Source organism: Streptomyces corallincola, assembly GCF_019104725.1.
Lineage (GTDB): Bacteria > Actinomycetota > Actinomycetes > Streptomycetales > Streptomycetaceae > Streptomyces > Streptomyces corallincola.
On sequence record NZ_JAHRXF010000009.1, the window covers coordinates 1 to 57,002 of the forward strand.

The following is a 57,002-nucleotide window of genomic DNA, read 5'->3' on the forward strand; positions in this document are numbered from 1 at the left end:
CCCGACGACCCGCGCCTGCACGACTACACGGGCCTGACCGACGTCGAACTGCGCCGCCGCCGCGAACCCGCCGAGGGTCTCTTCATCGCGGAGGGAGAGAAGGTCATCCGGCGCGCGACGGACGCCGGGTACGCGATGCGGTCCATGCTGCTGTCCGCCAAGTGGATCGACACCATGCGGGACGTCATCGAGGCGTCCCCCGCCCCGGTGTACGCCGTCGCCCCCGACCTCGCCGAACAGGTCACCGGCTACCACGTGCACCGCGGCGCCCTCGCCTCCATGCAGCGCAAACCGCTTCCCACGGCGCCCGAACTCCTCGCCTCCGCACGCCGGGTTGCCGTCATGGAGGCGGTCAACGACCACACCAACATCGGCGCGATCTTCCGTTCCGCCGCCGCCCTCGGCATGGACGCCGTACTGCTCTCACCCGACTGCGCGGACCCGCTGTACCGGCGCAGCGTCAAGGTCTCGATGGGCGCCGTCTTCTCCGTCCCCTACGCCCGCCTGGACACCTGGCCGAACGGTTTGGACGCGGTACGCGAAGCGGGCTTCCCCCTCCTCGCCCTCACCCCGGCCGACCGCGCCCGCAGCCTGGACGAGGTCGCCCCGCACCGCATGGAGCGCGCCGCGCTGATGCTGGGCGCCGAGGGCGACGGCCTGACGAAGCAGGCCCTGGCCGCCGCCGACGAGTGGGTCCGCATCCCGATGGCCCACGGCGTGGACTCCCTCAACGTGGGCGCGGCGGCGGCGGTGGCGTTCTACGCGGTGACCACGGGCCGCCCCGAGGCGTAACCCCTCCCGGCCCCCTCGGACGCGGACGCCTACTACTCCCGGCAGCGTCGGCGCCCGGCGGCGGACAGCTCAACCGCCGCCGCGCGCCCACGAATCCGCACCCGCGCCCACCCCGGCACCCGTCCCGCTCCGCTCCGCGTACGGCACCGCTCCCCGCTGCTCCCCGAGTCCCCGAGCGGGGCCCTGGCAGCCCTGGGCGACCGCGATCCCGAGGGCGACCAGCAGCGTCACGACCACGAAGACGAACAGCCGCTGGCGCAGCAGCCGGGGGTTGGCGGGGCGGCGCCCGGTGCTCGTACCGCCCGTGCGCGGGCCCTGGCGCCCGGCGCCGCCACGCTGCGCGGGCCGTGCTCCGGCGGACCGGGGGCCGCCGGTGCGCGGGCCGCCGGAGCGGGGGGCGGGGGTGGGCCGGGCCGTGCCGGGGCGTGAGCCGGTCTGCGCGCCGCGCGGACCGTTGCCCCCGCGCACCGGTGCGCCGCCCCGCGAGGGCACGCCGCCGCGCGGCAGCGGTGTCCCGGCGGCCGGACGGCGCTGGACGCGCTGCGGCTCCGGGTAGGTGTCCGCGAGCCCTCCGGTCGGCCGGTCGGCCTCCGCACTGCGCGGCGAGGGCGGCCGTACGTCACCGGAGCCGAGCCCGTGCGCCTCACGGGCCGCGATCTCCTTGAGCCGCATGGACAGTTGGAGCGTGCTCGGCCGGTCCTCGGGGTCCTTGGCGAGGCACGCCCGGATCAGCGGGGCCAGTGCGTCGTGCACCCCGTGCAGCTGCGGTTCCTCGTGCACCACGCGGTACAGCATGACCTCGGAACTGCCCTGCCCGAACGGGGAGTCACCCGCGGAGGCGTACGCCAGGGTCGCGCCCAGCGAGAACACGTCCGTCGCCGGGGTCACGGCCGCGCCCCGCACCTGCTCGGGCGCCAGGAAGCCGGGGGAGCCGACGGCCGTCCCGACGTGGGTGAGCGTGGAGGCACCGGTGGACCAGGCGATGCCGAAGTCGATGATCCGGGGGCCCTTGGGGGAGAGCAGGATGTTCGACGGCTTGAGGTCCCGATGCACCACCCCGGCCTCGTGCACCGCGAGCAGTCCCTCGGAGAGCGCGGCGCCCACCGCGGCCGCCTCGGCCGCGTACAGCGGGCCCTCCTCGGCGACCTTGTCGTGCAGCGAGGGGCCGGGCACGTACTGCGTGGCGAACCACGGCCGGTCCGCGTCCAGGTCCGCCGCCACCAGCCGGGCCGTACACCCGCCCCGGATACGACGGGCCGCCGACACCTCGCGGGCGAACCGCGACCGGAACTCCTGGTCCTCCGCCAGATCGGGCCGGATCACCTTCAGCGCGACCCGCTGGCCCTTCTTGTCGGAGCCGAGGTAGACCACACCCATCCCGCCCGCGCCGAGCCGTCGGTGAAGCCTGAACGAGCCGACGACGCGCGGGTCCTCGCGCCTCAGGCGCATCATCGCCATGTTCATCCCCGCTGCCCGGTCCTGTGACGTGGCCCAGCTTACGTTTACACAGCCGCAGGCGCGCATAGGCCGCGCCCTCTCTCCGGTACGGATTGCGCCCCGCGCACGACCAGGGTGAAGCCCCCTCAGGACCCCGTTCCCCCGTGCCACTTGAGCGCCCGAATGCGTCAACGAACCTACTGGGCAATGACATTGACAGGACGTCACCGAAACCCCGCACAGTTCCCCCGGGCACGCTCCCTCCACCTCCCGCACACGCCCTCCCCCACCCCGGGGCCACCCCCGCACCCCACCCGTCACACCCCCGCACCCCACCCCGAGTGATCGATATCACTCATTCTGTCCCCACCTGTGCCCGCGCGCCCACCGCACGACTCGGGGAAGACCCCGAGATGCCGCCGCGTGTCTCCACCCAGGGGAGTAGTCCCGCGCGGGCCACTCATCCTCCGGGAGAACCGCGAAGCGATACGAGGGCATGACGTGCGACGGGGGCCGCGTGCGTAGATTCGAGGTCGAGCGGCGGGTGCGGCACTCGTCCCCCGAGTCCGTGCACCCGCCGCCGTCAGCACGACCCGACTGGTCAGGAGAGGGACCCGTGGCCCACACGACACACCACCGTCGTACCGGCCGTCGCCATCCGCTGGTGGCGACCCTGATGGCCCTTCCCCTGGCGGCCCTGCTCCTGCTCGTCTTCGACGGCTGGGAGACGGTGGCCACACAGGCGTCGTCCGTGGGCGCGCTCCTGGGGCGCTGAGCGGCACCCCTGGGCCCGGAAGAGCGGTTCGGGCAGGGACGAACGCACCCATGAAACCCCGTGGGGACGGGGGTACGACGGACGGCAGGGAATGCCGGCGCGGCTGGGGAGCCGCGCCGGCATTGCCATCGCCCACCCGCGCGGAAGGCCGTCGTCCCGCACCACGGGGTGTTGTTCGGGGACCCTGGCGCCCAGCGGCGTGCCCCGGCGAGAATCAGCGCCGTGTCCGCCTCCCCAGACCCCGTGTCCGCCACTCCAGCCCCCGCACCCCCACCGCCACCGGCCCCCGACCGACGCCACGGCGGACGACCCGGCCCGGCCCGCCGGGACGAAGCGGACCGGACACTCCCCGGACAAGCCCCCCACCCCCGAGCCCCTCTCCTCGCCGCCCTGGACACCGCCGCCGCGGCCGTCGCCCACACGGGCCGGAGCGACGGCACCCCCTGCGTCTGCGAGACCGCCACCCTCGCGGCCCGCCCGGACGCCACCCTCGTCCGCCACGGCCCCGTGGTGGCCAAGGCCCACGCCCCCGGCACCGACCCCGTGACCCTCACCCACCGCCTGGAGACGGCCGCGGCGAACCCGCACCTCTTCCTGGCCCCGTACGCCCCCGCGCCCACACCCCGCCACGACCGCCTCGTCACCCTCTGGCCCCACGGCACCCCCGTGGACCCGGATACCCCCGAGGCAGCCCCCTGGGAAGAGGCGGCGGCGCTCCTCGCCCGTCTCCACCGCACCCCCGTGAACCCTGATCTTCCCCCGATGCGCGGCCCCGCCAAGGCGGCCGAGGCGATGTCCCGGCTGACCCGGCTCCTACCCCCCGACGGTCGCGCCCCCACCGGTCACGCCCTGGCCGTGCACGCCGTCCGGGCCGCTTGGCGCACCCTCCCGCCCTGGGCCCGCGCGGAGGCGCCCCGCGCCCCCGGACCGGCCGCCCTGTGCCACGGCGACCTCCACCTCGGCCAGCTGGTACGCCTCCCCGTCGGCTCCTGGCGCCTGATCGACGTGGACGACCTCGGGCTCGGCACCCCCGCCTGGGACCTCGCCCGCCCCGCCGCCTGGTACGCCTGCGGACTGCTCCCGTACGAGGACTGGGACCGTTTCCTCACCGCGTACCGTGCCGGAGGCGGGCCCGCCGTGCCCCCGGAGGGCGACCCCTGGCCGGCCCTGGACACGGTCGCCCGCGCCCTCACCGCGCAGGGCGCCGCCCGGGCCCTGGCCAAGGCGATCACCGGGGGCCGCCCGCTCGACGAAGTCGAACAGTCCCTGGTGGACGCCTGCGCCCGGATGGCCGCCGTACCGGCACCGCGGCCGGACTGACCGCCGTACCGGAGCCGGACCGGCCCTCGTGGCACGGTGATTCAGCGGTCCGGGGCGCAACCGTCCGCGCCCGCACGGAGTCTGTCTCTGCGAAGCACCAAGCACGACCGACCGGCGAGGAGTTGAGCCGACCATGCAGTGTCCGAAGTGCCATGCGCCGATGCACACCTACAACCGCAACGGCGTCCAGATCGAGCAGTGCGGCGGCTGCCGGGGCATCTTCCTCGACTACGGCGAGCTGGAGGCGCTGACCCGCGTGGAGGCCCAGTGGTCCCAGCCCGGCCCTCCGCCGCCCCCGGCCCCGCAGGCGTACCCGGCGCCGTCCGCCCCCGCCTGGGGCGCCCCGCACGGCGGCGGCCACGGTGGCGGTCACTACGGCGGCCACCACGGCCACCACCGCCACAAGAGCTTCGGCCACATGCTGTTCTCCAGCTGACCGCCCGCCCCACCGCACACGAAGAAGCCCCCGGCCAACCGGCCGGGGGCTCTCTCACGGGGTGCGCGATACTGGGATTGAACCAGTGACCTCTTCCGTGTCAGGGAAGCGCTCTCCCGCTGAGCTAATCGCGCGGGAATCCAGGATCAGCGCCGTCACGGGACGGAACGGATCATGGGGGCTGCGTGCGCGATACTGGGATTGAACCAGTGACCTCTTCCGTGTCAGGGAAGCGCTCTCCCGCTGAGCTAATCGCGCGGGGGATCTTGCGAGAAGATCCAGTGGACGATACTGGGATTGAACCAGTGACCTCTTCCGTGTCAGGGAAGCGCTCTCCCGCTGAGCTAATCGTCCTTGGAGGTGGAGACGGGATTTGAACCCGTGTAGACGGCTTTGCAGGCCGTTGCCTCGCCTCTCGGCCACTCCACCAGGAGTGTCGGGGACCAGGGGCCCCCTTCGTTCCTGCGAGCGGACGACGAGGTTCGAACTCGCGACCTCAACCTTGGCAAGGTTGCGCTCTACCAACTGAGCTACGTCCGCCTGTCGGTGCGGTCCGCTTGCGCGTCCCGGCGACGTGTTGAACTCTAGCGGATTCCGGGGCCAGCACAAAAACGCGTTTGCGCAGCGTGCTGCGGTGCATCCGGCGGACCGCGCGGCCGGTGCCCCCCGGGGTGACATGCCCGAGCCACCCGCCGGACACCCGCCCTAGACTCGGTCACGTGCTCCACCATCCGCCCCGGACCGCCCCCGGCCTGCCCACTTCCGTCCTGCCGGACCGCTCAGGACCCGTCCCGCTGGCCCGCTTCGGCGACCGTGTCGCCACCGGCCTGCTCGACGTCACCGACGACCCGGCCGCCCTCGACTCCACCGGTTTCTGGGCGGTCCGCGCGGACTTCGAGGGCCGCCTCACCTGCGCCCGCTTCGCGGACGTACGGCACGAACCGGTGCCCGCGCCGGTGCCGGGCGCCTGGCACGGCCCCGCGCCCGAGGACTGGACGTCCTCCCTGGACCGCGCCGCCTACACCGCCGCCGTCACCCGCGTCCGCGAACACATCGCGGCCGGAGAGGTCTACCAGGCCAACCTCTGCCGCGTCCTCGCCGCCCCCGTCCCCGCGAGCGCCGACGTGGACGCCCTCGCCGCGCTGCTGGCACGCGGCAACCCGGCGCCGTACGCGAGCACGCTGCGGCTGCCCGCGCACGGGGTGGAGGTGGCCTGCGCCTCGCCGGAGCTGTTCCTGCGCCGCGACGGCCGTACCGTGCTGTCCGGCCCGATCAAGGGCACCGGCCGCACCGAGGCCGACCTGCTGGAGAAGGACTACGCCGAGAACGTCATGATCGTGGACCTCGTCCGCAACGACCTCGGCCGGGTCTGCGCCACCGGCAGCGTCACGGTGCCCGACCTGTGCGCGGTGGAGAAGCACCCCGGCCTGGTCCACCTCGTCTCCGCCGTCCGGGGCGAGCTGCGCGCGGGCACCGGCTGGCCGGGACTCCTCGGTGCCGCGTTCCCGCCCGGCTCCGTCACCGGCGCGCCCAAGGAGAGCGCCCTGGAGATCATCCGGGCGCTGGAGACCGCGCCGCGCGGCCCGTACTGCGGGGGCATCGGCTGGGTGGACGCCGACCGGGGCACCGGTGAACTGGCCGTCGGCATCCGCACGTTCTGGATCGAGCGCGACCCCGACGGCGACACCGGACCCGGCCGCGCCGCCACCCTCCGCTTCGGCACCGGCGCCGGGATCACCTGGGGATCGGACCCCGAGGGGGAGTGGCGCGAGACCGAACTGAAGGCGTCCCGGCTGCTGGCGATAGCGTCGGGCACGTACGACGAGCACGGGTCCGGCCGCACCGTCACCGACGGGCCGGACTGCACGGTGACCGACGAAGGGGTGTTCACATGAGGATCTGGCTGGACGGCGGGCTGCACGACGCCGGAGCCGCCCGCGTCTCCGTCCTCGACCACGGGCTGACCGTGGGCGACGGCGTCTTCGAGACGGTCAAGACCGTGGAGGGCCGCACCTTCGCCCTCACCCGCCACCTGGACCGGCTGGCCCGTTCCGCGCGCGGCCTCGGCCTGCCCGACCCGGACCACGACGAGGTCCGCCGGGCCTGCGCCGCCGTCCTCGACGCCAACCCGGCGCCCCTCGGACGGCTGCGGATCACCTACACCGGCGGTCACGGCCCGCTCGGCTCCGACCGGGGCGACCACGGGCCCACCCTGGTCGTCGCCCTCGGCGCCACCACCCGCCGCCCCGACACCACCGCCGTCGTCACCGTCCCCTGGACCCGCAACGAACGCGGCGCCCTCACCGGCCTGAAGACCACCTCGTACGCCGAGAACGTCGTCGCGCTCGCCCGCGCGCACGGACACGGCGCCTCCGAGGCGCTGTTCGCCAACACCGTGGGGCAGCTCTGCGAGGGGACCGGGTCCAACGTGTTCGTCGTGCTCGACGGCGAGATCCACACCCCGCCCGTCTCCTCCGGCTGCCTGCCCGGCATCACCCGCGCCCTCGCCGTCGAATGGACCGGGGCCCACGAGACCGACCTGCCGCTGGACGTGCTGGAGCGCGCCGAGGAGGTCTTCCTCACCTCCACCCTGCGCGACGTACAGGCCGTGCACCGGGTGGACGGCCGTGAACTGGCCCCCGCACCCGGCCCGGTGACCGCGAAGGCGATGCGCGTCTTCGACGAGCGGGCCGCCGACGACCTCGACCCGTGACCGGCGGAGAAACCGGCTGACTCGGGGCCGTCCAGCGGGTAGAACTCCCGTGATGACGACGACCCTGCGGCCCGCCGAGCCGCTCCAGCGACAGTCCGACGGGACGCGCTCACGCCATTACCAGGTGTGCGTCAACAGCCGTCCCGTCGGCACGATCCACCTCGCCACCTCGCCCTCCCTGGGTCCCACGGTGGCCCAGGTCACCGAGTTGGCCATCGACGAACCCGACCGGGGGCGCGGCCGGGGCACCGTGGCCGCGCTGACCGCCGAGGAGGTGGCGCGCGGCTGGGGCTGCCGCCAGATCGAGGCCACCGTCCCGCCCGACGCCACCGCCGCGCTGCGTCTCTTCGACGCCCTCGGCTACCGCCCCCGCAACCGCAACATGGCCAAGCAGCTCACCCCGCCCCCGCCCGAGCTGCCCCCGGCCTACCGTGAACACCCCATGTCCGAGGCCGAGTTCACGGCCTGGTTGGCGTACGAGGCCGAGGAGTACGTACGCGGGTGGACCGAGCGGGGTCTCCCCGAGGAGGTCGCACGGGCCAAGTCCCGGCGCGACCACGAGACGGTGCTGCCGGACGGCCGGGACAGCGCGGGCATGGTCTTCAGCGTCCTGGAGCACGAGGGCGTCCGCGTCGGCACGCTGTGGCTCGCGCTGCGCGAGGACCGTGCCTTCGTCTACGACGTGGAGGCGGACGGCGCCCACCGGGGGCGGGGCCACGGCCGCGCCCTGATGCTGCTCGCGGAACGCCGGGCGCTCGCGGCCGGACGCGCCGTCCTCGGCCTCAACGTCTTCGCCGGGAACACCCCCGCCGAGCGGCTGTACACCTCACTCGGCTACGCGACCACCAGCCACACCCTGGCCAAGCCGCTGCTGTAGGCGCGGCGCGGCGCGGCTCGGCGGGGCCGGTGGCGGCGCCGGTGCTCACGCCCGGTCGGCCAGCAGGCGGTCGGTGATCTCCTCGATCCGCTCGCGCAGACCCTCCTGGCCCTTGCCGCCGTCCAGGCGTTCGCCGCCGATGACGTAGGTCGGGGTGCCGGTCACGCCGATCGCCTTGCCCTCGGCCTGGTCGGCGTCCACGATCAGGATGTGCCGTCCGTCGATCAGAGCGGTGTCGAACTCCTCGGCGTCCAGGCCGAGTTCGCGGGCGATCTCGACGAGGAGATCCTCTCCGCCGCGGTCCAGCTCCGCGGCCCGCGCCAGCACGGCCTCCACGTACGCCCAGCCGCTGCCCTGCTCCACGGCCTCCTCCGCGGCCTGGGCGGCGGCGAAGGCGTGCTTGTGCTTCTCCAGCGGGAAGTGGCGCAGACGCGGCTCCAGCCGGTCGCCGTAGCGGGCGCGCAGGGCCCGGACGTCGTCCAGCGCGGTCCTGCAGTCCGGGCACTGCAACTCGCACCACACGTCCAGTACGACACGGTCATCACCAGCGGGAATCTCACTCATCCCCTCAGTCTCCCAGCCCCCGCCCCCTCCTCCGGCCCACGCACCGGTCCGGCTCGGTCGGCGGCACCTCACGGCGAGCGGCGCTCGTACCCCGCCCGGCCGGGGCGCCGGGCACCGGTCCCCCGGGGCGGACCCCGAGATGTCCCTGATCTCCGGGCCGGGGCATGGCGTCGCGGACGGGGGGCGGTGCAGGATGGAGGGGAGGAAGGGGACGTACCCCGCGAGCCGCCAGGAGGACCGGATGATTGCCGAGACCGTCTGTTCCGCCGTGTCCGCCGCGGGCCTGGGTATCGCGGCGATCACGGCCTACCGCAAGCGCTGGCTGGCGGCGACCCGCATCGCGGCGTACGCGCTGATCCCGGTCGCGCTGGTGATGACCGGCGCGGTCGGCTGGCTGGCGCACACCGCGTTCAGCCCCACCGCCTGGGCGGGCTTCATCCTCCTCGGAGTCGCCTGGCTGCTGTTCCTGACGACCCGCACCGTGGAACGCCGTCGCGGCGGCACCAGGGCCGAACGCGGAGCGGCGGCGGAGAGCACCGGCGCGATATCGCCCACCACACGGCCCCAGCAGCTCGGCGGGAGGACGGCAGCCGCTCCCGCCCGCCCCGCCGCGGGTCCCCGCGCCAACTCCTCCGAGGACTTCAGCGACATCGAGGCCATCCTGAAGAAGCACGGCATCTGACCTGAAACCGGTCACAACCGGAAGCAACCCGAACGGCCCTCTACCCAAACCGGTGCCTACCGTTCGCGGCGGGTGTGTTGATCGCCAACGGGCCCCGCCCTGCGCCATCATCACCGCGAGATGCTGGACACCACCACACAGAGCGAGGCCGCGCCGCCGAAGGACGAGCCGCGTGGATGCCTCTTCGCCCTTTCCCAGCCACCGCTGATGATCTTCCTTGCGGTGATCGGGTCCCTGCTGCTCATGGCCGCGCTGCACGATCTGCTGCTGCTCTGAGCCGTACACGTCCGTTCCCGGCGCCAACCGCCGGGACGGCGTGGACCCCGGCGGGGTGCGTGAAGTCCGGCAGGGTGCCTGGAGTCCGGTGCCCCGGTCTCAGCCCGCCGCTTCCTTCCGCCGTGCCCGGTAGGCCGCCACATGCAGGCGGTTGCCGCAGGTCCGGCTGTCGCAGTAGCGCCGGGAGCGGTTGCGGGAGAGGTCCACGAAGGCCCGTCGGCAGTCCGGCGCCTCGCAGCGCCGCAGCCGTTCCCGTTCTCCGGCGACCACGAAGAAGGCGAGCGCCATTCCGCAGTCGGCGGCGAGATGGTCGGCCACGGAGGCGCCGGGCGCGAAGTAGTGCACGTGCCAGTCGTAGCCGTCGTGGTCCGTGAGGCGGGGTGTGGTCCCGGCGGCGGCGACCAGTTCGTTGATGATCCCGGCCGCCTCCCGGCCGTCCCCGGCGGCGAAGACCGCGGCGAAGCGGGCGCGCACGGACCGCACCCCGGTGAGGTCGGCCGCCGAGAGCACCCCCACGTCACTGACCGCGTGCGTGCGGACGAACTCCGCGAGGGCGGGGACGTCCCGCAGCCCGTCCGTCCCGGTGTCGTCCTCCGGCGCGGTGTTCACCAGATCCACCACGGTGTCCAGCGCGCACCGGGTGTCGTGGGTGATCAGCACGTTTCGCTCCCTGGCCTGGGGGGTCGGGCGGGCGCCCGCCGATGCGGGCCGATGGTAGCGACCCGGCGGCCCGTCGCGCGGAGGCGTCGGGTCGCTCCCCGTGGTCCGGAGAACGCGTCCGGGGCCGCCGGGGTTCCCCGAAGGGAGATCCCGGCGGCCCCGGACAGGGGACCGCGCCGCCGCCGTGGAGGTCCCACGGTGACGACGGGGCTGGTGCCGTATGCGGTTGTCCCGGCCCGAGCCGTCTCCCCGAGTGGACGGCGCCGGGCGGCTACGAGGGTCTCGGCCTAGCTCTCCGCCAGGATGTGCGACAGCTCCTGATCCAGGTCGAAGTGCCGGTGTTCCGTGCCGGGCGGCACGGCGGCGTCGGTTCGCTTGAGGAAGGACTCCAGGGCCCGCGCGGGGGCCTCCAGCAGAGCCTCACCCTCGGGGGAGCTGAGGGCGATGCACACGACGCCCTGACCATGACTCCGGGATGGCCAGACGCGGACGTCGCCGGTGCCGGTGGGCCGGTGCAGCCCCTCGGCGAGGAGGTCGCGGGCGAACACCCACTCGACGGTCTCCTCGGCTCCGGTGTGGAAGGTGGCGTGCACGGCGTAGGGGTCGGCCGTGTCGTACCGCAGGCCTGCGGGGACAGGCAGGGAGGACTCGCTCGACACAACGAGGCGCAGGTGCAGCTCGCAGCTGACCGTGGTGTTCATAAGCGCCAGGGCCTTTCGCTCAGTGTGCGCTCGGGGATTCGCACGTCGGCGAAATCGACATGCCACCTACGGTGCCGTTGTAAACCCCTCTGAGAGTTTTGGGTGTGTTTACGTAACTCTTCCGGCCGAGAACTCATACATGATCCACGACCATTACGGTGACCTGAATCACTCGGGTAGGGTTTGTCCGTATGAATACGCGGAGTGACGAGCGGGGGCTCGGGTCGCGGGCGCCGGAGTTCGTGCGGGCCCGTCGCGCGCTGCACCTGAGCTGGCAGGTGGGGGTCTTCCTGGTCGGCCTCGCGGTCGTGGTGGCCGGAGTGATCATGCTGCCGCTGCCCGGCCCCGGCTGGCTGGTGATCTTCGGTGGCATGGCGATCTGGGCGACCGAGTTCGTCTGGGCGCAGATCGCGCTGCGCTGGACGAAGCGCAAGGTGACCGAGGCCGCCCAGCGCGCCCTGGACCCGGAGGTCCGGCGGCGCAACATCGCGCTCACCGTGCTCGGCCTGCTGATCGCCGGGGCGCTCGCCGCCGTCTACCTCTGGAAGTTCGGCGCGGTCCCGCCCTGGCGGATCGACCACCGGTGATCCACCGGGAGCCGGACCGCCGCCCACCTGCGCGAACCGTGGTCACGGGCAGCCGCTGACATGGGGTAATGTTCTGTCTGTGCCCAGGGCGATTAGCTCAGTGGGAGAGCGCTTCGTTCACACCGAAGAGGTCACTGGTTCGAACCCAGTATCGCCCACCTGGCACGGCGGCCCACCTGCGAACAGCAGGTGGGCCGCCGTCGTATGTGCACCCTGTCCGCCCCGTTGGTGACGTTCCGTCACCTCGGCGGGCGGTGTCCGCGCGGATTCCCGCGCCCTTCCTTGCTGTGGTGAACGGCCGGAATCCGGTACGCGATTTCCAATGCCCCGTCACATTTCTTGAGCAGTACGACAATTACGGAATTCCCCCGGCCGATGAAGCGGGCCGGAATTCGGTGGGACGCGTTCCGTTCGTGAACGTGAACCGTCCGGGTAATAAGGAGTGGGCCGTACGGACGATCACCGTGGGTCCGTCGGCGCGGCGTGATCACCGGCCGGGGCGCAGCCCGTACGGGGGCGGCGACGGCAGGGGTGGGCGGCGGTTTGTGATCGCGGGCCGGAGGCCTGTATGGTTCAGTGCGTTGCCGGGCGATTAGCTCAGTGGGAGAGCGCTTCGTTCACACCGAAGAGGTCACTGGTTCGAACCCAGTATCGCCCACCGGCAGAAGGCCGGTCCGCCCGAGGCGGACCGGCCTTCTCTCTGTTCTCGTGCCCTCGTGCCCTCCGTGTCGCCGCGTCTCACGCCGCCGCGGGCAGCTCCGGGCGCAGCGGCCAGTCCGTGCTGACCCGCTCCGGCGAACCGCTCCGCGCGAACCACGCCTGCAACCCCCGCGCCTGGGCCGCGTGCCAGTTCGCCTGGAGGGTGTGCAGCTCGGCGGGCGACAGCCGCTCCAGCCGGGCGGCGAACCGGCGGCCCAGCGCCCGTACGAGATCCAGCGCGGCCAGTGCGTCGGCCGCCGCGTCGTGCGCGTCCTCCAGCGGCACGTCGTAGTGCGCGCACAGGTCGGTCAGGGTGCGGCGGCCCTTGCGGTAGCGGTCCAGGTGCTTGTCCAGGACGCGCGGGTCCAGCACCTTCAGCGGGCGGGCCTCGAACCAGCGGTCCAGCGCCGACGCCCGGTGGCGGCGCAACTCCCGGTCCAGCAGGGTCAGATCGAACGGCGCGTTCATCACCACCAGCGGACGGCCCAGTGCCGCCTGTTCGGCGAGCCGGTTCGCTATCTCGTGCATCACCGGCGCCGGCCAGCGGCCGTTGTGCTGCAGGTGCTCGTCCGTCAGACCGTGCACCGCCCGCGCCGCCTCGGGCACCGGCACCCCCGGATTCACCAGCCATCGTGTGATCCGGGGCCGGGTGCCCGGCGCGTCCTGGACGACGACGGCGGCCGACACGATCCGGTCGGTCTCGACGTCCACGCCCGTCGTCTCCGTGTCGAAGGCGGCCAGCGCCCCCTCGTACCAGTGCGTCATCCCAACCCAACTCCTCGCTCAACCACGGCAGATGGCGTTCCGTCTTCTGCCTGTTTGGTGATACCCGCGCTGTTTGCGGCGTACGCCGGGAGGAGACAACAGGGGTGCGGGTCTTTGCAGTTCAGCGGCTCGCTCCGGGAAAACTCTTGGTGCGGAAGGCAGTTCGTCATGGCCATAGCGCAGCCCGAGCGGGGCGGGCTGCTGCCCGAGCGCTCGGGCACCCTCCGCGGCACGCTCGCCACCACCGCGTGCATGGAGACCTTGCAGGTCGGTTATCTGCACGCGGTCGCCGCCGCGGCCGGGTGCTCGCTGTCCCAGCCGTTCCCGGACAACGGCATCGACTGGCACGTCAGCCACGGCGCGCCCGGCCACACCGTGGACGACGAGGTCACCATCAAGGTGCAGCTGAAGTGCACGTACCAGATCCCGCCCCACCCGCCCGGCCGGTCCTTCTCCTTCACGCTCGACAACGACCACCTGCGCAAGCTGGCCCGCACCCCGGTGTCCGTGCACAAGATCCTGGTCGTCATGATCGTGCCGCGCTCCCAGGACGACTGGCTGCGCGCCGGGCACGACCGGCTCGACCTGCGGCACTGCTGCTACTGGGTCAACCTCGCGGGCCACCCCGTCACCGGGCGCCACCGCACCACCGTGCGCGTCCCCACCGCGCGCGTCTTCGACGACCGGGCGCTGTGCGAGATCATGACGCGGGTCGGGACCGGAGGCAGACCATGAGCGGCCCGACGCGCGACGAACAGGACCACCGGCTCCGCCCGCGCCCAGGCGAGCCCGGCCCGCACCGCCCGCCCGACCCCGGCCGCGTCGAACCCGCCGTCCTCGCCGCCCTGCTCCAGCGGCACGGCTGGACCCGGCGCGGGGGAGCGGCCGGGCGGTACAGCCGCTGGACCCCGCCGGGCCCCGGCGGCGCCACCAGTCTGCTGCTCCCGGCGAGCCGCGCCTTCCCCGACAGCGACGACCTGCTCGGCGAGGCGCTCGACGCGCTCGCCCGCAGCGACACCCCGTCCGCCCGCGAGGTGCTGATCGCGCTCGCCGTGCCCAGCGACGAGATCCGCTGGTCGCGGGACGTGCCCGACGGACCCGCCGGGGCCGCGCCCTGGCCGCTGGACGACCGGCTGCGCTCCGCCGCCCGGCAGACGCTGCTCGCCGCCGCCCTCGCCACCCGCGCGCGGGCCGGGTACCACGGCGCCCGGCACCGGGGGCCCGCCGCGGCTCTGCTCGACGGCGTCCTGGTCGGCCCGGCCGCCGAGGGCCGCACCCTCACCGCGTTCGTGCCGGTCGCCGCCGGACGCCCGCTCGCCGTCCGGCTCCACCAGGCGCTCTGCGCCACCCGCGAGGCCGTGGACTACCAGCGCGCCACCGGCGGCATGGACGCGTTCGACGGCGCGGTCGAGGCAGGGGTGTGCCGGGAGCTGACCGAGGCGCTGACCGTACTGGTGCGCGGCACCGAGGGCGCCCGCGTCGGCATCGCCTGGGCGCCCGGCGCCGGGGTGCCCGAGGGGTGCGCGGCCCCCGCCGAACCCGTCGAGTTCTCGCCCGGCGACCTGCCCGCGCTGCACGCCGCCGGTGCCCGCTACCTGCGCGAGGAACCCTCGGTGCCGGTCCGGATCACCGGCGCCGTGGTCCGGCTGCGCCGCTCCGGCACCTCCGGCGCGGGCACCGTACGGCTGCGGGTGCTGGCCGGGGCCGAGGTCCCGCACGTCCGGGTCACCCTCGGCGAGGACGACTACCGGGCCGCCGGGCACGCCCACCTCGCCGGGCTGCCGGTGCGGGTGGACGGCCGCCTCGAACGCCGGGGCGGCTTCCGTCGGCTGACCGGCGCGGGCGGTGTCGTGGCCGTACCCGTGGACGACGCCGAACGGGACCGGCTGATGAAGTCGCTCACCGAGGGCGGCGACGGCGGGGAGGGCGCCGAGCGGGACGCGGACGGCGGCGGCCACCCGGACGGCGAGGCGTAGGGTCCGTCTCCGAACTCCCCCCGGCGCCGGGGCCTGCGGGAACTGTTTGGCGGTCCGGGGCGCGGGGTCGGTACGATCCCTTGTGCGCGCGCTCCTGGTACGGCGCCCGCAGCCCCTTCAGTCAGGAGAGACCGGTGTCAGACGTCCGTGTGATCATCCAACGCGATTCCGAGCGGGAAGAACGCGTGGTGGCGACGGGCACTACGGCCGCCGACCTCTTCGCGGGCGAGCGCTCGATCGTCGCCGCGCGGGTGGGCGGCGAGCTGAAGGACCTCGCGTACGCGCTGTCCGACGGCGACGAGGTCGAGGGCGTCGAGATCACCTCGAAGGACGGCCTGGACATCCTGCGCCACTCCACCGCGCACGTCATGGCGCAGGCGGTGCAGGAGCTGTTCCCCGAGGCGAAGCTGGGCATCGGCCCGCCCGTCAAGGACGGCTTCTACTACGACTTCGACGTGGAGAAGCCGTTCACGCCCGAGGACCTCAAGGCCGTCGAGAAGAAGATGCAGGAGATCCAGAAGCGGGGGCAGAGGTTCGCCCGCCGTGTGGTCTCCGACGAGGCCGCCCGCGAGGAGCTGGCCGACGAGCCGTACAAGCTGGAGCTGATCGGGCTCAAGGGCTCCGCGTCGCACGACGACGGCGCGGACGTCGAGGTCGGCGCCGGTGAGCTGACGATCTACGACAACCTGGACGCCAAGACCGGCGAGCTGTGCTGGAAGGACCTCTGCCGGGGTCCGCACCTGCCCTCCACCCGGCTCATCCCCGCGTTCAAGCTGATGCGCAACGCCGCCGCGTACTGGCGCGGCAGCGAGAAGAACCCGATGCTCCAGCGCATCTACGGCACCGCCTGGCCGTCCAAGGACGAGCTGAAGGCGTACCTCGACTTCCTCGCCGAGGCCGAGAAGCGCGACCACCGCAAGCTCGGCAGCGAGCTGGACCTGTTCTCCATCCCGGAGCAGATCGGCTCCGGCCTCGCCGTCTTCCACCCCAAGGGCGGCATCGTCCGCCGGGTCATGGAGGACTACTCGCGCCGCCGGCACGAGGAGGAGGGCTACGAGTTCGTCTACACCCCGCACGCCACCAAGGGGAAGCTGTTCGAGACCTCGGGCCACCTGGACTGGTACGCCGACGGCATGTACCCGCCCATGCAGCTCGACGAGGGCGTGGACTACTACCTCAAGCCCATGAACTGCCCCATGCACAACCTGATCTTCGACGCGCGCGGCCGGTCCTACCGCGAACTCCCGCTGCGCCTCTTCGAGTTCGGGACCGTGTACCGGTACGAGAAGTCGGGCGTCGTGCACGGCCTGACCCGCGCCCGGGGCTTCACCCAGGACGACGCGCACATCTACTGCACCCGTGAGCAGATGTCCGAGGAACTGGACAAGACCCTCACCTTCGTCCTCGGCCTGCTGCGCGACTACGGCCTGACCGACTTCTACCTGGAACTGTCCACCAAGGACGAGACCAAGTTCGTCGGCAGCGACGAGGCGTGGGAAGAGGCCACCGAGACGCTGCGCCAGGTCGCGGAGAAGCAGGGGCTGCCTCTCGTCCCCGACCCCGGCGGCGCCGCCTTCTACGGGCCGAAGATCTCCGTGCAGGCCACCGACGCCATCGGCCGCACCTGGCAGATGTCCACCATCCAGCTCGACTTCAACCTGCCCGAGCGCTTCGACCTGGAGTACACCGGCCCCGACGGCACCAAGCAGCGGCCGGTGATGATCCACCGCGCGCTGTTCGGTTCCATCGAGCGGTTCTTCGCGGTCCTGCTGGAGCACTACGCGGGCGCCTTCCCGGCGTGGCTCGCGCCGGTGCAGGCGCTTGGCATCCCGATCGGGGACGGGCACGTGGAGTACCTGGAGAAGTTCGCCGCCGCCGCCCGCAAGCAGGGGCTGCGCGTCGAGGTGGACTCCTCCTCGGACCGCATGCAGAAGAAGATCCGGACCGCGCAGAAGCAGAAGGTCCCCTTCATGATCATCGTCGGTGACGAGGACATGAACGGCGGCACCGTCTCCTTCCGCTACCGCGACGGGTCCCAGGAGAACGGCATCCCGTTCGACGACGCCCTCGCCAAGATCCGCACGGTCGTCGAGGACCGCACCCAGGTCTGAGTCAGCCTCCCGCCGCAGGCCCCCGTGGAGTGTCACGGGGGCCTGCGGTGTTCCCGGTGTTCCCGGGGGTCCCAAGGGCCTCGGTGTTTCCGGGGGGCTCGCGCCGCGAGAACTCCTGGAGCAGCCAGGAGGAGAAGGAGCCCGTCACCGCGCCCAGCAGGGCCAGCCCGCCGCCCATCATCACCGCCGCGATGGCCCGGCCGCCCGCCGTCACCGGGACGACGTCGCCGTAGCCGACCGTGGAGAGGGTGGAGACCGCCCACCACAGGGCGTCCCCGAAGTTCTTCATATTGGCGCCCGGTGCGTCGCGTTCCTGCTGGAAGACCGCGAGCGCCCCGGTGAAGCCGAGCAGCACCGTGGAGAGCCCCGCGTACGACACCACCCGCGCGTACAGCGGCAGCCGGGGCAGACCGCGCCGGTGGTGCACGGAGTCGTAGACCCGCACGATGCGCAGCGGACGGAGCAGCGGGAGCAGCAGGACCAGGGTGTCGAGCAGGTGGGCGCGGACGAAGCCGAGGCCCCGGCCGCTCAGCCGCCAGCGGGCCGCGTAGTCCACCCCGAACAGCGCCCAGCACGCGGCGAGCACCGCAATCCACAGGTCGTCCCAGGGGGTGCCCGGCCGGGGTGCCAGCACCAGGGCGGCGTACGCGGCGAGGAAGGCCAGCGACGCCAGGGAGAGCGGGATCTCCGCCGCGCGCTCCCAGCGGGTCAGGGTGCTGTTCTCCGTCACCGGCCCAGCTTGGCCGCTGACCGGTCCGGCGCCGCCCCGGCGACACGCCGCGAACGGGCGAAGCCATATGCTTCCCCGCATGACGAGTGAGCCGGAACAGCAGATCGGAGTGGGGACGCCGGACGCGTTCCAGCGCCTGTGGACGCCCCACCGGATGGCCTACATCCAGGGCGAGAACAAGCCGACCGGGCCGGGGTCCGACGACGGATGCCCCTTCTGCTCGATCCCGGCGAAGTCCGACGAGGACGGCCTCGTCGTACGGCGCGGGGAGCAGGTGTACGCGGTGCTCAACCTCTACCCGTACAACGGCGGCCACCTGATGACCGTGCCCTACCGGCACGTGGCCGACTACACCGAGCTGACCGGGCCGGAGACCGCCGAACTGGCCGAACTGACCAAGCAGGCGATGACCGCGCTGCGCACCGCGTCCGGCGCGCACGGCTTCAACATCGGCATGAACCAGGGCGCGGTGGCCGGAGCGGGCATCGCCGCCCATCTGCACCAGCACATCGTCCCGCGCTGGGGCGGCGACGCGAACTTCATGCCGGTCGTGGGCCAGACCAAGGTGCTGCCCCAACTCCTCGCGGACACCCGCGCGATGCTCGCGGAGGCCTGGCCCGCCGCCTGACGGTACGTGCCCGCCACCGCCCCGGCGCCCGTACCCGCGTACGGGCGCCTACGCGTCGTAGAGGTCGGCCTTGCGCGGGGACGGGTCCTGGACCAGGCCGCTGAGGACGGAGGAGCGGGAGCCGAACTTCTCGGTGTTCACGCCGTTCTCCTTCAGCACCCGCATCGCCGCCGCGTGCACCACCCGCAGCACCGGGGTGGCCGCGCGCAGCGCGTCGTCGGCCATGAAGCGGTGCCGCCACGGCTGGTCCGCCCAGGCGTGCCGCAGACCGAACGGCTCGGGCAGCGCGACCGAGCCGCCGAGCCAGTTGAGCAGCGGCGGATAGAGCGTGAGCGGGGCGCGGGCGGCGAGCCGGACCACCTCGTCCGTGGGGACCAGCGGAAGGCTGATCTTGCGGGTCTCCCACGGCTTGAGGGACTTGGTGACCTCCCTGGTGGGCGCCTCCGGCTTGGCGTGGAACAGGGAGTTGACCGGGCCCAGGGCGTGGCCGGTGACCTCGATGCGGAGCGTCTCGTGCAGCACGGTCACCGTGATCAGCATGGTGAGGATCAACTGGCCGTCCCACAGCACCCACTGGACGCCCAGGTAGTGCCGGTCGCCGCTGCCGAACTGCTGCTTGTTGCAGATCTCCTGCACCGCGTGCGGCTTGACCTGGAAGGCTTCCACATCGGTGCCCTCGGGCCGGGACACCGCCTTGGCGCCCTCGCCGATCGGGGTGACGATCCAGTGCTTGATCGAGGGGCGCGGGAAGCCGCCCGTGTTCAGCGGGCCGCGCTCCAGCAGGCTGAGCTGGTCGTGGATGGCGCGGATCACGTCCCAGCTGCGGAACGGGTGGATCTCCCGGCCCGCCTCGACGGGGACCAGGTCCTCCGCGAGCTGCCAGGCGCCCCAACGGGTGCCCATGCCGAGGATGCCCTTGGGACCGGCGTAGAACACCGCGTTGGACTGCTGTTCGGCACTGAGCCGGGCCAGGGACTGGCGGAGCTGCTCGGCGGCCGTCTCGCCGGGGGCGCGCGGCACGGCCTCCGGGACCTTCGCGCCGACGGCGGTCCCGGAGAGCAGCCCGTCCCAGCGGGTCCGCAGGTCCTTCGCGGTGCCCTCGCAGATCCGCTTGGCCCAGAACCAGCCCAGCACCGGGGCGACGACCGACGCGCGGGCGTACCAGCCCCAGAAGCCGGTGAACGGCATCTTCAGCAGGAACAGCACGGCGAGCACGGCGAAGCCGAGGAGCAGGGCGGTGGCCAGGGCGCCCGCGCGCTTGTCCTCGCGGCGGGAGACGAACATGCGGAGCTGGAAGACGAGGAGCCAGCCGATCAGGCCGGGCAGGAACAGCAGCCCGCACACCACCATCACGGTGGAGAGGCGGTTGTCGCGCTCGCGGCGGATGTTGTTGGCCGCCAGGGCGTGCTCCACGACCACCTGCGGCTCGGCGCCGAACGACTGGATGAGCGGCTTGCGGCCGGGGGAGAGCATGCGGTCCACCACGGCACGGGAGAACGCCTCGCCCAGATTGGGGCGGAGCATGGCTATCCGGCCGGCCTTCACGGTGGACTGGTGCAGGTCGTTGTCGGCCTTCTTGATCTCCTCGACCACGCTGTCCCGGTAGGCGGCCGAAGCCAGGGCGAAGGTCGCCGCCTGGCCGCCGTCGCCGGAGACGGGCACCTGCGGCCCGTCCCACTCCGTTCCCACCGACATTCCCGCCCCCATCACCCGCCGGTCCCGCTGCCTCGGGCCTTCCCGACTTCCCTGCCCCGCACACCTGTTGAACAGGCCAACCTGCTGAACTCCGCGCCGCGACCGAACGCGCCGGGCCCGGCGTGATCAAGAGATCAGCGTATCCGCACGGGCGGCGGCGCGGGGGCGGACGGCCGAAGCCGCCCGCCCCGGAGGGACGACCGGTCAGGCCGGTTCCTTCATCTGCTCCCTGATCCGCTCCGCGATCTGCGGCGGCATCGGCTCGTGGCGCGCGTACGCCCGGCTGAAGCGGGCGGTGCCGTGGGACAGCGCGCGCAGGTCGATGGCGTACCGGCCGATCTCGAACTCCGGGACCTCGGCGCGGACCAGGGTGCGGCCGGAGCCGACCTGTTCGGTGCCGAGCACCCGGCCGCGCCGGGTGGACAGGTCGCTCATCACCGGGCCGACGTAGTCGTCGGGGACGAGGACACCGACCTCCGCGACCGGCTCCAGCAGATGAATGCGGGCCCCGGCCGCCGCCTCGCGCAGCGCCAGCGCGCCCGCCGTCTGGAACGCGGCGTCGGAGGAGTCCACCGAGTGCGCCTTGCCGTCCAGCAGGGTGATCCGCACGTCCACCAGGGCGTGCCCGGCGGCCACGCCCCGCGCCGCCTGCGCGCGTACGCCCTTCTCCACCGAGGGGATGAACTGGCGCGGTACCGCACCGCCGACCACCTTGTCCACGAACTCGATGCCCGAGCCCACCGGCAGCGGCTCCACCTCGATCTCGCAGATGGCGTACTGCCCGTGCCCGCCGGACTGCTTCACATGCCGTCCGCGCCCGGCGGCCCGCCCCGCGAACGTCTCCCGCAGCGACACCCGGTGCGGCACCACGTCCACCTGCACCCCGTACCGGGTACGCAGCCGGTCCAGGGCGACGTCCGCGTGCGCCTCGCCCAGGCACCACAGGACGATCTGCCGGGTGTCCGGGTTCTGCTCCAGGCGCATCGTCGGATCTTCCGCGACCAGCCGGGACAGCCCCTGGGAGAGCCTGTCCTCGTCGGCCTTGCTGTGCGCCCGGATCGCCAGCGGCAGCAGCGGGTCCGGCATCCGCCAGGGCTCCATCAGCAGCGGGTCGTCCTTCGCGGACAGGGTGTCCCCGGTCTCGGCGCGGCCCAGCTTCGCCACGCACACCAGATCACCGGCGACCGCGTGCGTCACCGGGCGCTGCTGCTTGCCGAAGGACATGGACAGCGCGCCGAGCCGCTCGTCCACGTCGTGGTCCTCGTGACCCCGGTCGGTCATGCCGTGCCCGGAGACGTGCACGGTGGCGTCGGGCAGCAGCGTCCCGGAGAACACCCGGACCAGGGAGAGACGGCCCACATAGGGGTCGGAGGAGGTCTTGACGACCTCCGCGACCAGCGGGCCCCCGGTGTCGCAGCCCTTCACCTCGCGCCGCCGCCCGTCCAGCCCCGTCACGCCGGGCAGCGGATGCTCGTACGGCGTGGGGAAACCGCGGGTGATCAGCTCCAGCAGTTCCACCGTGCCGAGGCCCTGCCGGGCGTCCTCGGCGGCCGGGGCGGCGGCCAGCACCGGGAAGAACGTGCCGCGGGCCACGGCCCGTTCCAGGTCCTCGATCAGCGTCTCCACGTCGATGGACCCGCCGCCGAGGTAGCGGTCCATCAGGGTCTCGTCCTCGCTCTCCGCGATGATGCCCTCAATCAGCCGGTCGCGGGCCGCGGCGAGGCCGGGCAGCCGTCCGGCGTCCGGCTCGGACGCGGTGCGGGTGCCGGAGGCGTAGTCGAACAGCTTCTGGGTGAGCAGGCCGACCAGGCCCGTCACCGGGGCGTGCCCGTCGGCGCCCGCCGGGCCGCGCAGCGGCAGGTACAGCGGGAGCACCGCGTCCGGGTCCTCGGCGCCGAACGCCTCCGCGCAGCCGCGGACCGTCTCCTCGAAACCGGCCCGCGCCGACTCCAGGTGCGTGACGACGATCGCCCTCGGCATGGAGACGGCCTGGCACTCCTCCCACACCATCCGGGTCGCGCCGTCCACGCCGTCGGCGGCCGAGACGACGAAGAGGGCCGCGTCCGCCGCCCGCAGACCGGCCCTCAACTCCCCGACGAAATCGGCGTATCCGGGGGTGTCCAGCAGATTGATCTTGATGCCGTCCCACTCCACCGGGACCAGCGAGAGCTGTACCGACCGCTGTCGGCGGTGCTCCATGTCGTCGTAGTCCGAGACCGTGCCGCCGTCCTCGACGCGGCCCGGCCGGTTCACCGCCCCCGCCGTCTGCGCGAGGGCCTCCACCAGTGTCGTCTTGCCCGATCCGCAGTGACCGACCAGCACCACGTTCCGTACGGACGCGGGGTGGTCGGCCGTCAAAGCCCTGCCGGCGGCTCCGGGATGTGCGTGCGTCTTCTCGCCCATGATCCTGCCTCCCGTGCACGGTGAGGTCACCGAGGGCGCGGGACGCGCGTGGCCGCGTACTGCGGCGGCTCCTCGCTGCGCCCGCGGTCCTTCGAGCTTTCCACTCCCCGCGTGACCCGTCCATACGACGGACAGCGGGCCGCACGGGGGCGCCGGGCACCGGTCGGCGCACGACGGCCGGTGCCCGCCCGCCGCGCGCGCACCCGCGTGACTACGATGGGCCAGCCGACGGCCACCAGGGGCCGCGGCGACACCGACCGTCGGGAAGGCCATGCTGAACAAGTACGCGCGTGCATTCTTCACGCGTGTCCTCACGCCGTTCGCCGCGTTTCTGATCCGGCGGGGCGTCAGCCCCGACACGGTCACCCTCATCGGCACCGCCGGGGTGGTCGCGGGCGCGCTGGTCTTCTACCCCAGGGGCGAGTTCTTCTGGGGCACGGTCGTGATCACGCTGTTCGTCTTCTCCGACCTGGTGGACGGCAACATGGCCCGCCAGCTCGGCCGGTCCAGCCGCTGGGGCGCCTTCCTCGACTCCACCCTGGACCGGGTCGCCGACGGCGCGATCTTCGGCGGGCTCGCGCTCTGGTACGCGGGCAACGGCGACGACAACGTGCTGTGCGCGGTGTCGATCTTCTGCCTGGCCAGCGGACAGGTGGTGTCGTACACCAAGGCGCGCGGCGAGTCGATCGGGCTGCCGGTCGCCGTCAACGGCCTGGTCGAACGCGCCGAGCGGCTGGTCATCTCCCTGGTCGCCGCCGGACTCGCGGGCCTGCACGCGTTCGGCGTGCCCGGCATCCAGTGGCTGCTGCCCGTCGCCCTGTGGATCGTCGCCGCGGGCAGCCTGGTCACCCTGGTCCAGCGGGTCGTCACCGTGCGCCGCGAGTCCGCCGAGGCGGAGGCCGCCGCGTCCGGCGGCGGGGCCGTCCGGTGAGCGCCGCCGACCGGCTCACCGACACGCTGTACGGACTCGGCTGGAGCACCGTCAGGAACCTCCCCGAGCCCGCCGCCGCGCGGCTCGGCCGCACCATCGCCGACCTCGCCTGGAAGCGGCGCGGCAAGGGCGTCCTCCGGCTGGAGGCCAACTACGCCCGCGTGGTGCCCGGAGCCACCCCCGAGCGGCTGGCCGAGCTGTCCCGTGCGGGCATGCGCTCCTACCTGCGGTACTGGATGGAGTCCTTCCGGCTGCCCGCCTACCGCCCCGAGCGGGTGCGCACCGCGTTCGACCCCAAGGACGTCCACCACCTCACCGACGGCCTCGCCTCCGGCCGGGGCGTGATCCTCGCCCTGCCCCACCTGGCCAACTGGGACCTCGCCGGTGCCTGGGTCACCACCGCGCTGGACACCCCGTTCACCACGGTCGCGGAACGCCTGAGGCCCGAGACGCTGTACGACCGGTTCGTCGCCTACCGGGAGAGCCTCGGCATGGAGGTGCTCCCGCACAGCGGCGGCTCCGCGTTCGGCACCCTCGCCCGCAGGCTCCGCGACGGCGGCCTGGTCTGCCTGGTCGCGGACCGGGACCTGTCCGCCTCCGGTGTCGAGGTGGACTTCTTCGGCGAACGTGCCCGGATGCCCGCCGGTCCCGCGCTGCTCGCCCAGCAGACCGGCGCCCTGCTGCTCCCCGTCACCCTCTGGTACGACGACTCCCCGGTGATGAAGGGCCGCGTGCACCCGCCGGTGGAGGTGCCCGCCGAGGGCGACCGCCGGGCGCGGACCTCGGTGATGACGCAGGCGCTGGCCGACGCCTTCGCCGGGGGCATCGCGGAGCACCCGCAGGACTGGCACATGCTCCAGCGGCTGTGGCTCGCCGACCTCGACCCCGCGAAGGGACCCGCGTGAGAATCGGGATCGTCTGCCCGTACTCCTGGGACGTCCCCGGAGGCGTCCAGTTCCACATCCGCGACCTCGCCGCCTACTTCATCCGGCTCGGCCACGAGGTCTCCGTGCTCGCCCCGGCCGACGACGACACCCCGCTGCCGCCCTACGTGGTCTCGGCCGGGCGCGCGGTGCCGGTGCCGTACAACGGGTCGGTGGCCCGGCTGAACTTCGGCTTCCTGTCGGCCGCGCGGGTACGGCGCTGGCTGCACGACGGCGCCTTCGACGTGGTCCACATCCACGAGCCGACCTCGCCCTCCCTCGGCCTGCTCACCTGCTGGGCGGCGCAGGGTCCCATCGTGGCCACCTTCCACACCTCCAACCCGCGCTCCCGCGCCATGATCGCCGCGTACGCCATCCTCCAGGCCGCGCTGGAGAAGATCAGCGCCCGGATCGCGGTCAGCGAGTACGCCCGGCGCACCCTGGTCGAGCACCTGGGCGGGGACGCGGTGGTGATCCCCAACGGGGTGGACGTGGACTTCTTCGCGGACGCCGAGCCGAACCCCGCGTGGCAGGGCGGGACCATCGGCTTCATCGGCCGCATCGACGAACCCCGCAAGGGGCTGCCGGTGCTGATGCGGGCGCTGCCGACGATCCTCGCCGCCCGGCCCGGCGCCCGGCTGCTGGTCGCGGGGCGCGGCGACGAGGAGGCGGCCGTCGCCGGGCTGCCCGCCGGACTGCGCTCCCGCGTGGAGTTCCTCGGCATGGTCACCGACGAGGACAAGGCCCGCCTCCTGCGCAGCGTGGACCTGTACGTGGCGCCCAACACCGGTGGCGAGAGCTTCGGCATCATCCTGGTCGAGGCCATGTCGGCGGGCGCCCCCGTCCTCGCCTCCGACCTGGACGCCTTCGCCCAGGTGCTGGACCAGGGGGCGGCCGGTGAGCTGTTCGCCAACGAGGACGCCGACGCGCTCGCCGAGGCCGCCGTACGGCTCCTCGGGGACCCGGAGCGGCGGGCCGGACTGCGCGAGCGGGGCGCGCTGCACGTACGGCGCTTCGACTGGTCCACGGTCGGCGCGGACATCCTGTCGGTGTACGAGACGGTCACCGCCGGGACGACGGCCGTCGCCACCGACGAGCGGACGGGGCTGCGGGCACGGCTGGGGCTGGCCCGGGACTGAGCCCCCGCGGGCCCCGGCGTGCGGGCGTGCGGGCCGCGCGCCCCCGCACCGATAGCCTTCCGGCGTGACCTCCACCCTGATCTGGATCGTGCTCGCCCTCCTCGCCGTCGGTGTCTACCTGAGCTGGACGGCCGGGCGCCTGGACCGGCTGCACACGCGGATGGACGCGGCCCGCGCCGCCCTCGACGCGCAGTTGCTGCGACGGGCCTCGGTCGCCCAGGAACTGGCCACCTCCGGGGTGCTCGACCCGGCCGCCTCCATCGTGCTGTACGAGGCCGCGCACGCCGCCCGGCAGTCCGAGGAGGAGCACCGGGAGGTGGCCGAGAGCGAGCTGAGCCAGGCCCTGCGCGCGGTGTTCGAGGACACCCGGCAGGTGGAGGGCGTCCGGGTGGCGCCCGGCGGCGAGGAGGCCGCCCGTGAACTGGCCGAGGCGGTGCGCAGGGTGCCGATGGCCCGCCGCTTCCTCAACGACGCGGTCGGCGCCGCCCGCAGGCTGCGCGAGCACCGCAAGGTGCGCTGGTTCCGGCTGGCCGGACACGCCCCGTTCCCGCTGGCCTTCGAGATGGACGACGAGCCGCCCGCGGCGCTGGTGGAACGGGCGGCCTGAGCGGCGGCCTGAGCGGGCGGCCGGGGGCGCACGGTGCCGGTCGGAGGCGGGCCGTCGGTCGCCGCCGAAAGGCCGTGACCTGCGCGTCCGGTGCCCGAAAAGTGAAAAGGATCCACCCGCTCACCATTGGCCCTTGCCGTGGCCTGGTCCACTCGCGTTTCCTCTCCGGTGCAGAAACCCCTCTCCCCGTCAGCGAGGTCACCCGTGTCCACCACCGACAACCAGGCTCCCGAGACCGGCACCGCCCGTGTGAAGCGCGGCATGGCCGAGCAGCTCAAGGGCGGCGTCATCATGGACGTCGTCACCCCGGAGCAGGCGAAGATCGCCGAGGACGCGGGCGCCGTCGCCGTCATGGCGCTGGAGCGGGTCCCGGCCGACATCCGCAAGGACGGCGGGGTGGCCCGGATGTCCGACCCCGACATGATCGACGGCATCATCGGGGCCGTCTCGATCCCCGTCATGGCCAAGTCCCGCATCGGCCACTTCGTCGAGGCCCAGGTACTTCAGTCGCTCGGCGTGGACTACATCGACGAGTCCGAGGTCCTCACCCCGGCCGACGAGGTCAACCACTCCGACAAGTGGGCGTTCACCACCCCCTTCGTCTGCGGTGCCACCAACCTCGGTGAGGCGCTGCGCCGGATCGCGGAGGGCGCCGCGATGATCCGCTCCAAGGGCGAGGCCGGTACCGGCAACGTCGTGGAGGCCGTACGTCACCTGCGCCAGATCAAGGGCGAGATCGCCAAGCTTCGCGGCTGCGACAACAACGAGCTGTACGCCGCCGCCAAGGAACTGCGCGCCCCCTACGAGCTGGTCAAGGAGGTCGCCGAGCTGGGCAAGCTCCCGGTGGTCCTCTTCTCCGCCGGAGGTGTCGCCACCCCCGCCGACGCCGCCCTGATGCGCCAGCTCGGTGCCGAGGGCGTCTTCGTCGGCTCCGGCATCTTCAAGTCCGGCGACCCGGCCAAGCGCGCCGCCGCCATCGTGAAGGCGACCACCTTCTACGACGACCCGAAGATCATCGCGGAGGCGTCCCGGAACCTCGGCGAGGCGATGGTCGGCATCAACTGCGACACCCTGCCCGAGACCGAGCGCTACGCCAACCGCGGCTGGTAGGACACCGATCAGCATGAACACCCCCGTCATCGGTGTCCTGGCGCTCCAGGGCGACGTACGGGAGCACCTCATCGCCCTGGCCGCGGCGGACGCCGTGGCCAGGCCGGTGCGGCGCCCCGAGGAACTCGCCGAGGTGGACGGCCTGGTGCTGCCCGGCGGCGAGTCCACCACCATCTCCAAACTGGCCGTCCTGTTCGGCCTGATGGACCCGCTGCGCGCCCGTGTCCGGGACGGCCTGCCCGTCTACGGCACCTGCGCCGGGATGATCCTGCTCGCCGACAAGATCCTCGACCCGCGCTCCGGGCAGGAGACGGTCGGCGGCATCGACATGATCGTCCGCCGCAACGCCTTCGGGCGGCAGAACGAGTCCTTCGAGGCGGCCGTGGCCGTCCGGGGCGTCCCCGGCGACCCGGTGGAGGGCGTCTTCATCCGCGCCCCCTGGGTGGAGTCCGTCGGCGCGCGGGCCGAGGTGCTGGCCGAGCACGACGGCCACATCGTCGCCGTCCGCCAGGGCAACGCCCTCGCCACCTCCTTCCACCCCGAACTCACCGGGGACCACCGCGTGCACTCCCTGTTCACCGACATGGTCCGCGCGAACGCGGGGGCCCGGTCCTAGTAGGATCTGCACGGGTGCACCGGCCGTTCCGGCCCGGTGCCACCAGTTCAGGACCGGTTACGCGAAGGAGACAGGCAGATGTCCGGCCACTCTAAATGGGCTACGACGAAGCACAAGAAGGCCGTCATCGATGCCAAGCGCGGCAAGCTTTTCGCGAAGCTGATCAAGAACATCGAGGTCGCGGCGCGCATGGGCGGCGTGGACATCGAGGGCAACCCGACGCTGTACGACGCCGTGCAGAAGGCCAAGAAGCAGTCGGTGCCCAACAAGAACATCGACTCGGCCGTCAAGCGCGGCGGCGGCCTTGAGGCCGGCGGCGCCGACTACGAGACGATCATGTACGAGGGCTACGGCCCCAACGGGGTCGCCGTGCTCATCGAGTGCCTCACCGACAACCGCAACCGCGCCGCCTCCGAGGTCCGCGTCGCCATGACCCGCAACGGCGGCTCGATGGCCGACCCCGGCTCGGTGTCGTACCTCTTCCACCGCAAGGGCGTCATCATCGTCCCCAAGGGCGAGCTAGCCGAGGACGACGTGCTCGGCGCGGTCCTGGACGCCGGTGCCGAGGAGGTCAACGACCTCGGTGAGTCCTACGAGGTGCTGAGCGAGGCCACCGACCTCGTCGCGGTCCGCACCGCGCTCCAGGAGGCGGGCATCGACTACGACTCCGCCGACTCCAACTTCGTCCCCACGATGCAGATCGAGCTGGACGAGGACGGCGCCCGGAAGATCTTCAAGCTGATCGACGCCCTGGAGGACAGCGACGACGTGCAGAACGTCTTCGCCAACTTCGACGTCAGCGACGAGGTCATGGAGAAGGTGGACGCGTAACCACGCGTCCGCACGACAGGCCGCGCCACCCTCTGCCGCACCGCCTCCACCGCACCGCCTCCACCGGGCCGACGGGACGCCTCCCGTCGGCCCGCGGCGTTGCCGGGCGTCGGTGGGACACGTTGTCGGTGGCACCCGATAGCCTGCGCGAACAGACGAGCGGGCGGTGCGGGCGGCGCACCGAGGCGAACAGGGAGGGCGGCCGGTGCGGGTACTGGGGGTGGACCCCGGCCTGACGCGATGCGGCGTCGGCGTGGTCGAGGGGGTCGCGGGACGGCCGCTGACCATGATCGGCGTCGGTGTGGTGCGCACCCCGCCGGACGCCGAACTCAGTCACCGGCTGCTCGCCGTGGAGCAGGGCATCGAGAGCTGGCTGGACCAGCACCGGCCCGAGTTCGTCGCCGTGGAACGGGTGTTCAGCCAGCACAACGTCCGCACCGTGATGGGCACCGCCCAGGCCAGCGCCGTCGCCATGCTGTGCGCGGCCCGGCGCGGCATCCCGGTCGCGCTGCACACGCCCAGCGAGGTCAAGGCCGCCGTCACCGGCAGCGGCCGGGCCGACAAGGCGCAGGTCGGCGCGATGGTGACCCGCCTGCTCCGGCTCGGTGCCCCGCCCAAGCCCGCCGACGCGGCCGACGCCCTCGCCCTCGCCATCTGCCACATCTGGCGTGCCCCCGCGCAGAACCGGCTCCAGCAGGCCGTCGCCCGGCACACCGCTCCCGCAACGAAAGGCCGTACGGCATGATCGCGTTCGTCAGCGGCCCCGTCGCCGCCCTCGCCCCCGACTCCGCCGTGGTCGAGGTGGGCGGCATCGGCATCGCCGTGCAGTGCACCCCGGACACCCTGTCGAAGCTGCGCGCGGGGCAGCAGGCCCGGCTCGCCACCTCCCTGGTCGTCCGCGAGGACTCCCTCACGCTCTACGGCTTCGCCGACGACGACGAACGCCAGACCTTCGAACTGCTCCAGACCGCCAGCGGGGTCGGCCCCCGGCTCGCCCAGGCCATGCTCGCCGTGCACCGCCCCGACGCACTGCGCCGCGCCGTCGCGGGCGCCGACGAGAAGGCGCTCACCGCCGTCCCGGGCATCGGCAAGAAGGGCGCGCAGAAACTGCTGCTGGAGCTGAAGGACCGGCTCGGCGCGCCCACCGGCGCCCCCACCGCTCTCGCCCCCGCCGCCCAGGGCTGGCGGGACCAGCTGCACGCGGCCCTGATCGGCCTCGGCTACGCCCCCCGCGAGGCCGACGAGGCCGTCACCGCCGTCACCCCGCAGGCCGAGGCGGCCGACGCCACCCCGCAGGTCGGACAGCTCCTCAAGGCCGCCCTGCAGACCCTGAACCGCGCCCGCTGACCGCGCTCCGCCGACCGCGCCCCCGCTAGGAGAGACCCGCAGTGAACTGGGACGACACGACCGACACCGCCGAGGAGGGGCTCGCCGCCCCCGAGGCGGACCGGCTGGTCGGCTCCGGCGCCGACCGCGAGGACCAGGCCGTCGAAGCCGCCCTGCGCCCCAAGGACCTCGGCGAGTTCATCGGGCAGGAGAAGGTCCGCGCCCAGCTCGACCTGGTACTCCGCGCCGCCCGCGCGCGGGGCGCCACCGCCGACCACGTCCTGCTCTCCGGCGCCCCCGGCCTCGGCAAGACCACCCTCTCCATGATCATCGCGGCCGAGATGGGCGCCCCCATCCGCATCACCTCGGGGCCCGCCATCCAGCACGCCGGTGACCTCGCCGCGATCCTCTCCTCCCTCCAGGAGGGCGAGGTGCTGTTCCTCGACGAGATCCACCGCATGTCCCGGCCCGCCGAGGAGATGCTGTACATGGCGATGGAGGACTTCCGCGTCGATGTGATCGTCGGCAAGGGCCCCGGTGCCACCGCCATCCCGCTGGAACTCCCGCCGTTCACCCTGGTCGGCGCCACCACCCGCGCCGGTCTGCTGCCGCCCCCGCTGCGCGACCGGTTCGGCTTCACCGCGCACATGGAGTTCTACGAGCCCGCCGAGCTGGAGCGCGTGGTCCACCGCTCCGCCCAGCTCCTCGACGTGGAGATCGAGGGCGACGGCGCCGCCGAGATCGCGGGCCGCTCGCGAGGTACGCCCCGTATCGCCAACCGGCTGCTGCGCCGGGTCCGGGACTACGCGCAGATCAGGGCCGACGGCCTGATCACCCGTGACGTCGCCGCCGCCGCGCTCGCCGTGTACGAGGTGGACGCCCGCGGCCTCGACCGGCTCGACCGCGCCGTCCTCACGGCCCTGCTGAAACTCTTCGGCGGCGGACCGGTGGGCCTGTCCACCCTGGCCGTCGCGGTGGGGGAGGAGCGGGAGACGGTCGAGGAGGTCGCCGAACCGTTCCTGGTCCGCGAGGGACTGCTCGCCCGCACCCCGCGCGGCCGGGTCGCCACCCCCGCCGCGTGGGACCACCTCGGCCTCACCCCGCCCCCCGCGCCCGGCGCCGGTCGGTCCGGAAACGGACAACAGGACCTGTTCGGGGCGTGACGCCCTCGCGGGGGTGCCCGTGGGGGCGGACATTGGCGGGGTCAGGAACCCAGGTGTCATGCTGAGCGTTGTTCCATGCGCGCGGACTCGCTTAGACTCCGCCGATGCCGCCCCCGCGGGCGGTGCCGACCAAGCCCCCATCCCAAGGCCGCTCAGCGCGCGGTCGCGCGAAGGAAACCCCGTCCCGTGAACATCTTGACCCTTCTTCCCTTCATCGTGCTCATCGCGGCCATGTTCCTGATGACGCGCTCGGCCAAGCGGAAGCAGCAGCAGGCCGCCTCTATGCGGAACGACATGCAGCCGGGCTCCGGCGTGCGCACGATCGGCGGCATGTACGCCACGGTCAAGGAAGTCAGCGAGGACACCGTCCTCGTCGATGCCGGGCCGGGTGTCGAGCTCCTCTTCGCCAAGAACGCGATCGCCGCCGTCCTCACCGACGACGAGTACAACCGCATCGTGCACGGCATCGAGCACGACCTGAAGTCCGACGCCGACGTCGTCCCCGACGACGCCTCCTCCCTCACCGAGGACGGGAAGCCCGCCGCTCCCGCCGCCGACGCCGCCGAACCGGCCGTGGACCTCGGCAAGAAGGACGCCGAGCCCGCCGAGCCCGTGACGGACGTCCAGGACACCGTGACGCCCGCCACCGCCGAGGACACGACGGACGGCACGGCCGCCGCGCCGAAGAAGACCGACGGCGACGCCGGGACGAAGTAGTCACGTCCCGGAGCGCGCGGCGCGGCCCGGCCGCGCCGCCCGCGCTCCGGGCTCGTCCGTTTCCGCACGGGAACCCGACACCATGTCATGGCCGCCGGCGCCACACGCGCGGCGCGGCCCGAGAGGGAGTACGAGAAGGTGGCAGCACCTAAGAGGGGCCGGAGCGCGAGCGCCCAGAGCAAGCCAGGGCGCTCGCTGGCCCTCATCCTGATCGCCATCGTGGCGCTCACCGGGGGAATGTTCGCCTCCGGGCACACCACCCCGCGGCTCGGCATCGACCTGGCCGGTGGTACGAGCATCACCCTCCAGGCGCAGAACGAGCCGGGTCAGCCCAACGCGATCAACAAGACCAACATGGACACCGCGGTCGAGATCATGAACCGCCGTGTCAACGGTCTGGGTGTGTCCGAGGCCGAGGTCCAGACCCAGGGCACCAGCAACATCGTCGTCAACATCCCCAAGGGCACCAACTCCGAAGAGGCGCGCCAGCAGGTCGGCACCACCGCCAAGCTGTACTTCCGCCCGGTGCTGGCCAGCGAGCCCACGGGGAAGGCCGCGCAGCCGACGCCGAGCACCTCGCCCTCGTCGAGCGGCACGTCCGGCTCCACCCCGACCCCGTCGGGCAGCGCCACCGCCGGTCAGAAGGCCACCTCGCCCTCCGGTTCCCCGACGCCCACGGACTCCGCCACCTCGCAGGGCCGCGCCGTCACCGACGCGCTGAAGGCCGACGCCACACCGTCCGGCACCCCGACCGCCCCCGCCTCCGGCACCCCGAAGGCCCCCGCGTCGGGCACGCCCACGCCTCCCGCGACCGGGTCCGCCGCCGACCAGAAGCTCCAGGCGCAGTACACCGCCCTGGACTGCTCCGACGACGCCCAGCGCGCCAAGGCCGACACCGGCTCCAAGCCCGGCGACCCCAGCGTGGCCTGCGGCAAGATCTCCGGCGTCTGGTACAAGTACCTGCTCGGCCCGGCCGCCGTGGACGGCACCGACGTGAAGAACGCCCAGGCCGCCATCGACACCCAGGGTGCCGGCGGCTGGCAGGTGCAGATGAACTTCACCTCCGCCGGTGCCAAGAAGTTCGCCGACGTCACCGGCAAGCTGGCGCAGAACCAGCAGCCGCAGAACGAGTTCGGCATCGTCCTGGACGGCGAGGTCGTCTCCAGCCCGTTCGTCAGCCAGGCCATCACCGGCGGCCAGGCGCAGATCTCCGGCAGCTTCAGCCAGCAGGAGGCGCAGAGCCTCGCCAACGTGCTGTCGTACGGCGCGCTCCCGCTCTCCTTCAAGGTGCAGAGCATGACCACGGTCACCGCCGCGCTCGGCGGTGAGCAGCTGCACGCCGGTCTGATCGCGGGCGCGATCGGCCTCGCGCTGGTCGTCATCTACCTGCTGGTCTTCTACCGGGGCCTGTCGATCGTGGCGATCCCCTCGCTGCTGGTCTCCGCGATCCTCACCTACGTGATCATGGCGCTGCTCGGCCCCGCCATCCACTTCGCGCTGAACCTGCCGGCCGTCTGCGGCGCCATCGTCGCCATCGGCATCACGGCCGACTCGTTCATCGTGTTCTTCGAGCGCATCCGGGACGAGATCCGCGAGGGCCGCACCCTGCGTCCGGCCGTCGAGCGGGCCTGGCCGCGCGCCCGGCGCACCATCCTGGTCTCCGACTTCGTGTCGTTCCTGGCCGCCGCCGTGCTGTTCATCGTGACCGTCGGCAAGGTGCAGGGCTTCGCGTTCACCCTGGGTCTCACCACGGTGCTCGACGTGGTCGTCGTCTTCCTCTTCACCAAGCCGCTCATGACGGTCCTCGCCCGGCGCAGGTTCTTCGCGGACGGTCACAAGTGGTCGGGGCTCGACCCGAAGGGCCTGGGCGCCAAGCCGCCGCTGCGCCGTACCCGCCGTCCCGCCGGTCCCGCCGGCCCCGTTGACCCGAAGGAAGCGTGAGCGATGTCGAAACTCGGCAACCTCGGCGCCCGGCTCCACCGCGGCGAGATCAGCTACGACTTCGTCGGCAGGCGCAAGCTCTGGTACGGCGTCTCCATCCTGATCACCATCACGGCCATCGTCGGCCTGGCGGTGCGCGGCCTGAACATGGGCATCGACTTCCAGGGCGGCGCGGTCTTCACCACCCCGAAGACCAGCGTCTCGGTGAGCCAGGCGGAGAAGTTCGCGCAGGACGCGGCGGGCCACGAAGCGGTCGTGCAGAAGCTCGGCTCCGGCGGTCTGCGCATCCAGATCGCCGGTATGGACACCACCAAGTCGGACGCGACCAAGGTCGAGCTGGCCAAGGACATGAAGCTCGACCCCGAGTCCATCGCCGCCGACCTCGTCGGCCCCAGCTGGGGTGACGAGATCGCCAACAAGGCCTGGGAGGGCCTGGCGATCTTCATGGTCCTCGTGGTGATCTACCTGGCCATCGCCTTCGAGTGGCGCATGGCCGTCGCGGCCCTGGTCGCGCTGATCCACGACATCACCATCACCACCGGCATCTACGCCCTCGTCGGCTTCGAGGTCACGCCCGGTACGGTGATCGGTCTGCTGACCATCCTCGGTTACTCGCTCTACGACACGGTCGTCGTCTTCGACAGCCTCAAGGAGCAGACCAAGGACATCACCAAGCAGACCCGCTTCACCTACAGCGACATCGCCAACCAGTCGATCAACGGCACCCTGGTCCGCTCGATCAACACCACGGTGGTCGCGCTGCTCCCGGTCGCCGGTCTGCTGTTCATCGGCGGCGGTCTGCTCGGCGCGGGCACGCTCAACGACATCTCGCTGTCGCTGTTCGTCGGCCTCGCCGCCGGTGCGTACTCCTCGATCTTCATCGCCACGCCGCTCGTCGCCGACCTCAAGGAGGCCGAGCCGCAGATGAAGGCCCTCGCCAAGCGGGTCCGGGCCAAGCGCGCCCAGGCCGCCGCCGGTGAGGACACGCCCCGCACGCGTCCGGAGTCCGACGACCACGACGACGTACCCGCCGCCGTGGTCGGACCCCGCGACCAGCCCGCGTCCCGCAACCGGGGCCGCGGCCGACCCTCGGGGAAGCGCCGATGACCGGCATCCAGGAACTGCTGCTCAGCCGTATCCGCGACGTCGCGGACTACCCGGAGCCGGGCGTGATGTTCAAGGACATCACCCCGCTGCTGGCCGACCCGGCGGCGTTCGCCGCGCTGACCGACGCCCTGGCCCAGGTCGCCACCGCCACCGGCGCGACCAAGGTCGTCGGCCTGGAGGCGCGCGGGTTCATCCTGGGCGCCCCGGTCGCGCTCCGCGCGGGCCTCGGCTTCATCCCGGTCCGCAAGGCGGGCAAGCTCCCCGGCGCCACGCTCAGCCAGTCCTACGACCTGGAGTACGGGTCGGCGGAGATCGAGGTGCACGCCGAGGACCTGTCCTCCGGCGACCGTGTCCTCATCGTGGACGACGTCCTCGCCACCGGCGGCACCGCCGAGGCCGCGATCCAGCTCATCGAGCGGGCGGGCGCCCGGGTGTCCGCGCTGGCCGTGCTGATGGAGCTGGGCTTCCTCGGCGGCCGGGCCCGGCTGGAGCCCGCGCTCGGCACCGCGCCCCTGGAGGCGCTGCTGCGGGTCTGACCGCACCGGCATCACGCACACGGCGACGGCCGCCCCCTCGGTACCGAGGGGGCGGCCGTCGCCGTATACCGGAATCAGGGAGCGGAATCCGGTGTTCCGGGGGTAGACGGCCCTCACACCCGGCCGAAGGCGAGGTCCGGGTGCAGGATCGCTACCATAGGGTCTCCGGAGCCTGATCGGGGGACCCGGATCGTGCACGAGGAGTCCTCTTGCCAGACGAGGCCCAGCCACTGACCGCCGCCAAGCCCGAGCCCGCCTCGGCGCCCGCGGACAAGCCCGCGCCGAACGTGTCGATGGCCAAGAACGACACCCGCGGGGCGGTCGAGCACGCCCAGTCCGCGCCCGTGGAGAAGGCGGCCGAGGAGGCCCGGCCCAAACCGGCCGCCCCGGTGCGCGCCGCCGCGGGCCAGGGGGCGCGCGCCGGGTCCTCCAACCGCGTCCGCGCCCGTCTCGCCCGGCTCGGCGTGCAGCGCGCCAACCCGTACAACCCGGTGCTGGAGCCGCTGCTGCGGATCGTGCGCGGCAACGACCCCAAGGTCGAGAGCGGCACGCTCCGCCAGATCGAGCGCGCGTACCAGGTCGCGGAGCGCTGGCACCGGGGGCAGAAGCGCAAGAGCGGTGACCCGTACATCACGCACCCGCTCGCCGTCACCACCATCCTCGCGGAGCTGGGCATGGACCCGGCCACGCTGATGGCCGGGCTGCTGCACGACACCGTCGAGGACACCGAGTACGGCCTGGAGGACCTGCGCCGCGACTTCGGCGATGTGGTCGCCCTGCTCGTGGACGGCGTCACCAAGCTGGACAAGGTCAAGTTCGGCGAGGCCGCGCAGGCCGAGACCGTGCGCAAGATGGTCGTGGCGATGGCCAAGGACCCCCGCGTCCTGGTGATCAAGCTCGCGGACCGCCTGCACAACATGCGCACCATGCGCTACCTCAAGCGTGAGAAGCAGGAGAAGAAGGCGCGCGAGACCCTGGAGATCTACGCGCCGCTCGCCCACCGCCTGGGCATGAACACCATCAAGTGGGAACTGGAGGACCTGGCCTTCGCCATCCTCTACCCCAAGATGTACGACGAGATCGTCCGCCTGGTCGCGGAGCGCGCCCCCAAGCGGGACGACTATCTGGCCGTAGTGACCGACGAGGTGCAGTCGGACCTGCGCGCGGCCCGCATCAAGGCCACCGTCACCGGCCGCCCCAAGCACTACTACAGCGTCTACCAGAAGATGATCGTCCGGGGCCGCGACTTCGCGGAGATCTACGATCTGGTCGGCATCCGCGTCCTCGTGGAGACGGTCCGCGACTGCTACGCCGCCCTCGGTACCGTGCACGCGCGATGGAACCCGGTCCCCGGCCGGTTCAAGGACTACATCGCGATGCCCAAGTTCAACATGTACCAGTCGCTGCACACCACGGTGATCGGTCCCAACGGCAAGCCCGTCGAGCTGCAGATCCGCACCTTCGACATGCACCGCCGCGCCGAGTACGGCATCGCCGCGCACTGGAAGTACAAGCAGGAGGCCGTCGCCGGTGCCTCCAAGGTCCGCACCGACGTGCCCAAGGCGTCCGGCAAGGACAAGGACGCCATCAACGACATGGCGTGGCTGCGGCAGCTGCTGGACTGGCAGAAGGAGACCGAGGACCCCGGCGAGTTCCTGGAGTCGCTGCGCTTCGACCTCTCCCGCAACGAGGTCTTCGTCTTCACGCCCAAGGGCGACGTCATCGCGCTCCCGGCCGGGGCGACCCCGGTGGACTTCGCGTACGCCGTGCACACCGAGGTCGGCCACCGGACCATAGGAGCACGGGTCAACGGCCGTCTCGTACCGCTGGAATCGACCCTGGACAACGGCGACCTGGTGGAGGTCTTCACCTCCAAGGCGCCCGGTGCCGGGCCGTCCCGCGACTGGCTCGGCTTCGTCAAGTCGCCCCGCGCCCGCAACAAGATCCGCGCCTGGTTCTCCAAGGAGCGCCGGGACGAGGCGATCGAGCAGGGCAAGGACGCCATCGTCCGCGCCATGCGCAAGCAGAACCTGCCGATCCAGCGCATCCTCACCGGCGACTCGCTGGTCACGCTCGCGCACGAGATGCGCTACTCCGACATCTCCGCGCTGTACGCGGCGATCGGCGAGGGCCACGTCTCCGCGCAGAACATCGTGCAGAAGCTCGTCCAGGCGCTCGGCGGCGAGGAGGCGGCCTCCGAGGAGATCGACGAGTCGGTCCCGCCCGCCCGCACCCGCAGCCGCAAGCGCCGCTCCAACTCGGACCCCGGTGTGGTGGTCAAGGGCGTGGACGACGTGTGGGTCAAACTGGCCCGCTGCTGCACCCCCGTGCCCGGCGATCCGATCATCGGATTCGTCACCCGGGGCAGCGGGGTCTCGGTGCACCGCAGCGACTGCGTCAACGTGGAGTCGCTGTCCCGCGAGCCCGAGCGCATCCTCGACGTCGAGTGGGCGCCCACCCAGTCCTCCGTCTTCCTGGTCGCCATCCAGGTCGAGGCGCTGGACCGCTCCCGGCTGCTCTCCGACGTCACCCGCGTCCTGTCCGACCAGCACGTCAACATCCTCTCGGCGGCCGTGCAGACCTCCCGCGACCGGGTCGCCACCTCCCGCTTCACCTTCGAGATGGGCGACCCCAAGCACCTCGGGCACGTCCTGAAGGCGGTCCGGGGCGTGGAGGGCGTGTACGACGTGTACCGCGTCACCTCGGCCCGGCAGCGGTAGCCCCGCCCGTTCCGCCCGCTCTTCGCCCGAACCGGTTGCCGCTCCACCGGTCCGGGCGGGATGATCGGGGGATCGGCGCACGGGGGGTCACATGGCCGATCCACGGTTGATCGGCGACCGTTACGAGGTGCAGGGCCGGCTCGGCTCCGGTGGCATGGGGCAGGTCTACGAGGCACGGGACCGGGTGCTCGACCGCCGGGTGGCGGTGAAGGTGCTGGCCAGGGGCCCGGCCGGGTCGGAGTTCGCCGACCGGTTCCTGCGGGAGGCCCGCGCGCTGGCCCGGATCAGCCACCCCAACGCGGTCGTCGTGCACGACGTGGCCCTCCACGAGGACGTCCCGTATCTGGTGATGGAACTGCTGGAGGGCGTGGACCTCGCCCGGCTCATGTCCGTACGCGGAGCCCTGCCGCCCGGCCTGGTGCGCGCGGTCGCGTTCGGCATGTGCGCGGGACTGGGCGCCGTGCACAACGTGGGCATGCTGCACCGGGACGTGAAGCCGAGCAACGTCCACCTCACCCGCGAGGGCCGGGTCGTCCTCCAGGACTTCGGGATCGCGCACCTGCTGGACACCACCCAGACCAGCCTGACCGCCCCCGGCGTGGTGATCGGCACCCCGCTCTATCTCGCACCCGAGTCCCTGGCCGGAAACCGGGTGGGTCCGCACTCCGACCTGTACGCGGTCGGCGCCTGCATGTACGAGATGCTCACCGGCAGGCGCGCCTTCGACGGCGACTCGACCATGTCGATCATCTACCGGATCGTCCACGACCCGGCGCCCACCCTGCGGGACGTGCCCGGTGTCCCGGCCGACCTCGTGGTGCTGGTGGACCGGCTGCTGGCCAAGGACCCGCGGGACCGGCCCTCCAGCTCCGAGGTGCGGGACCTGCTCGACATGCCCGCGAACGCCGCCCGACTCGTCGCGGAGGCCGTCACCGGCGAGCTCCGCGACCGCGCGGTGCGCGACTTCGGCCCCGACACCGCACCGCCCGCCGTCGCGGCCGTGGGGGAGACGGGAGTCGTACGGATCGTGCGGGACCCGGCGCCGCCGGCCGAGGGCGACGCGGAGCCGGGGGAGAGGCGGGTGACCGAGGTCTTCGCGCCGGACCCGGCCACCCTCCTCCTGCGCGTGCTCGACCCCCCGCCGCTGCCCGAGACCGAACTCGCCCTGAGCAGCGGCACCCTGAGCCACATCCGGCGCGGCATCTCGCCGGAGGTCGCCGACGCCCGGCAGCGGGAGGCCGTGAGCCTGCTGCTGCGCGGCTCGCTGGACGAGGCGGTGGAACTCCTCGGCATGGTGGCCGACGTCTGCCGCACGTCGTTCGGGCCCACCCATCCCACCACCCTGACCTGCCACTACTGGCAGGGTGTCTGCCTCGCCCGGCTCGGTGCCCAGGGCGCGGCCGTGGCCAAGTTCGCGGAGGTCACCGAGGCTGTGGCCGCCGCCCTCACCGCGCACGAGAGCGAGCTGCCGTGACGTCCATCGAGATCCGGGTGCCCGGTGCCGCCGACCCGGAGGCCGAACTCCGCTCCCTGCTGCGGTGGCTGACGGCCGACGAGGAGACCGGCCCGCGGGTGCGGGGCAGACTCGCCGGGTCCGCGCCCGCCCGCCCCGGCAGTCTGGGCACGTACCTCGACATCATCTCCCTCGTGGTCAGCGGCGGGCTGTCGGCCGGTCAGCTCGCCCTCGCCGTGGACCAGTGGCGCGCCCACCGGCGGGCCGCCCCGAAGGTGACGCTGCGCCGGGGACCGGTGGAGATCGAGGTGACCGGCGCCGACCCGGAGGCCCTGCGCACCCTGGCCGAACTGCTCGCGGACGAGGAGCGCCCCGGTGACGGCGGAACTCCCTGACCCCTCGGCCTCGGCCGCCGTCCTCATCGGCACCTCCGGCTATGTCCACCTGGCCCAGCTCCCCGCCGTCGAGGCCAACCTCGCCGACCTGGCCACGGTCCTCCAGGACGCCACCGTGTGGGGGCTGCCGCGCGCCCACACCTTCACCGTCACCGACCCCGACAACCCGGCGGCCCTCCTCGACCCCGTCTACACGGCGGGCGAGCACGCCACCGACACCCTGGTCGTCTACTACTGCGGGCACGGGCTGCGGGACTCCGAGTCCGCCGACCTGTACCTCGCCCTCACCGGGTCGCGGGAGGCCGCCGGATACACCGCCGTCGAGTACCGGCACCTGCGCACCGCGATCCACGCCTCCGCGGCCCGCCGCAAGATCGTCGTCCTGGACTGCTGCTTCAGCGGCCGTGCCGCCCTGACCCTCGCCGGACCCGACGGACTCGCCGCCCAGGCCGGAATCCAGGGCGCGTACGTCCTCACCGCCTCTCCCAAGGACCACCTGGCCCTGGCCCCGGAGGGCGAGCGGCACACCGCGTTCACCGGCGAGCTGCTGAACGTCCTCCGGCACGGCGTCCCCGAGGCCCCCGAGACCCTGGACCTGGAGACCCTCTACCGGGTACTGGACTCCCGGCTCGGCTCCCGGAACCGGCCCCGGCCGCAGCGCAGCCAGGAGAACGACGTGGGCCGCCTCTCCCTGGTCCGCAACCGCGCCCGCGCCCCGCGCGGTGCCCTCGCCGGACCCGTGATCGACGCCGAGGTGGAGGCGGCGATGATCTCCTCCGGGCTGCGGCTGAGCCGCCTGTTGAGATCGGTCGGCCGCAGCCGCGACGCGCTGCCCGTGCTGCGGATGATCCTGCAGAGCCGTACGGCGGACACGGACGGGGACACCGTCGTCGTCCACCTCGAACTGGCCGAACTGCTCACCGAGTCGGGGCAGGACCGGCAGGCCATCGAGGTCCTGGAGAGCGCCTTCCAGCTCACCCACAAACGGTTCGGGCCCGACGCGCTCACCGTGTGCCGCAGGCTCGCGGAACTCCTCCAGTCCGCCGGGAACCACAGCCAGGCGTGCGAGGTGCTCCGGCACGCCCTCGACACCTTGGAGCGGGGCACGCACACCGTGCCGTAGCGGACCGCGGGCACGACCGCGCCCCGCCGTCCACGGGGGACGACGGGGCGCGGGGAGAGCGGGGACGGCTCAGCCGCCGAACTCCTGGAGACCCTTCAGGGCCTGGTCCAGCAGGGCCTGACGGCCCTCCAGCTCACGCTCCAGCTTGTCCGCGCGGGCGTTGTTGCCCTGCGCGCGGGCCTGCTCGATCTGGCCGCGCAGCTTGTCCACGGCGGACCGCAGCTGACCGGTCAGCCCCTCGGCGCGGGCCCGCGCCTCCGGGTTGGTCCGGCGCCACTCGGCCTCCTCGGCCTCCTGGATCGCCCGCTCCACCGTGTGCATCCGGCCCTCGACCTTCGGCCGCGCGTCCCGCGGGACGTGGCCGATGGCCTCCCAGCGCTCGTTGAGCGAACGGAACGCGGCCCGCGCGCCCTTGAGATCCGTCACCGGGAGGATCTTTTCGGCCTCACCGGCCAGCTCCTCCTTCAGCTTCAGGTTCTCGGCCTGCTCGGCGTCCCGCTCCGCGAACACCGAACCCCGGGCGGCGAAGAACACGTCCTGGGCACCGCGGAAGCGGTTCCACAGATCGTCCTCGTGCTCGCGCTGGGCACGGCCCGCCGCCTTCCAGTCCGCCATCAGCTCGCGGTACCGGGCGGCCGTGGGCCCCCAGTCCGTCGAACCGGACAGCGCCTCGGCCTCCGAGACCAGCCGCTCCTTGGTCCGCCGGGCGTCCTCGCGCTGCGAGTCGAGATGCGCGAAGTGCCCCTTGCGGCGCTTGGAGAACGCCGAGCGGGCGTGCGAGAAGCGGTGCCACAGCTCGTCGTCGGACTTCCGGTCCAGCCGGGGGAGCCCCTTCCAGGTGTCCACCAGCGCGCGCAGCCGCTCACCGGCCGACCGCCACTGGTCGGACTGGGCGAGCTGCTCGGCCTCCTTGACCAGGTCCTCCTTGGCCTGCCTGGCCTCGTCGGACTGCTTGGCCCGCTGCTGCCTGCGCTCCTCGCGGCGCGTCTCCACGGTCCCGACGAGCGTGTCCAGCCGGGTCCGCAGCGCCGCCAGGTCGCCCACCGCGTGATGCGCGTCCACCTGCTCGCGCAGGTGGTCGATCGCGGTCTTCGCGTCCTTGGCCGACAGGTCGGTCGTCCGCACCCGCTTCTCCAGGAGGCCGATCTCCACGACCAGGCCCTCGTACTTGCGCTCGAAGTAGGCCAGCGCCTCCTCGGGGGAGCCGGCCGCCCAGGAGCCGACGACCTGCTCGCCGTCGGCCGTACGCACGTACACGGTCCCCGTCTCATCGACGCGGCCCCACGGGTCGCTGCTCACAGCGCCTCCTCCACATGATGCCGACAGGGGCCTCGGCGCCCTGGGCATCGTCCACAGTTTCGTCACCGCCAACATAGGCGACCGGCGGGGGGCCTGTCCGCATCCAGCGGATGCGAATTCGCGCAGTTGACGGTCCCGGCGCCGGTCCGGGCGGCCCGTGTGACGTGCGGGGCGGCGTCACCGCCGCCCCGCCGGTCAGGACTTCGTGACCGTCGCCTTGTTGATGACGACCGTCGCGTTCGGGGCGCCGTCGCCCGAGCCCGTGCTGTCACCGGCCTTGGCGATCTTGTCGAGCACCGCCAGGCCCTTCTTGTCGATCGTGCCGAACGGCGTGTACTGCGGCGGCAGCGGGCTCGCCTTGTAGACCAGGAAGAACTGGCTGCCACCGGTGTGCGCCTGGCCGGTGTTGGCCATCGCCACCGTGCCCGCCGGGTACGAGTTCCCCTTCAGGCTCGGGTCCTTCAGGTTCTCGTCCGGAATCGTGTAGCCCGGGCCGCCGCTGCCGACACCGGTCGGGTCGCCGCACTGGAGCACATAGATGCCGTTCGTGGTCAGGCGGTGGCACTTGGTGTGGTCGAAGTAGCCCTTGCCCGCGAGGAAGTCGAAGGAGTTCACGGTGTGCGGGGCCGCCGACGCCTTCAGCGCGATGTCGATGTCACCGCAGGTCGTGGCCAGCTTCATCGTGTACTTCGCCGACTTGTCGATCGACATCGGCGGCTCCTTCTTCCAGGTCTCCTTCTTGATCGACCCGGCCGCCGGCTTCTCGCACGGGTCCGGCGCCTTGCTCGTCGGCGGGGCGCTCGGCGTCGGCGTCGTCTGCGCGCTCGCGTCCGCCTTCTTGTCGTCCGAGCCGTCCTTCAGCACGCCCGTCGTGTACAGCGCCACACTGCCGATCACGACCACGCCGAGGACCGACGCGATCACCGAGTTGCGCACGCGCGCCTTGCGGCGGGCACTGGTGCGGCGCTGCTGCTGCCGCAAGAACTTCTCCCGTGCGAGCTGACGCCGCCGCTGCTCCTGGCTGACCACCGGGTTCTCTCCTCATGCGTGTCGGGTACCACCGGTACGCGTGCGTCCTGTGAGCCGACAGACGCGCGTAGCCCCGTACCGTATATGGGTTCGCTGAGGAAACGGCAGCGCCGGTAGGCTCTCGGTCACGGGCAGCGCTCCCGTGCGCCCTCCCGATACCGACACAACGAAGGACGATCGTGCTCATTGCCGGGTTCCCCGCCGGGGCCTGGGGGACGAACTGTTATCTCGTCGCCCCCGCCGCCGGTGAGGAGTGCGTGATCATCGATCCGGGCCACCAGGCGGCCCCCGGAGTCGAGGAAGCGCTGAAGAAGCATCGGCTCAGGCCCGTCGCCGTGGTCCTCACCCACGGGCACATCGACCACACCGCCTCGGTCGTCCCCGTCTGCGGCGCGCACGGCGTCCCGGCCTGGATCCACCCCGAGGACCGCTACATGATGAGCGACCCGGAGAAGGCCCTCGGCCGCTCCCTGGGCATGCCGCTCATGGGCGAGCTGACCGTCGGGGAGCCGGACGACGTCCGCACGCTGACCGACGGGTCCGTGCTGGACCTGGCCGGACTGGAGTTCTCCGTCGCGCACGCGCCGGGCCATACCAAGGGGTCGGTGACCTTCCGGCTGCCGGAGACCTCCGACGTGCCGTCGGTGTTCTTCTCCGGCGACCTGCTGTTCGCCGGCTCCATCGGACGCACGGACTTCCCGGGCGGCTCGGCCGAGGACATCCTCGACTCGCTCGCCCGTGTGTGCCTGCCCCTCGACGACTCCACCGTGGTGCTCTCCGGCCACGGCCCCCAGACGACCATCGGCCGGGAACGCGCCACCAACCCCTATCTGCGGCAGGTGGCCGACGGCCAGGGAACCTCACCGGGTCCCCGACGAGGAATGTGACGAGAGAGCCTTTTTCCGTGAGTACGTTCCAGGCCCCCAAGGGCACCTACGACCTTCTCCCGCCGGACTCCGCCACGTACCTCGCGGTGCGGGAGGCCATCGCCGCCCCGCTGCGCGGCGCCGGGTACGGCTACATCGAGACGCCCGGATTCGAGAACGTCGAACTCTTCGCGCGCGGCGTCGGCGAGTCCACCGACATCGTCACCAAGGAGATGTACGCCTTCGAGACCAAGGGCGGCGACCGCCTCGCCCTGCGCCCCGAAGGCACCGCGTCCGTGCTGCGCGCGGCGCTGGAGGCCAACCTGCACAAGGCGGGCAACCTCCCCGTCAAGCTCTGGTACTCCGGCTCCTACTACCGCTACGAGCGCCCGCAGAAGGGCCGTTACCGGCACTTCTCCCAGGTCGGCGCCGAGGCGATCGGTGCCGAGGACCCCGCGCTCGACGCCGAGCTGATCATCCTGGCCGACCAGGCGTACCGCTCGCTGGGCCTCAGGAACTTCCGCATCCTGCTGAACTCCCTGGGCGACCGCGAGTGCCGCCCCGTCTACCGGGCCGCCCTCCAGGACTTCCTGCGCGGGCTGGACCTGGACGAGGAGACACTGCGCCGCGCCGAGATCAACCCGCTCCGGGTGCTCGACGACAAGCGCGAGGCGGTGCAGAAGCAGCTCACCGGCGCCCCCCTGCTCCGCGACTACCTCTGCGACGCCTGCAAGGCGTACCACGAGGAGGTCCGGGAGCTGATCGGCGCGGCCGGTGTCGCGTTCGAGGACGACACCAAGCTGGTGCGCGGCCTGGACTACTACACCCGCACCACCTTCGAGTTCGTCCACGACGGCCTCGGCGCGCAGTCCGCCGTCGGCGGCGGCGGACGCTACGACGGCCTGTCCGAGATGATCGGCGGCCCCGAGCTGCCCTCCGTCGGCTGGGCGCTCGGCGTGGACCGCACGGTCCTCGCGCTGGAGGCCGAGGGCGTCGAACTCGCGCTCCCCGCCACCACCAGCGTCTACGCCGTCCCGCTCGGCGAGGAGGCCCGGCGGGTGCTGTTCGCCAAGGTCACCGAATTGCGCAAGGTCGGCGTCTCCACCGACTTCTGCTTCGGCTCCAAGGGCATGAAGGCCGCCATGAAGTCGGCCAACCGCTCCGGCGCCCGCTACGCCCTGCTGCTCGGCGAGCGGGACCTCGCGGAGAACGTGGTCCAGCTCAAGGACATGGAGTCCGGCGAGCAGACGGCCCTCGGACTCGACGAGGTGGTGGCGGAGCTGGAGTCCCGGCTCGGCTGAGGGAGCGCGCGGCGACGAGCGGTCGTACGGGAAGGGGCGCCGGTGGACCCGGCGCCCCCTCCCGCGTCCAGCGCCCCTTCGGCGTTCGGTGCCCCCTCCCGCTTCCGGTGCCCCTTCGGTGTTCCGGGGGCCGGTCCGTCAACCCGGCGCCCTTCGCGTCCCCCCTCCGGAGGGTTTCACCTCCCGGTGGCCGCGAAGCCTCCTCGCTCCCGCCGCGCAGCCGCCTCACCAGTACCAATGGCTTTCGCCCGTCGTACGCTTCAAGCAGGCCCGTCGCCCGCGGCCGGAACCGAACCATCCACGGCCACCGTGCGTAGTTCGTTACGCACACCGAACGGTGCGCGGCCGGACGGGTGCGGCACAATGACCGGTGCCCGAAGATGGTCCACCTCTGAAGTGACGGAATCGGCGTGATGAGCAAGACGACTGTCCACGACGTCTCCACGGCGCCCGACCCCGCCGCCGACACGCCCCGCGCGGTCGGCGGCAGTCGCGCCTTCGCCCTGTTGCTGCTGATCACCGGCGCGGCCGGACTGCTCGCCGCCTGGGTCATCACGATCGACAAGTTCAAGCTGCTGGAAGCCAAGATCGCGGGCACGAACTTCACCCCCGGGTGCAGCCTCAACCCGGTCGTCTCCTGCGGCAGCGTCATGGAGAGCAAGCAGGCCGCCGCCTTCGGCTTCCCCAACCCCCTGCTCGGCCTGGTCTGCTACGGCATCGTGATCTGCGTCGGCATGAGTCTGCTGGCCCGCGCCCGCTTCCCCCGCTGGTACTGGCTCACCTTCAACTTCGGCACCCTCTTCGGCGTCGGATTCTGCACCTGGCTGCAGTTCCAGTCCCTGTACCGGATCAACGCGCTGTGCCTGTGGTGCTCGCTGGCCTGGGTCGCCACCATCGTCATGTTCTGGTACGTCACCTCGTTCAACGTCCGCAACGGCTTCCTGCCCGCCCCCCGCCCGCTGAAGTCGTTCTTCGGCGAGTTCACCTGGGTCGTGCCCGTGCTGCACGTCGGCATCATCGGGATGCTGATCCTGACCCGCTGGTGGGACTTCTGGACCAGCTGACCTGCCCGTCCCGGCTGTCGGTGGTGTGACTTAGGGTTTCAGCGTGGAACCCGACCTCTTCACCGCCGCAGCCGAAGAACGCCAGGAGAAGGACCCCTCGGCCAGCCCCCTGGCGGTGCGGATGCGCCCCCGCTCACTGGACGAGGTGGTGGGCCAGCGGCATCTGCTCAAGCCCGGCTCACCGCTGCGCCGCCTGGTCGGCGAGGGGAGCGGCGGCCCCGCCGGGCCCTCCTCGGTGATCCTCTGGGGGCCGCCCGGCACCGGCAAGACCACCCTCGCCCACGTCGTCTCCCGGGCGACCGACAAGCGGTTCGTGGAACTCTCCGCGATCACCGCCGGGGTCAAGGAGGTCCGCGCGGTCATCGACGGCGCCCGGCGCGCCATCGGCGGCTTCGGCAAGGACACCGTCCTCTTCCTGGACGAGATCCACCGCTTCAGCAAGGCCCAGCAGGACTCCCTGCTCCCGGCCGTCGAGAACCGCTGGGTGACCCTGGTCGCCGCGACCACCGAGAACCCGTACTTCTCGGTGATCTCCCCGCTGCTCTCCCGCTCGCTGCTGCTCACCCTCGAACCCCTCACCGACGAGGACGTGCGCGGCCTGCTGCGCCGGGCCCTCACCGACGAACGGGGCCTCGGCGGCGCGCTCACCCTCCCCGAGGACACCGAGGAGCACCTGCTGCGGATCGCCGGGGGCGACGCCCGGCGCGCGCTCACCGCGCTGGAGGCCGCCGCCGGAGCCGCCCTCGACCAGGGCACCGGCAGCATCGGCCTGGAGATCCTGGAACAGACCGTGGACCGGGCGGCCGTCGCCTACGACAGGGACGGCGACCAGCACTACGACGTGGCCAGCGCCCTCATCAAGTCCGTCCGCGGCTCGGACGTGGACGCCGCCCTGCACTACCTGGCCCGGATGATCGACGCGGGCGAGGACCCCCGCTTCATCGCCCGCCGCCTGATGATCTCCGCCAGCGAGGACATCGGCCTCGCCGACCCGAACGCGCTCCCGCTGGCCGTCGCCGCGGCGCAGGCCGTCGCCATGATCGGCTTCCCCGAGGCCGCGCTCACCCTCGGCCACCTCACCATCGCCCTGGCCCTCGCACCCAAGTCCAACGCCGCCACCACCGCGATCGGCGCCGCCCTGGAGGACGTACGCAAGGGCCACGCCGGACCCGTCCCGCCCCATCTGCGGGACGGCCACTACCAGGGCGCCGCCAAGCTCGGCCACGCCCAGGGCTACGTCTACCCGCACGACCTGCCCGAGGGCATCGCGGAGCAGCAGTACGCCCCGGACGCCCTCAGGGACCGCACGTACTACAACCCCACCCGCCACGGAGCCGAGGCGCGGTACGCGGACGCCGTCGAGTGGACCCGGAAGCACCTCGGGCGTGACCGCCCCTGAGCGCCCTGTAGACTGCCTCGAAGTGCTGAGTCCCGTGTCCGGGGCCCCGTCAGGGGAACCGGCTCACCAGAGCGGGACATCCAGCCGGATTTCCGGTCCGCCGGATCTCCAGGAGCGTCGCGCACCGTCGAACGGTGTCGCGGGCAGCCCACCACCCTCCGGCAGTCCCGGAATCGGTCGGTGGGCCACTCGCGTGCTGCACGTTGTGCCCAGACCAGGGAGCGGCTGCCCGGCCCTTCGTCCCGCGCGGACCGAAGGACAGGGTTTCCCCGGCTGCGGACTGCGACCTCCCCTAACCCTGGTGAAGCCGTATTCGTACAGACAAAACGAGGTGTTTGGTTCATGGCGAACCAGTCCCGCCCCAAGGTCAAGAAGTCGCGTGCCCTCGGCATCGCGCTGACCCCGAAGGCCGTCAAGTACTTCGAGGCCCGCCCCTACCCGCCGGGCGAGCACGGCCGCGGTCGCAAGCAGAACTCGGACTACAAGGTCCGTCTGCTGGAGAAGCAGCGTCTGCGCGCGCAGTACGACGTGTCCGAGCGTCAGCTCGTCCGCGCCTACGAGCGTGCCTCCAAGGTCCAGGGCAAGACCGGTGAGGCCCTGATCATCGAGCTGGAGCGTCGTCTCGACGCCCTGGTCCTGCGTTCGGGCATCGCCCGCACGATCTACCAGGCCCGCCAGATGGTCGTCCACGGCCACATCCAGGTCAACGGCCAGAAGGTGGACAAGCCCTCCTTCCGTGTCCGTCCGGACGACGTCGTGCAGGTCCGCGACCGCTCCAAGGACAAGACGCTGTTCCAGGTCGCCCGTGAGGGTGGCTTCGCCGCCGACGGCGAGACCCCGCGCTACCTCCAGGTGAACCTCAAGGCTCTGGCGTTCCGCCTGGACCGCGAGCCGAACCGCAAGGAGATCCCGGTGATCTGCGACGAGCAGCTCGTCGTCGAGTACTACGCCCGCTGATCCCAGCACGGCCGCGCACTCAAGCCCGCCGTTCCGCCGCCCTCCGGGGCGGGGGAGCGGCGGGTTCGCGTTTCACCGGCGGGCACGTCCCGCCCGCGGGTTCCTTTCACGGTAATCCGGTACGGACCCCCGTCCGGGGCGCGATAGGCTCGGTGTACGACTTTTCCGAAGCTCAAGGCACGTTTCAGGGAGCGGGTGCGCGGTGTCCGGTGGTGAGGTGGCCGGGATTCTGGTGGCCGTCTTCTGGGCGATCCTGGTCTCCTTCCTCGCTGTCGCACTGGCGAGGCTGGCCCAGACGCTCAGGGCGACCACCAAGCTGGTGGCGGACGTGACCGACCAGGCGGTGCCGCTGCTCGCGGACGCCTCAAGGGCGGTGCGCTCCGCGCAGACCCAGATCGAGCGGGTGGACGCCATCGCGTCCGACGTGCAGGAGGTTACCTCCAACGCCTCCGCGCTCTCCACCACCGTCGCCTCCACCTTCGGCGGCCCCCTGGTCAAGGTCGCGGCCTTCGGCTACGGCGTCCGCCGGGCACTCGGCGGACGCAAGGACGAGGGCCCCGCCCGGGAGACCCGCCGAGACGACCGCGCGGTCGTCGTCGGCCGCACGGTCCCCGCCGACCGGCGCCGCAAGCGGAAGTAAGGACTGAGACCAGCGATGTTCCGTCGTTCGTTCTGGTTCACCACGGGTGTCGCCGCCGGTGTGTGGGCCACCACCAAGGTCAACCGCAAGCTGAAGCAGCTCACCCCCGAGCACCTCGCGGTGAGCGCCGCCCACAAGGCGCTGGAGACCGGCCACCGTCTCAAGGACCGTGCGATCGGTTTCGCGCTGGACGTGCGCGACAACATGGCCGTCCGCGAGGCGGAACTCGGCGAGGCCCTCGGTATCGAGGCGGCCCCCGGCGCCGAACTCCCCGCGCCCCGGCGGCACCCCGCCGTGGAGAGCCCCCGCAGCACCCCGGGGTACCTCGGTGCCCCGACGTACCCCGACACCCCGACGCACCCGAACAACCGGAATGAGGACCACTGATGGAGTCGGCCGAGATCCGCCGCCGCTGGCTGAGCTTCTACGAGGAGCGCGGGCACACCGTCGTCCCGTCGGCGTCGCTGATCGCGGACGACCCGACCCTGCTCCTCGTCCCGGCCGGGATGGTGCCCTTCAAGCCCTACTTCCTGGGCGAGGTCAAGCCGCCGTTCCAGCGCGCCACCAGCGTGCAGAAGTGCGTCCGCACCCCGGACATCGAAGAGGTCGGCAAGACCACCCGGCACGGCACGTTCTTCCAGATGTGCGGCAACTTCTCCTTCGGCGACTACTTCAAGGAAGGCGCCATCGCCTACGCCTGGGAGCTGCTCACCACGCCCCAGGACAAGGGCGGTTACGGCCTCGACCCCGAGCGCCTGTGGATCACCGTGTACAAGGACGACGACGAGGCCGAGCGCATCTGGCACGAGGTCGTCGGTGTGCCCAAGGAGCGCATCCAGCGCCTCGGCATGAAGGACAACTACTGGTCGATGGGGGTCCCCGGACCCTGCGGCCCCTGCTCCGAGATCAACTACGACCGCGGCCCCGAGTTCGGCGTCGAGGGCGGTCCCGCCGTCAACGACGAGCGGTACGTCGAGATCTGGAACCTCGTCTTCATGCAGTTCGAGCGGGGTGAGGGCATCGGCAAGGACAACTTCGAGATCCGCGGCGAACTCCCCAGCAAGAACATCGACACGGGCCTCGGCCTGGAACGCCTCGCCATGATCCTGCAGGGCGTGCAGAACATGTACGAGATCGACACCTCAATGGCCGTCATCGACAAGGCCACCGAGCTGACCGGTATCGCCTACGGCGCCGCCCCCGCCTCGGACGTCTCGCTGCGCGTCGTCACCGACCACATGCGCACCTCCGTGATGCTCATCGGGGACGGCGTCACCCCCGGCAACGAGGGCCGCGGCTACGTCCTGCGCCGCATCATGCGCCGCGCCATCCGCAACATGCGCCTGCTCGGCGCCACCGGCACGGTCGTCAAGGACCTCATCGACGTCGTCATCGGCATGATGGGCCAGCAATACCCGGAGCTGGTCACCGACCGCGAGCGGATCGAGAAGGTCGCCCTCGCGGAGGAGGCCGCCTTCCTGAAGACGCTGAAGGCCGGTACCAACATCCTGGACACCGCCGTCACCGAGACCAAGCAGTCCGGCGGCACCGTCCTCGCCGGGGACAAGGCGTTCCTGCTCCACGACACCTGGGGCTTCCCGATCGACCTCACCCTGGAGATGGCCGCCGAGCAGGGCCTCGCCGTGGACGAGGACGGCTTCCGGCGGCTCATGAAGGAGCAGCGGGAGCGCGCCAAGGCCGACGCCCTGGCCAAGAAGACCGGTCACGCCGACATGGGCGCCTACCGCGAGATCGCGGACGCCGCCGGTGCCACCGAGTTCATCGGCTACGGCGACACCGAGGGCGAGTCCACCGTCGTCGGCATCCTGGTGGACGGCGTCTCCTCCCCGGCCGCCACCGAGGGCGACGAGGTCGAGATCGTCCTGGACCGCACCCCGTTCTACGCCGAGGGCGGCGGCCAGATCGGTGACACCGGCCGGATCAGGTCCGACTCCGGCGCCGTCATCGAGATCCGCGACTGCCAGAAGCCGGTCCCCGGCGTCTACGTCCACAAGGGCGTCGTGCAGGTCGGTGAGGTCACCGTGGGCGCCCGCGCCCAGGCCACCATCGACGTGCGCCGCCGCAAGGCCATCGCCCGTGCCCACTCGGCCACCCACCTGACCCACCAGGCGCTGCGCGACGCCCTCGGCCCGACGGCCGCCCAGGCCGGTTCGGAGAACCAGCCGGGCCGCTTCCGCTTCGACTTCGGTTCCCCCTCGGCCGTGCCCACGGCCGTGATGACCGACGTGGAGCAGAAGATCAACGAGGTGCTCGCCCGCGACCTGGACGTGCATGCCGAGGTCATGGGCATCGACGAGGCCAAGAAGCAGGGCGCCATCGCGGAGTTCGGCGAGAAGTACGGCGAGCGGGTCCGGGTCGTCACCATCGGGGACTTCTCCAAGGAGCTGTGCGGCGGCACCCATGTGCACAACACCGCCCAGCTCGGCCTGGTGAAGCTGCTGGGCGAGTCGTCCATCGGCTCCGGGGTGCGCCGTATCGAGGCCTTGGTCGGCGTGGACGCCTACAACTTCCTCGCCCGGGAGCACACGGTCGTCGCCCAGCTCCAGGAGCTGGTCAAGGGGCGCCCGGAGGAGCTGCCGGAGAAGGTCTCCGCCATGCTCGGCAAGCTGAAGGACGCCGAGAAGGAGATCGAGAAGTTCCGCGCGGAGAAGGTCCTCCAGGCCGCCGCCGGGCTGGCCGACTCAGCCCGTGACGTGCACGGCGTCGCCGTGGTCACCGGGCAGGTCCCGGACGGCACCACCCCGGACGACCTGCGCCGTCTGGTGCTCGACGTGCGCGGCCGGATCCAGGGCGGCCGGGCCGCCGTGGTCGCCCTGTTCACGGTGAACAACGGCAAGCCGCTGACCGTCATCGCCACCAACGAGGCCGCCCGCGAGCGCGGTCTCAAGGCCGGAGAGCTGGTCCGCACCGCCGCCAAGACCCTCGGTGGTGGCGGTGGCGGCAAGCCGGACGTCGCCCAGGGCGGTGGCCAGGACCCGACCGCCGTCGCCGAGGCCGCGGGCGCCGTCGAGCGCCTCGTCGCCGACACCGCCAAGTAAGGGAACGGCCGGAAGATGCGCCGAGGACGCCGACTGGCGATCGACGTCGGGGACGCCCGGATCGGGGTCGCCTCCTGCGACCCCGACGGCATCCTCGCCACCCCGGTGGAGACCGTCCCCGGCCGGGACGTGCCCGCCGCCCACCGCCGCCTGCGGCAGCTGGTGGAGGAGTACGAACCGGTCGAGGTCGTCGTCGGCCTCCCTCGCTCCCTCAAGGGGAGCGAGGGCCCGGCCGCGGTCAAGGTCCGCGGCTTCGCGCAGGAGCTGGCGCGGGGCATCGCCCCCGTACCCGTCCGCCTGGTGGACGAGCGGATGACGACGGTGACGGCCAGTCAGGGACTGCGCGCCTCCGGGGTGCGGTCGAAGAAGGGGCGCGCCGTCATCGACCAGGCCGCCGCCGTGATCATCCTCCAGCAGGCCCTCGAATCCGAACGGGTGTCAGGCGCCCCTCCCGGTGAGGGCGTCGAAGTGGTCATCTGATCGCGGTACGGTAACGTTCCGCGCGATGCGGCGGTGTTCGAACAGCCTCCGCACAGCAAGAGGCGGAACGGAACCCGGTCCACCGGCCGCGCGTCCGTGGGCCTCGCGGCTCTAGGGGATCGATGACTGAGTATGGCCGGGGCCCTGGCTCCGAACCGTGGCATCCGCAGGACCCGTTGTACGGGGACGGCGGATGGGAGGGGCAGCAGCAGGCACCGGCCTCCCCGCCCGCCTACGGCGGCCAGCAGCAGTACCCGCAGCAGCCGCAGCAGCAGTACGGCGACTGGGGCCAGGGCGCCCAGCCCGGCTACGAGGGCCATCCCCAGCAGCCGTACCCCCCGCAGTACGACCAGCAGCAGTACGACCAGCAGCGGTACGACACCCAGGGCGTGCCGCCGCATCCCGGCCACGACCAGGTGTACGCGGCCCAGGCGCAGCAGCAGTACCCCCAGCAGGGCGGCTGGGACGCCACCGGAACGCACGGCCACGTCCCCTACGCGGCCGACCCCGGTGACCCCTACGGCCAGCAGCCCGCCGCGTACGGCGCCGGTCAGCCCGACCTCTACGGCACCGAGAACGCCTACCCGCCCCCCGAGCCCCCCGGTCGCAGACGCCCCGCCGCGGAACCCGGCCCCGACCCGGAGACAGGCTGGGACCCCGGCGAGGACCGGGGCGAACACGCCTTCTTCGCGGGCGACGGCGACGACCCGGAGAACCCCGGCGGCGCCGAGGACCCGGAGAACGCGGCGAGCAACGCCGGACGCGGCGAGCGGCGCGGCCGGAAGCCGGTCAAGGGCAGGAAACGCCGCACCGGCTGCGCCTGCCTGGTCGTCGTCCTGGTCTTCGGCGGCGGCCTCGGCGGTGTCGGATATTTCGGCTACCAGTACTACCAGAACCGTTTCGGCGCCGCCCCGGACTTCGCGGGAACCGGCACCGCCCAGACCGTGGCCGTGGAGATCCCCAAGGGCGCGGGCGGCTGGGAGATCGGCCGCCGTCTCAAGGAGGCCGGTGTCGTCAAGAGCGCCGACGCCTTCGTGCACGCCCAGGGCACCACGAAGGGCGGCAACGGCATCGAGGCCGGTGCCTACCTCCTGCACAAGGAGATGTCCGCCGCGAGCGCGGTCGAGCTGATGCTCGACCCCAAGAGCAAGAAGTACGTCCTGGTCACCCCCGGCGAACGCAACGCCGGTGTCTACGCGGCCATCGACAAGCAGCTCGAACTCGGCCCCGGCACCACCCGCAAGCTCGCCAAGGACGACTACAAGTCCCTCGGCATGCCCTCCTGGGCCGAGCGCGGCGGGAACATCCAGGACCCGCTGGAAGGATTCCTCTTCCCCGGCACCTATCCGGCGGCCAAGGGCATGAAGCCCGAGGCGGTCCTCCAGCAGATGGTGTCGCAGGCCAAGGCCCGGTACAAGGCCTACGGACTGGACAGGAAGGCAGCCGACTTCGGGCTGAAGAACGCCTTCCAGCTCGTCGTCGTCGCCAGCCTCGTGCAGGCCGAGGGCAAGACCCACGACGACTTCCGCAAGATGGCCGAGGTCGTCTACAACCGCCTCAAGCCCACCAACACCGAGACGAACCAGCACCTCCAGTTCGACTCGACGTACAACTACCTCAAGGGCAAGAGCAACATCCACATCTCCGAGAAGGAGATCAACGGCGACAAGAGCCCGTACAACACGTACACCAACAAGGGCCTGCCGCCGGGGCCGATCGGCAACCCCGGTGAGGACGCGCTGAAGGCGACGCTCAACCCGACGGACGACGGCTGGCTGTACTTCGTGGCCACCGACGGCACCAGCAACACCGAATTCGCCAAGACCTACGACGAGTTCCTGCGCCTCAAGGACAAGTTCGATGAATCCTCGGGCAACTGAGGGGCGCCGGGCCGCCGTGCTCGGCTCGCCCATCGCCCACTCGCTGTCCCCGGCCCTGCACCGCGCGGCCTACGAGGCGCTCGGCCTCACCGGCTGGTCGTACGACCGGTTCGAGGTGGACGAGGCGGCGCTGCCCGGCTTTCTGCGGACGCTGGGGCCGACGTGGGCGGGGCTGTCGCTGACCATGCCGCTGAAGCGGGCGGTGATCCCGCTGCTGGACGAGGTCAGCGACACGGCGGCCTCGGTGGACGCCGTCAACACCGTGCTGTTCACGGAGGACGGACGCCGCAGCGGCGACAACACCGACATCCCCGGCATCGTCGCCGCGCTGCGCGAACACGGCGTCACGGAGGTGGAGTCCGCCGCGATCCTCGGCGCCGGGGCCACCGCCTCCTCGGCGCTCGCCGCGCTCGCCCGGATCTGCGCCGGGGAGGTCACGGTGTACGTGCGCTCCGCGGCCCGCGCCGCGGAGATGCGGGAGTGGGGCGAGCGGCTGGACGTGCCCGTCCGCACCGCCGACTGGGCCGACGCCGCCGATGCGCTGCACGCGCCCCTGGTCATCGCCACCACGCCCGCCGGTGCCACCGACGAACTCGCCGCCGCCGTGCCCGAACGCCCGGCCACCCTCTTCGACGTGCTGTACCACCCCTGGCCCACCGACCTCGCGGCCCGCTGGTCGCTGTACGGCGGCGCCGTGCTCGGCGGCCTCGACCTGCTGGTCCACCAGGCCGTCCTCCAGGTCGAGCGGATGACGGGCCGCTCCCCGGCCCCCCTCGCGGCCATGCGGCAGGCGGGGGAGCGGGCGCTCGCCGCCCGCTGACCGGTGCCCCGGCCGTCCCGCCTGCCGGACCTCCGGCCGGAGGCCGGTACCGGACGTGGGAGGATCGGAGCTGGCCCGCCGGGGCCGCGCACCCGGTCGGACCGTCGCCGCGCACGGCTCCCGCGCACGGCGGGCAGCACCGGGCGCGAGAACTGAGGAGCACCGTTGAGCAGGCTGCGTTGGCTGACCGCTGGGGAGTCCCACGGTCCCGCACTGGTGGCGACGCTGGAAGGGCTTCCCGCCGGTGTGCCGATCACTACGGAGATGGTCGCGGACCACCTGGCGCGGCGGCGGCTCGGCTACGGCCGCGGTGCCCGGATGAAGTTCGAGCGCGACGAGGTCACCTTCCTGGGCGGTGTCCGGCACGGTCTGACCCTCGGTTCCCCGGTCGCGGTCATGGTGGGCAACACCGAGTGGCCCAAGTGGGAGCAGGTCATGGCGGCCGACCCGGTCGATCCCGAGGTGCTCGCCGGGCTCGCCCGCAACGCCCCGCTGACCCGCCCCCGCCCCGGCCACGCCGACCTCGCGGGCATGCAGAAGTACGGCTTCGACGAGGCCCGCCCGATCCTGGAGCGCGCCTCCGCCCGCGAGACCGCGGCGCGGGTGGCGCTCGGCGCGGTCGCCCGGTCCTACCTGAAGGAGACGGCCGGGATCGAGATCGTCAGCCACGTCGTGGAACTGGCCGCCGCCAGGGCGCCGTACGGCGTGTACCCGACCCCCGCCGACGTGGAGCGGCTGGACGC

General features: G+C 72.3%; 54 protein-coding genes and 7 tRNA genes (1 of these 61 running past the window's edge). 46 read left to right on the top strand and 15 right to left on the bottom strand.

Annotation, left to right across the window (positions count from 1 at the left end; genetic code table 11):
* On the top strand, positions 1-792 hold a 792-nt coding region (locus KUM39_RS08690), incomplete at its 5' end, for a TrmH family RNA methyltransferase (protein WP_217784869.1).
* Positions 793-861: 69 nt separating this feature from the next.
* On the opposite strand, the gene KUM39_RS08695 is transcribed toward KUM39_RS08690, so the two are convergent.
* Entirely contained in the window at positions 862-2,256 is a 1,395-nt protein-coding gene (locus KUM39_RS08695) for a protein kinase domain-containing protein (protein ID WP_217784870.1), read from the bottom strand.
* Positions 2,257-2,845: 589 nt separating this feature from the next.
* Here KUM39_RS08695 and KUM39_RS08700 point away from each other — a divergent pair.
* The 3 genes from KUM39_RS08700 (at position 2,846) to KUM39_RS08710 (ending at position 4,760) form a co-directional block, all read left to right on the top strand.
* Complete coding sequence (locus tag KUM39_RS08700; RefSeq protein WP_217784871.1) at positions 2,846-3,004, top strand: hypothetical protein; 159 nt, start codon at positions 2,846-2,848, stop codon at positions 3,002-3,004.
* A 390-nt stretch (positions 3,005-3,394) separates the two neighbouring features.
* A complete protein-coding gene (locus KUM39_RS08705) occupies positions 3,395-4,324 on the top strand; it encodes a phosphotransferase family protein (RefSeq protein WP_217785001.1) in 930 nt (309 codons plus the stop codon).
* A gap of 133 nt (positions 4,325-4,457) precedes the next feature.
* Positions 4,458-4,760: a TFIIB-type zinc ribbon-containing protein gene (locus tag KUM39_RS08710; protein ID WP_217784872.1), complete on the top strand. Its 303-nt coding sequence runs from the start codon at positions 4,458-4,460 to the stop codon at positions 4,758-4,760.
* A gap of 62 nt (positions 4,761-4,822) precedes the next feature.
* Here the strand turns inward: KUM39_RS08710 and KUM39_RS08715 are convergent.
* The 5 genes from KUM39_RS08715 to KUM39_RS08735 form a co-directional block, all read right to left on the bottom strand.
* Positions 4,823-4,894, bottom strand: a tRNA-Val gene (locus tag KUM39_RS08715).
* Between the two features lie 52 nt (positions 4,895-4,946).
* Positions 4,947-5,018: transfer RNA gene (locus tag KUM39_RS08720), tRNA-Val, on the bottom strand.
* Positions 5,019-5,042: 24 nt separating this feature from the next.
* Positions 5,043-5,114, bottom strand: a tRNA-Val gene (locus tag KUM39_RS08725).
* A 1-nt stretch (position 5,115) separates the two neighbouring features.
* Positions 5,116-5,189: transfer RNA gene (locus tag KUM39_RS08730), tRNA-Cys, on the bottom strand.
* A 38-nt stretch (positions 5,190-5,227) separates the two neighbouring features.
* Positions 5,228-5,300 (bottom strand) — tRNA-Gly (locus KUM39_RS08735).
* Between the two features lie 212 nt (positions 5,301-5,512).
* On the opposite strand from KUM39_RS08735, the gene KUM39_RS08740 reads away from it, so the two are divergent.
* The 3 genes from KUM39_RS08740 to KUM39_RS08750 are packed head-to-tail and all read left to right on the top strand — an operon-like array spanning position 5,513 to position 8,350.
* Positions 5,513-6,655, top strand: a complete 1,143-nt coding sequence (locus KUM39_RS08740) for a chorismate-binding protein (RefSeq protein ID WP_372455732.1) — start codon at positions 5,513-5,515, stop codon at positions 6,653-6,655.
* A complete protein-coding gene (locus tag KUM39_RS08745) occupies positions 6,652-7,473 on the top strand; it encodes an aminotransferase class IV (protein WP_217784873.1) in 822 nt (273 codons plus the stop codon). The genes KUM39_RS08740 and KUM39_RS08745 overlap by 4 nt, the downstream gene beginning before the upstream one ends.
* Positions 7,474-7,525: 52 nt before the next feature.
* Positions 7,526-8,350 carry a GNAT family N-acetyltransferase gene (locus tag KUM39_RS08750; RefSeq protein WP_217784874.1) on the top strand — a complete coding sequence of 275 codons (825 nt, stop codon included), beginning with the start codon at positions 7,526-7,528 and terminating at the stop codon, positions 8,348-8,350.
* Between the two features lie 45 nt (positions 8,351-8,395).
* Here the strand turns inward: KUM39_RS08750 and KUM39_RS08755 are convergent, their stop codons facing one another.
* Complete coding sequence (locus tag KUM39_RS08755; RefSeq protein WP_217784875.1) at positions 8,396-8,914, bottom strand: DsbA family protein; 519 nt, start codon at positions 8,912-8,914, stop codon at positions 8,396-8,398.
* Between the two features lie 241 nt (positions 8,915-9,155).
* Here KUM39_RS08755 and KUM39_RS08760 point away from each other — a divergent pair, with 241 nt between their 5' ends.
* Both KUM39_RS08760 and KUM39_RS08765 read left to right on the top strand, forming a co-directional pair.
* Positions 9,156-9,596 (top strand): hypothetical protein, encoded by a 441-nt coding sequence (locus tag KUM39_RS08760; RefSeq protein ID WP_217784876.1) that lies wholly within the window; start codon positions 9,156-9,158, stop codon positions 9,594-9,596.
* 120 nt (positions 9,597-9,716) lie between these two features.
* Positions 9,717-9,872, top strand: coding sequence for a hypothetical protein (locus KUM39_RS08765; RefSeq protein WP_217784877.1), 156 nt, complete (start codon positions 9,717-9,719; stop codon positions 9,870-9,872).
* Between the two features lie 99 nt (positions 9,873-9,971).
* Here KUM39_RS08765 and KUM39_RS08770 read toward each other — a convergent pair whose 3' ends face one another.
* Positions 9,972-10,532, bottom strand: coding sequence for a CGNR zinc finger domain-containing protein (locus KUM39_RS08770; protein ID WP_217784878.1), 561 nt, complete (start codon positions 10,530-10,532; stop codon positions 9,972-9,974).
* Positions 10,533-10,819: 287 nt separating this feature from the next.
* On the bottom strand, positions 10,820-11,233 hold the full coding sequence (locus tag KUM39_RS08775) for an SsgA family sporulation/cell division regulator (protein WP_004002642.1): 414 nt from the start codon (positions 11,231-11,233) through the stop codon (positions 10,820-10,822).
* A 191-nt stretch (positions 11,234-11,424) separates the two neighbouring features.
* On the opposite strand from KUM39_RS08775, the gene KUM39_RS08780 reads away from it, so the two are divergent.
* The 3 genes from KUM39_RS08780 to KUM39_RS08790 all read left to right on the top strand — a co-directional run bounded on the left by KUM39_RS08780 (position 11,425) and on the right by KUM39_RS08790 (position 12,478).
* Positions 11,425-11,820: a TIGR02611 family protein gene (locus KUM39_RS08780; RefSeq protein ID WP_217784879.1), complete on the top strand. Its 396-nt coding sequence runs from the start codon at positions 11,425-11,427 to the stop codon at positions 11,818-11,820.
* An 86-nt stretch (positions 11,821-11,906) separates the two neighbouring features.
* Positions 11,907-11,978: transfer RNA gene (locus KUM39_RS08785), tRNA-Val, on the top strand.
* Positions 11,979-12,406: 428 nt separating this feature from the next.
* A tRNA-Val gene (locus KUM39_RS08790) sits at positions 12,407-12,478 on the top strand.
* An 80-nt stretch (positions 12,479-12,558) separates the two neighbouring features.
* Here the strand turns inward: KUM39_RS08790 and KUM39_RS08795 are convergent.
* Positions 12,559-13,284, bottom strand: coding sequence for an exonuclease domain-containing protein (locus tag KUM39_RS08795; RefSeq protein ID WP_217784880.1), 726 nt, complete (start codon positions 13,282-13,284; stop codon positions 12,559-12,561).
* Positions 13,285-13,452: 168 nt separating this feature from the next.
* On the opposite strand from KUM39_RS08795, the gene KUM39_RS08800 reads away from it, so the two are divergent.
* From KUM39_RS08800 to thrS, 3 genes are all read left to right on the top strand, one after another.
* Positions 13,453-14,019, top strand: coding sequence for a DUF4365 domain-containing protein (locus KUM39_RS08800; RefSeq protein WP_217784881.1), 567 nt, complete (start codon positions 13,453-13,455; stop codon positions 14,017-14,019).
* On the top strand, positions 14,016-15,260 hold the full coding sequence (locus KUM39_RS08805; RefSeq protein ID WP_217784882.1) for a hypothetical protein: 1,245 nt from the start codon (positions 14,016-14,018) through the stop codon (positions 15,258-15,260). The genes KUM39_RS08800 and KUM39_RS08805 overlap by 4 nt, the downstream gene beginning before the upstream one ends.
* Before the next feature lie 134 nt (positions 15,261-15,394).
* The gene (gene thrS / locus KUM39_RS08810) at positions 15,395-17,371 is read left to right on the top strand and encodes a threonine--tRNA ligase (RefSeq protein ID WP_217784883.1); all 1,977 of its coding nucleotides are present in this window, start codon (positions 15,395-15,397) and stop codon (positions 17,369-17,371) included.
* Position 17,372: 1 nt separating this feature from the next.
* On the opposite strand, the gene KUM39_RS08815 is transcribed toward thrS, so the two are convergent.
* Positions 17,373-18,101 (bottom strand): potassium channel family protein, encoded by a 729-nt coding sequence (locus KUM39_RS08815; protein WP_308288089.1) that lies wholly within the window; start codon positions 18,099-18,101, stop codon positions 17,373-17,375.
* A 67-nt stretch (positions 18,102-18,168) separates the two neighbouring features.
* Here KUM39_RS08815 and KUM39_RS08820 point away from each other — a divergent pair, with 67 nt between their 5' ends.
* Positions 18,169-18,729: an HIT family protein gene (locus KUM39_RS08820; RefSeq protein ID WP_217784885.1), complete on the top strand. Its 561-nt coding sequence runs from the start codon at positions 18,169-18,171 to the stop codon at positions 18,727-18,729.
* A gap of 48 nt (positions 18,730-18,777) precedes the next feature.
* On the opposite strand, the gene KUM39_RS08825 is transcribed toward KUM39_RS08820, so the two are convergent.
* Both KUM39_RS08825 and KUM39_RS08830 read right to left on the bottom strand, forming a co-directional pair.
* Complete coding sequence (locus tag KUM39_RS08825; protein WP_217784886.1) at positions 18,778-20,424, bottom strand: AbeC-like domain-containing protein; 1,647 nt, start codon at positions 20,422-20,424, stop codon at positions 18,778-18,780.
* Between the two features lie 204 nt (positions 20,425-20,628).
* Positions 20,629-22,827, bottom strand: a complete 2,199-nt coding sequence (locus KUM39_RS08830; RefSeq protein WP_217784887.1) for an elongation factor G-like protein EF-G2 — start codon at positions 22,825-22,827, stop codon at positions 20,629-20,631.
* 271 nt (positions 22,828-23,098) lie between these two features.
* Here KUM39_RS08830 and pgsA point away from each other — a divergent pair, with 271 nt between their 5' ends.
* From pgsA to KUM39_RS08920, 18 genes are all read left to right on the top strand, one after another.
* Entirely contained in the window at positions 23,099-23,758 is a 660-nt protein-coding gene (gene pgsA / locus KUM39_RS08835) for a phosphatidylinositol phosphate synthase (protein WP_217784888.1), read from the top strand.
* On the top strand, positions 23,755-24,663 hold the full coding sequence (locus KUM39_RS08840) for a phosphatidylinositol mannoside acyltransferase (protein WP_217784889.1): 909 nt from the start codon (positions 23,755-23,757) through the stop codon (positions 24,661-24,663). The genes pgsA and KUM39_RS08840 overlap by 4 nt, the downstream gene beginning before the upstream one ends.
* A complete protein-coding gene (locus KUM39_RS08845) occupies positions 24,660-25,820 on the top strand; it encodes a glycosyltransferase family 4 protein (protein ID WP_217784890.1) in 1,161 nt (386 codons plus the stop codon). The genes KUM39_RS08840 and KUM39_RS08845 overlap by 4 nt, the downstream gene beginning before the upstream one ends.
* 64 nt (positions 25,821-25,884) lie before the next feature.
* Positions 25,885-26,427 (top strand): LemA family protein, encoded by a 543-nt coding sequence (locus KUM39_RS08850; protein WP_217784891.1) that lies wholly within the window; start codon positions 25,885-25,887, stop codon positions 26,425-26,427.
* 204 nt (positions 26,428-26,631) lie between these two features.
* Positions 26,632-27,537, top strand: coding sequence for a pyridoxal 5'-phosphate synthase lyase subunit PdxS (pdxS, locus tag KUM39_RS08855; protein ID WP_217784892.1), 906 nt, complete (start codon positions 26,632-26,634; stop codon positions 27,535-27,537).
* Between the two features lie 13 nt (positions 27,538-27,550).
* On the top strand, positions 27,551-28,153 hold the full coding sequence (gene pdxT / locus KUM39_RS08860; protein WP_217784893.1) for a pyridoxal 5'-phosphate synthase glutaminase subunit PdxT: 603 nt from the start codon (positions 27,551-27,553) through the stop codon (positions 28,151-28,153).
* Positions 28,154-28,231: 78 nt separating this feature from the next.
* Positions 28,232-28,984: a YebC/PmpR family DNA-binding transcriptional regulator gene (locus tag KUM39_RS08865; protein WP_217784894.1), complete on the top strand. Its 753-nt coding sequence runs from the start codon at positions 28,232-28,234 to the stop codon at positions 28,982-28,984.
* A gap of 205 nt (positions 28,985-29,189) precedes the next feature.
* The gene (ruvC, locus tag KUM39_RS08870) at positions 29,190-29,729 is read left to right on the top strand and encodes a crossover junction endodeoxyribonuclease RuvC (protein ID WP_217784895.1); all 540 of its coding nucleotides are present in this window, start codon (positions 29,190-29,192) and stop codon (positions 29,727-29,729) included.
* On the top strand, positions 29,726-30,331 hold the full coding sequence (gene ruvA / locus KUM39_RS08875) for a Holliday junction branch migration protein RuvA (protein WP_217784896.1): 606 nt from the start codon (positions 29,726-29,728) through the stop codon (positions 30,329-30,331). The genes ruvC and ruvA overlap by 4 nt, the downstream gene beginning before the upstream one ends.
* Before the next feature lie 41 nt (positions 30,332-30,372).
* On the top strand, positions 30,373-31,473 hold the full coding sequence (ruvB, locus tag KUM39_RS08880) for a Holliday junction branch migration DNA helicase RuvB (protein WP_217784897.1): 1,101 nt from the start codon (positions 30,373-30,375) through the stop codon (positions 31,471-31,473).
* A gap of 186 nt (positions 31,474-31,659) precedes the next feature.
* Positions 31,660-32,190: a preprotein translocase subunit YajC gene (gene yajC, locus KUM39_RS08885; RefSeq protein ID WP_217784898.1), complete on the top strand. Its 531-nt coding sequence runs from the start codon at positions 31,660-31,662 to the stop codon at positions 32,188-32,190.
* A gap of 138 nt (positions 32,191-32,328) precedes the next feature.
* Positions 32,329-34,131 (top strand): protein translocase subunit SecD, encoded by a 1,803-nt coding sequence (gene secD, locus KUM39_RS08890; protein WP_217784899.1) that lies wholly within the window; start codon positions 32,329-32,331, stop codon positions 34,129-34,131.
* A gap of 3 nt (positions 34,132-34,134) precedes the next feature.
* Positions 34,135-35,238: a protein translocase subunit SecF gene (secF, locus tag KUM39_RS08895; RefSeq protein ID WP_217784900.1), complete on the top strand. Its 1,104-nt coding sequence runs from the start codon at positions 34,135-34,137 to the stop codon at positions 35,236-35,238.
* Positions 35,235-35,774: an adenine phosphoribosyltransferase gene (locus KUM39_RS08900; protein ID WP_217784901.1), complete on the top strand. Its 540-nt coding sequence runs from the start codon at positions 35,235-35,237 to the stop codon at positions 35,772-35,774. The genes secF and KUM39_RS08900 overlap by 4 nt, the downstream gene beginning before the upstream one ends.
* A gap of 209 nt (positions 35,775-35,983) precedes the next feature.
* Positions 35,984-38,494 carry a RelA/SpoT family protein gene (locus KUM39_RS08905; RefSeq protein ID WP_217784902.1) on the top strand — a complete coding sequence of 837 codons (2,511 nt, stop codon included), beginning with the start codon at positions 35,984-35,986 and terminating at the stop codon, positions 38,492-38,494.
* Between the two features lie 91 nt (positions 38,495-38,585).
* Positions 38,586-39,968, top strand: coding sequence for a serine/threonine-protein kinase (locus tag KUM39_RS08910; protein ID WP_217784903.1), 1,383 nt, complete (start codon positions 38,586-38,588; stop codon positions 39,966-39,968).
* The gene (locus tag KUM39_RS28550) at positions 39,965-40,342 is read left to right on the top strand and encodes an effector-associated constant component EACC1 (protein ID WP_217784904.1); all 378 of its coding nucleotides are present in this window, start codon (positions 39,965-39,967) and stop codon (positions 40,340-40,342) included. The genes KUM39_RS08910 and KUM39_RS28550 overlap by 4 nt, the downstream gene beginning before the upstream one ends.
* Positions 40,323-41,465 (top strand): caspase, EACC1-associated type, encoded by a 1,143-nt coding sequence (locus tag KUM39_RS08920; RefSeq protein ID WP_217784905.1) that lies wholly within the window; start codon positions 40,323-40,325, stop codon positions 41,463-41,465. Before KUM39_RS28550 ends, KUM39_RS08920 begins: the two co-directional genes overlap by 20 nt.
* Positions 41,466-41,534: 69 nt before the next feature.
* On the opposite strand, the gene KUM39_RS08925 is transcribed toward KUM39_RS08920, so the two are convergent.
* Together KUM39_RS08925 and KUM39_RS08930 are read right to left on the bottom strand one after the other, a co-directional pair.
* Positions 41,535-42,764, bottom strand: a complete 1,230-nt coding sequence (locus tag KUM39_RS08925; protein WP_217784906.1) for a DUF349 domain-containing protein — start codon at positions 42,762-42,764, stop codon at positions 41,535-41,537.
* Between the two features lie 195 nt (positions 42,765-42,959).
* Positions 42,960-43,793, bottom strand: a complete 834-nt coding sequence (locus KUM39_RS08930; RefSeq protein ID WP_217784907.1) for a peptidylprolyl isomerase — start codon at positions 43,791-43,793, stop codon at positions 42,960-42,962.
* Positions 43,794-43,972: 179 nt separating this feature from the next.
* On the opposite strand from KUM39_RS08930, the gene KUM39_RS08935 reads away from it, so the two are divergent.
* From KUM39_RS08935 to aroC, 12 genes are all read left to right on the top strand, one after another.
* Entirely contained in the window at positions 43,973-44,680 is a 708-nt protein-coding gene (locus tag KUM39_RS08935; protein ID WP_217784908.1) for an MBL fold metallo-hydrolase, read from the top strand.
* 17 nt (positions 44,681-44,697) lie between these two features.
* On the top strand, positions 44,698-45,960 hold the full coding sequence (gene hisS / locus KUM39_RS08940; RefSeq protein WP_217784909.1) for a histidine--tRNA ligase: 1,263 nt from the start codon (positions 44,698-44,700) through the stop codon (positions 45,958-45,960).
* 413 nt (positions 45,961-46,373) lie between these two features.
* Entirely contained in the window at positions 46,374-47,024 is a 651-nt protein-coding gene (locus tag KUM39_RS08945) for a vitamin K epoxide reductase family protein (protein ID WP_217784910.1), read from the top strand.
* 43 nt (positions 47,025-47,067) lie between these two features.
* A complete protein-coding gene (locus KUM39_RS08950) occupies positions 47,068-48,423 on the top strand; it encodes a replication-associated recombination protein A (protein ID WP_217784911.1) in 1,356 nt (451 codons plus the stop codon).
* A gap of 342 nt (positions 48,424-48,765) precedes the next feature.
* Positions 48,766-49,380 (top strand): 30S ribosomal protein S4, encoded by a 615-nt coding sequence (rpsD, locus tag KUM39_RS08955; RefSeq protein WP_135788065.1) that lies wholly within the window; start codon positions 48,766-48,768, stop codon positions 49,378-49,380.
* Positions 49,381-49,582: 202 nt separating this feature from the next.
* Positions 49,583-50,020, top strand: a complete 438-nt coding sequence (locus tag KUM39_RS08960) for a DUF948 domain-containing protein (protein ID WP_217784912.1) — start codon at positions 49,583-49,585, stop codon at positions 50,018-50,020.
* 15 nt (positions 50,021-50,035) lie between these two features.
* Positions 50,036-50,407, top strand: a complete 372-nt coding sequence (locus KUM39_RS08965) for a hypothetical protein (protein ID WP_217784913.1) — start codon at positions 50,036-50,038, stop codon at positions 50,405-50,407.
* Positions 50,407-53,079, top strand: a complete 2,673-nt coding sequence (gene alaS / locus KUM39_RS08970; RefSeq protein WP_217784914.1) for an alanine--tRNA ligase — start codon at positions 50,407-50,409, stop codon at positions 53,077-53,079. Before KUM39_RS08965 ends, alaS begins: the two co-directional genes overlap by 1 nt.
* Before the next feature lie 15 nt (positions 53,080-53,094).
* Positions 53,095-53,559, top strand: a complete 465-nt coding sequence (ruvX, locus tag KUM39_RS08975; protein WP_217784915.1) for a Holliday junction resolvase RuvX — start codon at positions 53,095-53,097, stop codon at positions 53,557-53,559.
* A gap of 122 nt (positions 53,560-53,681) precedes the next feature.
* Positions 53,682-55,439 (top strand): endolytic transglycosylase MltG, encoded by a 1,758-nt coding sequence (gene mltG, locus KUM39_RS08980; RefSeq protein ID WP_217784916.1) that lies wholly within the window; start codon positions 53,682-53,684, stop codon positions 55,437-55,439.
* A complete protein-coding gene (locus tag KUM39_RS08985; protein WP_217784917.1) occupies positions 55,420-56,259 on the top strand; it encodes a shikimate dehydrogenase in 840 nt (279 codons plus the stop codon). The genes mltG and KUM39_RS08985 overlap by 20 nt, the downstream gene beginning before the upstream one ends.
* Positions 56,260-56,424: 165 nt before the next feature.
* Positions 56,425-57,002: the 5' end (the start) of a chorismate synthase gene (gene aroC, locus KUM39_RS08990; protein WP_217784918.1), read on the top strand. 607 nt of this gene lie beyond the right edge of the window; only the first 578 of its 1,185 coding nucleotides appear in the window; its start codon is at positions 56,425-56,427; its stop codon lies off the right edge, out of view.

Coding starts and splice junctions, on each gene's coding strand:
- KUM39_RS08985 (WP_217784917.1), top strand. CDS start 55,420: ATGAATCCTCGGGCAACTGAGGGGCGCCGGGCCGCCGTGCTCGGCTCG.
- pgsA (WP_217784888.1), top strand. CDS start 23,099: ATGCTGAACAAGTACGCGCGTGCATTCTTCACGCGTGTCCTCACGCCG.
- KUM39_RS08830 (WP_217784887.1), bottom strand. CDS start 22,827: ATGGGCGAGAAGACGCACGCACATCCCGGAGCCGCCGGCAGGGCTTTG.
- mltG (WP_217784916.1), top strand. CDS start 53,682: ATGACTGAGTATGGCCGGGGCCCTGGCTCCGAACCGTGGCATCCGCAG.
- alaS (WP_217784914.1), top strand. CDS start 50,407: ATGGAGTCGGCCGAGATCCGCCGCCGCTGGCTGAGCTTCTACGAGGAG.
- pdxT (WP_217784893.1), top strand. CDS start 27,551: ATGAACACCCCCGTCATCGGTGTCCTGGCGCTCCAGGGCGACGTACGG.
- KUM39_RS08805 (WP_217784882.1), top strand. CDS start 14,016: ATGAGCGGCCCGACGCGCGACGAACAGGACCACCGGCTCCGCCCGCGC.
- KUM39_RS08780 (WP_217784879.1), top strand. CDS start 11,425: ATGAATACGCGGAGTGACGAGCGGGGGCTCGGGTCGCGGGCGCCGGAG.
- KUM39_RS08775 (WP_004002642.1), bottom strand. CDS start 11,233: ATGAACACCACGGTCAGCTGCGAGCTGCACCTGCGCCTCGTTGTGTCG.
- KUM39_RS08965 (WP_217784913.1), top strand. CDS start 50,036: ATGTTCCGTCGTTCGTTCTGGTTCACCACGGGTGTCGCCGCCGGTGTG.
- KUM39_RS08795 (WP_217784880.1), bottom strand. CDS start 13,284: ATGACGCACTGGTACGAGGGGGCGCTGGCCGCCTTCGACACGGAGACG.
- KUM39_RS08755 (WP_217784875.1), bottom strand. CDS start 8,914: ATGAGTGAGATTCCCGCTGGTGATGACCGTGTCGTACTGGACGTGTGG.
- KUM39_RS08900 (WP_217784901.1), top strand. CDS start 35,235: ATGACCGGCATCCAGGAACTGCTGCTCAGCCGTATCCGCGACGTCGCG.
- KUM39_RS08765 (WP_217784877.1), top strand. CDS start 9,717: ATGCTGGACACCACCACACAGAGCGAGGCCGCGCCGCCGAAGGACGAG.
- KUM39_RS08760 (WP_217784876.1), top strand. CDS start 9,156: ATGATTGCCGAGACCGTCTGTTCCGCCGTGTCCGCCGCGGGCCTGGGT.
- secF (WP_217784900.1), top strand. CDS start 34,135: ATGTCGAAACTCGGCAACCTCGGCGCCCGGCTCCACCGCGGCGAGATC.
- KUM39_RS08910 (WP_217784903.1), top strand. CDS start 38,586: ATGGCCGATCCACGGTTGATCGGCGACCGTTACGAGGTGCAGGGCCGG.
- KUM39_RS08710 (WP_217784872.1), top strand. CDS start 4,458: ATGCAGTGTCCGAAGTGCCATGCGCCGATGCACACCTACAACCGCAAC.
- KUM39_RS08800 (WP_217784881.1), top strand. CDS start 13,453: ATGGCCATAGCGCAGCCCGAGCGGGGCGGGCTGCTGCCCGAGCGCTCG.
- ruvA (WP_217784896.1), top strand. CDS start 29,726: ATGATCGCGTTCGTCAGCGGCCCCGTCGCCGCCCTCGCCCCCGACTCC.
- KUM39_RS08865 (WP_217784894.1), top strand. CDS start 28,232: ATGTCCGGCCACTCTAAATGGGCTACGACGAAGCACAAGAAGGCCGTC.
- ruvX (WP_217784915.1), top strand. CDS start 53,095: ATGCGCCGAGGACGCCGACTGGCGATCGACGTCGGGGACGCCCGGATC.
- KUM39_RS08820 (WP_217784885.1), top strand. CDS start 18,169: ATGCTTCCCCGCATGACGAGTGAGCCGGAACAGCAGATCGGAGTGGGG.
- KUM39_RS08695 (WP_217784870.1), bottom strand. CDS start 2,256: ATGAACATGGCGATGATGCGCCTGAGGCGCGAGGACCCGCGCGTCGTC.
- KUM39_RS08825 (WP_217784886.1), bottom strand. CDS start 20,424: ATGTCGGTGGGAACGGAGTGGGACGGGCCGCAGGTGCCCGTCTCCGGC.
- KUM39_RS08945 (WP_217784910.1), top strand. CDS start 46,374: ATGAGCAAGACGACTGTCCACGACGTCTCCACGGCGCCCGACCCCGCC.
- rpsD (WP_135788065.1), top strand. CDS start 48,766: ATGGCGAACCAGTCCCGCCCCAAGGTCAAGAAGTCGCGTGCCCTCGGC.
- KUM39_RS08745 (WP_217784873.1), top strand. CDS start 6,652: ATGAGGATCTGGCTGGACGGCGGGCTGCACGACGCCGGAGCCGCCCGC.
- KUM39_RS08750 (WP_217784874.1), top strand. CDS start 7,526: ATGACGACGACCCTGCGGCCCGCCGAGCCGCTCCAGCGACAGTCCGAC.